Raw genomic sequence first — 56,531 nt, 5'->3', positions numbered from 1 at the left:
GGAGGCGTTGACCGGCCGGCTGGTGTCCCGCGTGGTCGCCGATGACGAGCTGCTCGAAACGGCGCGATCGATCTGCCGGGAGATCGTCGAGAACACCTCGGCCGTGTCGGTGGCCGTGGCCCGGCAGCTGCTGTGGGGCATGCTCTCGGCCGACTCGCCGTGGGAGGCGCACCGCCTGGATTCCAAGGGGATCAACGTGCTCGGTGCCGGGGCCGATGCGGCCGAGGGCGTCGGTTCGTTCCTGGCCAAGCGTCCGCCGGAGTTCCCCCTCCGGGTGAGCGAGGACTACCCCGACTTCATGCCGGAGTGGCCCGCTCGCCCGGAGGGGGTCTGACGCCGCCCTGGACCCTGATGTGGAGTTGTCAAGCAGCATGTCGCCGGGGTGACCGGCCATCTGAGGATCGGTGCGCCGGAGCGCGTTCGGGCGTCATCGGGTGCCGGGCGGTGGCTCTCGGGCCACCGCCCGGCTGCGGTGTTCGCGGAAGTCGATGGGGATGACAAGCGAATAGTGCTCATCAGCAGGAGGTTTCGCGGAGAGCGGTCGCGAAGGCGCGGAAAGGCGTTGGCGGAAAGGGGAGTCGAGGGGCGGGTGGTCGCGGTGTTCCGGTGTCGAACGCATGTGTCAATGGTGCACGTCGGCCTTCGAAAAGGCGAGCGAACAGCCGCTACACGATCAGGTGATCAACGTCGAAACAGGCTGCAAGACAACACCATCAAGCGACCACTGTGGATGAATCCAGTGGTCACAGCCCTGCGAGAAGGCTCGTTCCGAGCGACACCATCATCACCGCGATCGCCCCGTCCAACACGCGCCAGGACGAGGGGCGTGCGAAGAAGCCCGTCAGCAGGCGGGCTCCGAAGCCGAGCGCGACGAACCACACGCAGCTGGCCGCCAGCGCGCCCGCTCCGAACTCCCACCGCATGGCTCCGTACCCGGCGGCCACCGACCCGATGAGCAGGATCGTCTCCAGGTAGGTCTGCGGGTTCAACCACGTCATGGCCAGGCAGGTCAGCGCCGCGCGACGCCTCGACCCGGTCTCGCCGGTCCCGGCGTCGAGCGCCGCCGACGGGCGCAGCGCCCGCCTGGCGGCGAGGAGCCCGTAGGCGAGCAGGAAGCAGCCGCCCGCCACCGTGCAGAGGGTCAGCAGCAGCGGCGACCGGGCCACCAGGGTGCCGAACCCGCCCACTCCCAGGGCGATCAGGGCGACGTCCGAGGCGATGCAGATCGCCACCACCAGCAGCACCGCGTGCCTGCGCAGGCCTTGGCGCAGCACGAAGGCGTTCTGGGCGCCGATCGAGACGATCAGGGACATGCAGGTCGCGAAACCCGCCGACATCGGGAGCAGGGAGTTGGCCATGCCACCGACGCTAGGGAGGAGGCGCAGGACAGTACAGCTAATGATTCTTAACTACCATTAGGAGACGTGAACCTCGATCTGCCCCTGGAGCACGTGCGGACGCTGCTGGCCGTGGTCGACGGCGGCACCTTGGACGCCGCGGCGGCCGCGCTGCACGTGACGCCGTCGGCCGTCAGCCAGCGCGTGAAAGCGCTGGAGCAGCGCACCGGACGGGTCCTGCTGATCCGCAGCAAACCGGTGCAGCTCACCGAGTCCGGACAGGTCGTGGTCCGGTTCGCGCGGCAGCTGGCGCGGATGGAGCAGGACGTCGGAGCCGAGCTCGGCATGTCCGGCAGCGGCGCCCCGAACACCCTGCCCATCGCGGTCAACGCGGACTCGCTGAGCACCTGGTTCGTCCCCGCGCTGGCCGGTGTTCCCGACGAGCTCGGGATCTGCTTCGAACTGCACCGGGCCGACGAGGGGCACACCACGACCCTCCTCCGCGAGGGGCGCGTGATGGCGGCGGTGACCTCGACGCCCGATCCCGTGCAGGGCTGTTCGGTGCGCAGGCTCGGGCACATGCGGTACCTCGCCTGCGCGGCACCGCGCCATCAGGAGCGGCGCACGCTCAAGCAGGTGCTCGACGAGGTCCCGGTGCTGATCTTCGACCAGCACGACGACCTGCAGGACGCCTTCGCCCGCAAGGTCACCCGGGGCCGAGAGGCGGGCGGTGCCCGGCACTTCGTGCCCTCCTCGGAGGGCTTCGTCGAGGCCATCGTGGTCGGCCTCGGCTGGGGGATGGTGCCGCGCGTGCAGGCCGAACCGCTGCTGCGATCCGGCGCGCTGGTCGACATCGCACCGGGCCGGGGTGTGGACGTCCCGCTGTTCTGGCAGCAGTGGAAGCTCGACTCACCCGCGCTGGCCGCGGTCGCGCACGCCGTGCAGGACGCCGCAGCGCGCGATCTGGACCCACGTTCCTAACAGCTCCTAGGCCGGGTCGGTGAACTTCGGGGGGCGCTTCTCCAGGTTCGCCGAGATCGCTTCGAGCTGGTTCGGGGTGCCGATGAGGGAGTGGATCGCGACCTGCTCGGCCTCGAAGCCCTCGTCGAGCGACACCCGACCGGCCAGGTCCAGCAGGCGCTTGGACTCGCGGATAGCTTCCGGGCTCTTGCCCGCGATCTCGCGCGCGAGCGCGAGCGCGGCCGCGTGCGGATCGGTCTCCACGCGGGTGGCCAGGCGCAGGGCCGCGGCCTCCTCGCCCTCGACGACGCGGCCCGTGAACGTCAGCTCCTTGGCCACGTCGCGCCCCACGAGTTCCGGGAGCACCTGGGTTCCGGTCATGTCGGGGTTGATGCCCCACTTGATCTCCAGCACCGACAGCCGGGCGTCGGGGGCGACCAGCCTGATGTCGGCGCCGAGCGCGATCTGCAGGCCGCCGCCGAAGGCCACGCCGTGCACCGCGGCGATCACCGGCTGCGGCATCAGCGTCCAGATGTGCACCGCCTGCTGCGCGAGGGCCTTGGCCGGTCCGCCGGTCTCCAGGCGCGGCGGAGCCGTGCCGTCCGCCATCTCGCCGAACACGCTGAAGTCCAGGCCGGCGCAGAACCCGCGCCCCTCGCCCGAGAGCACGACCGCGCGCACCCCGGAGTCCCCGCTCAGCCGCTCACCGGTGGCGACCAGCTCCTCGAACATCGCCAGGTCCAGGGCGTTGAGCTTGTCGGGGCGGTTCAGCCGCACGTCGGCCACGCCATCGGTGATGGTGCAGCTGATCCGCTCTGCTGTCGACACGGGGTTTCCTCCAGGAAGGTCGTGAAAACCGCGCGCAGCAGCGGGAAACCGTGCGCGGCGGCGCCTTAGCGAACGTTAAGGGCCGTGCCCGGTGCAGTCAAGATCGGGCCCCGGTCGCACGGTTGTGCTCGTCGCCTCACTGTGCCTAGCGTCACCGAGGAGTTCGCCGACCCCGGATGAGGTGGGATCTATGGCCAGGCCGATTCGAATCGCAGGGTTCTCGGGTTATCTGGGGGACCGGCGCAGCGCGCTCGACGAGGCGATGGCCGGCGATCCGGTCGACGTGCTCATCGGTGACTACCTCGCCGAGTTCACCCTGGCGATGCTCTCCGCGCGGCACCGCAGCGACCCCTCGCGGGGTTACGTCGAGTACTTCTTGACGCAGCTCGAACCGCACCTGTCGGCGATCGCCGAGCGCGGGGTGCGCGTGGTGGTCAACGCGGGCGGGTTCAACCCCGCCGGGTTGGCCGAGGCCACCCGCGCGCTCGTCGCGGAGGCCGGAGCGGACCTGCGCGTCGCCCACGTCGAGGGCGACAACGTGCTGCCGCGGCTGGCGGAGTTGCAGGCCGGTGGTCACGACCTGACGAGCATGGACACCGGTGAGCCCCTCGAATCGTGGCGGGGGAGCCCGGTCGCGGCCAACGCCTACCTCGGCGGTTGGGGCATCACCGCGGCGCTGCGGGCCGGGGCCGACATCGTGGTGTGCGGGCGGGTCACCGACGCCTCGCTGACCGCCGGGCCCGCCGCGTGGTGGCACGAGTGGTCCGGCACGGACTTCGACCGGCTGGCCGCGTCCGTGGTCGCCGGGCACATCATCGAGTGCGGACCGCACGCCACCGGCGGCAACTTCTCCGGGTTCACCGCGATCCCCGGTGTGGTGGCACCGGGTTTCCCGATCGCCGAGATCGCCGACGACGGCACCACCGTCATCACCAAGCACGCCGCCGACGGAGGCGCGGTCACCACCGACACCGTGACGGCCCAGCTGGTCTACGAGATCCAGGGCCCGCGCTACCTCAACCCCGACGTCACCGCGCACCTCGACGACCTGCGGCTGCGGCAGATCGGGCCGGACCGGGTGGAGCTGTCGGGAGCGACCGGGTCGCCGCCTCCGCCCACCACGAAGGTCGCCCTGTTCGCGCCGATCGGGCACCAGATCGTCACCGCGCTCTACGTCACCGGGCTCGACGTCGATGCCAAGGTCGCGCTGATCCGCGAGCAGGCCGAGGCCCTGCTGGCCGGCGCCGAGGCCGAACTGGACGTCTCCGCGCTCGGCACGGTCGCCGAGGACCCGCAGCGGCAGTGGGACGCCACCGCCCAGGTGCGGATCATGGCCACCGCGTCCGAGCGAGAACCGCTGCAGCGCTTGGTTTCCGGGATCGGCGAGCTGTACCTGTCCAGCGTTCCGGGGTTCTTCACCGATACCGCGGCCCGGCAGGCGGCGACGCCCAGCACCCGCGTCGAGTACTGGCCGGCGCTGCTCGACATGGCCGCCGTCGAGCACGTCGCGGTGCTCGACGACGGGACCCGGATCGACGTGGAACCGCCCGCGACGACGGAAGAGCCGTTCCAGCCCGCGCATCCCGAACCGCCCGCGCGCGAATCGGGCGACACGCGGCGGGTTCCGCTGGGACGTCTCGCGCACGCCCGGTCCGGCGACAAGGGCGGCAACAGCAACGTCGGGCTGTGGGTGTCGGACCCGGCGGCCTGGCCGTGGTTGCGGAGCCTGCTCACCACCGAGGAGCTGCGCAGGCTGATGCCCGAGGCCAAGGACCTGGAGATCGTCCGCCACGAGTTCCCGAACCTGCGCGCCGTGCACTTCGTGCTGCGGGGACTGCTCGGGACCGGCGGGTCCAGCAACCTGCGCGTGGACCCGATCGGCAAGGCCGTCGGGGAGTTCCTGCGCGCGCGGCACGTCGACGTCCCGGTGGAGTTGCTGTGATCCGGGCGGGAAACGCGATGGCGTCCGGCTGAGAGCGTGCGCTAATATGCGTACACCGCACGCAATAGGGGATTGCGCTGCGACGGGGTCGGGGCGGTTCGGCGGCATCGGCTGGGGGTGATGCCGCCGAACCGGATCTCGCGGAGTACCGGTGAACACGCGCAACGGCGGGAGCGCAACCCGTTCGGCGTAACCTCTACGCGCGACGAAGACGCCTACGTCGAGCACGAGGTGGACCGCGATGAGCGATCGAGACGTCCAGTCCAGCGGGGTGCAGCTGCTCTGGGGCGCCACCAGCCGGGCACCGCGCGGGCCGAAACCCACCCTCAGCCTCCAGCGCATCGTGGACGAGGCGGTGCGGCTCGCCGACGCCGAGGGCCTGGAAGCGCTGTCGATGCAACGCCTCGCCGCCGAGCTCGGCGCCGGCACCATGTCGCTCTACCGCTACGTGCCGAGCAAGGACGACCTGATCTGCCTCATGCTCGACACCGCGATCGGGGCGCCGCCGGAGATCGGCAGGCGCACCGGGTGGCGCAGCGCGATGGAGACGTGGGCGCGCGCCAACGTGAGCGTCTTCGAACAGCATCCGTGGGCGCTGACGCTGGTGACCAGGCCGCGCGTGATGGGCCCGAACGAGGTCGCTTACCTGGAGGCCGGGCTGGCGGCGCTGCGCGGAACCGGGCTCGACCCCGCCGAGATGCTCAACACCGTGCTGCTGGTCAACGGATTCGTGCGCGGCAGCGCACCGTTCGTGCCGGAGCGCTCCGGGGAGGCGAAGATGGTCAGCGCCGAGATGCTGGTCGACTTCGGTCAGCAGGAGCGCTTCCCGACCGTCGTCGAGGTGCTGAGCGCGATGGCCGAACGCCGTCCCCGCAAATCCGACGTCCCGTTCGAGTACGGGCTGCGCCGGGTGCTCGACGGCATCGCCGCCCGCATCGACTCGATCGAGCGCCGTTCGTGAGGTTCAGCGCGGGGCGGGGAGCACGGCGCCGGGGGAGTGGGGCGCCGGGTGGTCGCGGTGGGCGTCCAGGATGGAGATGGCGGTGGCGGTCTCGCCCTTCCTCAGGGCATCGATGAGCATCCGGTGCTCGCTCACCAGCCTTCGCCGGGCGGTCCGGTCGTAGAGGTGGACCGAGCGGTAGGGCTCGGTCATCTTCCATATTCGCTCGATCTCGTCGACGATCAGGTCCAGCCCCGAACTGCGGAAGATCACGAAGTGGAAGTCGTGGTTGAGCTCGGTCATCCGCAGCACGTCGGTGGCCTCCGCCGCGGCCTCGATGCCCCGGTTGAGCTCGTCGAGCTCGATCAGCCGGGCGTCGCTGAGCCGCGAGATCCGGCGCAGCACCGTGGATTCCAGCGCAGCGCGCATCAGGTAGGACTGCTGCAGCTCGTCGGCCGACAACCGGGTCACCGTGTAGCCCACGTTCGGCCGGTGGCGCACGACGCCCTCGGCCTCCAGCGACTTGAGCGCCTCCCGGATCGGCACCCGGCTCACGCCCAGCCGCTCGGCCAGCGCCTCCTGCCGCAACGGCTGTCCTGGAAGCAGTTCCTGACTGCGCATCATTCGCCGGATCTGGTCGACGGCCCGCCCCACCGAAGTTCCCGCCATTGCACACGCTCCGCGCTCGACTGGATCGGTGGCCGGATCGTAACGCACCGTGTTCACGGGCCTACGCGGCGCTGCCCGTTCCGTCGTCCATGCGTGGGCGATGCGCGGCGGCTATCGTGCGTCTCGTTATGTCCACCCCCTCGGAGCCGGGCGGCGAGGCCGCCGCGCCCTGGCAGCCGCTGTTCGAACAGGCGGCCGCAGCCATGGCGATCCTCGACTTGCAGGGCAAGTACCTGCACGTCAACGCCGCCTTCTGCCGAATGCTGGGGTATCGGAGCGATGAGCTGATCGGGCACGACTACCGCAGCGTCACGCACCCGGACGACATCGACCCCGACGGGCCGCAGGAGGCGGACGAGCCGCTGGAGAAGCGCTACATCCGCTCGGACGGCACCGTGATCTGGGCGCTGGTGTCGCGAACCTTCATCCGCGACGAGCACGGCGAGCCCGTCAGCTTCCTGTCCCAGAGCCAGGACATCACCCGTCGCCGCGAGGCCGAACTGCTGTGGCAGCGCAGCTTCGCCAACGCTCCGATCGGCATGGCCCTGCTGAGCCTCAAGGGGCGCTGGACCGAGGTCAACGACACGCTCTGCGAGATGCTCGGCTACTCCCGCGAAGAGCTGATCGGCATGCACTTCAGCGACATCACCTTCGAGGAGGAGGACGACCGGGGACCGGCGCTGCTGGATGACCTGGTCCACGGTGTCGTGGAGAGCGTCAGCATCGAGAAGCGGTACCGGCACAAGCACGGCCACCCGATCTGGATGCTGATCCGCGCCACCGCGGTGCCCGATGCCAGCGGTGAGCCCGCGTTCGTGGTCAGCCAGTACGACGACGTGGGCGAACGCCGCGTCGCCGATGCCCACCTGGCGCAGCTGGCGCTGCACGATCCGCTCACCGGACTGGCCAACCGCACGCTGCTGGCCGACCTGATGGACCTGGGCCTCAAGCGGCTCGCCCGAGGCGACGAGATGATGGTGGTCGTGGTCGCCGACCTCGACGAGCTCAAGCCGTTCAACGACCGCTACGGCCACCTGGTCGGCGACAAGATCATCGTCGCGGCCGCCGAAGCGCTGCAGAACGCCGTGCGGAGCGGCGACGCGGTGGCTCGCGTCGGTGGCGACGAGTTCGTGGTGATGACGATCGTCGAGGACGCGGCCGAGGCCGCCTCGTTGCGAGACCGCATCGAGCAGCGCCTCAACACCTGGGTGACCATCGGCGACCGGACCCTGCCGCTGCGCACCAGCGTCGGCCACGCCATCACCACCGACCCGCGGGTCGGCCGCGAACAACTCCTGCACGCCGCCGACCAGGACATGTACGAGCGCAAGCGCAACAGGGGCGCGGCCCGCGACTAGGAAGGCGAGTGCCCTCAGGGCTGCAGCAGCTCGTCGAGGGCGGGTTCGATGGCCCGGTGGAAGGTCGGGTACGCGAAGATCATCTCGGCGAGGAGCGCGATCGGGACCTCGGCGTGCACCGCGACGGCCAGCGCGCCGAGGATCTCGCCGCCCGACGGTCCCGCGACCGTCGCGCCCACCAGCACTCCGCGATCGCCGTCGGCGACGAGCTTGATCAGGCCCTCGTTGCCCACCTTGTGGATGAAACCCCTGGTGGAGACCGGGAGCTGGGACACCGCCGTGCGGACCCGGTCGTGCTCGGCCAGCGCCTGGGTCTCGGTGAGGCCGACCGTCGCGACCTCCGGGTCGGTGAAGGTCACCGACGGCATCGCCCGGTAGTCGGCCGGGGCGCCGGGCAACCCGAGGACGTCGGCCGCGGCGATCCGCGACTGGTAGACCGAGGTGTGGGTGAAGGCGCCGTGGCCGGTCACGTCGCCGATCGCCCAAACGCCCTCGGCTGCCCGCATCCGCGAGTCGACCTCGATGGTGCGCGCCGCGTCGTCGAGCCCGACCGCCGCCACGCCCAGCGCGCGCAGGTCGGTGCGCCTGCCGGTGGCGACCAGCAGACGCTCGGCCTCGAACTCCTCGCCGTCGGTGGTCACGCGGAAGCCCGCGGTCTCGTCGTGGCTGACCTGCCGCACGGTGCTGCCGACCCGCACGTGCACGCCCTCGGCCAGCAGCCGGTCGGTGACGACCTCGGCGGCCTCGGGCTCGGCGAGCGGCAGCAGCTGCGGCCGGGCCTCCAGCACCGTCACCTCGCAGCCGAAGCGGGCGAAGACCTGCGCGAACTCCAGGCCCACGGGTCCGCCGCCCAGCACGATCAGCGAGTCCGGGAGCTGCTCGATCGACACGACCTCGCGGTTGGTCCAGTACGGCGTGCCGGCCAGGCCCTCGATCGGCGGGATCGCCGGTTCGGTGCCCGGGTTGAGCACGATGCCGCGCCGGGCGCGCAGCACCTGATCGCCGACGGTGACCTCCCCGGGGGCGGTGATGCGGCCGACGCCGCGCACCAGCCTGCCGCCGGTGGCTTCGAACCGGCGGACCGCGATCTCGTCGTTCCACCCGGTCGTGGCCTCGTCGCGGATCCGGGTGGCCACCGGGGACCAGTCGGGCCGGACCGTCGCCGAGCCCGCCAGCTGCGGCACCCGGCGCGCTTCGCCGAGGGCGTCGGCGGCCCGGACCATGATCTTGGTCGGGATGCACGCGTAGTACGGGCACTCGCCGCCGACCAGCCGCGATTCGACTCCGACCACCGACAACCCGGCCCGGCCGAGCCGGGCGGCCACGTCCTCGCCGCCCGGACCCATCCCGACCACCACGACATCGACCTCATCGGCCACCTGGCCCACCCCCGTCTGCGGTGTCCCGTTCTCGTTCCCACCGCACCACCCGAGGCGCTGGTGCGCTAGCCGAGCGCGGCGCGCAGCACCGCGAAGAGCTCGCGCATCGCCTCCGCCGCCACCGGGATCTGCTCGGAGTCCGGGGCGAAACCGTGGAACAGGCCGGGGCAGTGCTGGGTGGAGGTCGGCACGCCTGCCTCCTTGAGCCGCTCGGCGTATCGGCGGCCCTCGGTGCGCAGCGGATCCATGCCGACGGTGAGCACGTGCGCGGGCGGCAGGCCGGTGAGGTCGTCGGCGCGCAGCGGGGAGGCGTGCGGGTGGTCGCGGACTTCCAGGTCCGGGGCGTACTCGTCCCAGAACCACATCATGTGCTGCTTGGTGAGCATGCAGTCCAGGCTGCTGTCCACGTAGGACTCGGTGGTGAAGTCGTGGTCGGTGATCGGGTAGATCAGCAGCTGGAAGGCCAGGTCCGGGGTTCCGCGCTCCTGGCACTGCAGAGCGGTGACCGCGGCGAGGTTGCCGCCGGCGCTGTCACCGGCCACGACGAGCCTGGTGGCGTCGCCGCCCAGCTCGGCCGCGTGCTCGGCCGCCCACACCGTGGCGGAGTAGGCGTCCTCGACGGCGGCGGGGTAGCGGTGCTCGGGGGCGAGCCGGTAGTCGACCGAGATCACGATCGCCTCGGCGGCGTTGGCCATCGTGCGCGCCAAGCCGTCGTGGGAGTCCAGGTCGCCGAGCACCCAGCCGCCGCCGTGGAAGTAGACGATCATCGGCAGCGCGGTCGCGGTGCTCGGCCAGTGGATCCGCACCGGCACCTCCACGCCGTAGGAACCCGGGATCAGCCGGTCCTCGGTGCGCTCGACCTCCGGGCGCGGCCGTCGCGAGCTGCGCGCGGCGGAGAGCCTGCGGGCGGTCGCGGCATCGGTGACCTCACCGCCGAGATCGGGGAACTGCTCCCGGGCTCGTGCGACGAACGGTTCGGCTTCCGGGTGCAGCGGCATGTGTGTTCCTCCACGGGCGGGCTCGACCGGACGGGTGGTCCGGCCTGAGATGTAATCCGACCCGGACCCCGCTGGGCATCGGCCAGTTGAGCGATCGTTTTCCCGCATCATGAGAGCGGGTGATGGTGTGGCAGATCACAGTTTTCCCGGTCAACTGTCCGTAGCGTCCGTTCATCCGCCGGTTGCACCATCGATACAGGTGCTCCTGCCTGCGCGGGAATCCGGAACTGGATCGTTCCGTGCGGGGGCTCGCGCACGGTGACCGACAAGATCGACTCCGTGATCGCGACCACTCCACTACCTGTATCGTTCGCCACGGGACGAACGTTGCCTGCAATTGAAGGGGAACGGATCAATTGGGCGCGACGAACGGACACCGGACGAACGGGACCCGCAAGCTGAACCGGGTCGTGATTCGCTTCGCCGGTGACTCCGGTGACGGAATGCAGCTGACCGGCGATCGGTTCACCTCGGAGGCCGCGGCCTTCGGGAACGACCTGGCCACGCTGCCGAACTTCCCGGCCGAGATCCGGGCCCCCGCCGGCACGCTGCCGGGGGTGTCGAGCTTCCAGCTGCACTTCGCCGACTACGACATCCTCACGCCCGGTGATCGGCCGGACGTGCTGGTGGCGATGAACCCGGCGGCGTTGAAGGCCAACCTCGGCGACCTCCCGCATGGTGGGATCCTGATCGTCAACACCGATGAGTTCACCAAGCGCAACCTGACCAAGGTCGGCTACGACGCGGACCCCCTGGAGGGCGAGGTCCTCGACGACCTATACGCCGTGCACCGGGTGCAGATGGGCACCCTGACCCAGGGCGCGCTGGCCGAGACCGGGCTGGGCAAGAAGGACGCCGAGCGCTGCAAGAACATGTTCGCGCTCGGGTTGCTCTCGTGGATGTACCACCGGCCGACCGAGGGCACCGAGAACTTCCTGCGGGAGAAGTTCGCGAAGAAACCCGAGATCGCCGAGGCCAACGTGCTCGCCTTCCGGGCCGGCTGGAACTACGGCGAGACGACCGAGTCGTTCGCCGTCACCTACGAGGTCGCCCCGGCCAAGCTGCCCGAGGGCACCTACCGGCAGATCACCGGCAACACCGCGCTCGCGTACGGGATCGTCGCGGCCGGTCAGCGCAGCAGGCTTCCGGTGTTCCTGGGCACCTACCCGATCACCCCGGCCTCGGACGTGCTCCACGAGCTGGCCAAGCACAAGAACTTCGGCGTCACCACCTTCCAGGCCGAGGACGAGATCGCCGGTGTCGGTGCGGCGCTGGGCGCCTCCTTCGGCGGCTCGCTGGGCGTGACGACCACGTCCGGTCCCGGTCTGGCGCTGAAGTCGGAGACCATCGGCCTGGGCGTGGCGCTGGAGCTGCCGCTGCTGGTGTGCGACATCCAGCGGGGTGGCCCGTCGACGGGTCTGCCGACCAAGACCGAGCAGGCCGACCTGCTGCAGGCGCTCTACGGCCGCAACGGCGAGTCGCCGGTGCCGGTGCTGGCGCCCTGCTCTCCCGCGGACTGCTTCGAGATCGCGCTGGACGCGGCCCGGATCGCGTTGCAGTACCGGACCCCGGTGCTGCTGCTGTCGGACGGGGCGATCGCCAACGGCTCCGAGCCGTGGCTGATCCCGGACGTGGCGAACCTGCCGGACCTGAGCGTGGAGTTCGCGACCGAACCCAACGCCACCGACGGCTCCGGCGAGTTCTGGCCCTACGTGCGCGACGAGGAGACCCTCGCCCGCGAGTGGGCCGTGCCGGGAACGCCCGGGCTGGAGCACCGGGTCGGCGGTCTGGAGAAGGCCGACGGCAAGGGCAACATCTCCTACGACCCGGACAACCACGACCACATGACCCGGTTGCGGCAGCGCAAGATCGACGGCATCAGCGTCCCGGACATCACCGTCGACGACCCCTCGGGCGAGGCGAAGGTGCTGGTGCTGGGCTGGGGCTCGTCGTTCGGCCCGATCGGCGCGGCCTGCCGCCGGGTGCGCGCGCAGGGGCTCCAGGTCGCCAGCGCCCACCTGCGCCACCTCAACCCGATGCCCGCCAACCTCGGTGAGGTGCTGCGCGGCTACGACAAGGTCATCGTGCCCGAGATGAACCTCGGCCAGCTGGCGATGCTGCTGCGCGCCCGCTACCTCGTCGACGTGCAGTCCTACACCAAGGTCGCCGGCCTGCCCTTCCAGGCCGAAGAACTCCAGAACGTGCTCAACGACGTCGTGCAGGGGGTGTCCGCGTGACCGCCACCGAGCTGGGAATGCCGTCTCTCGGCGGGCTGGCCGGGGTGCCGGCCGCTGATGCGCCGCAGAAGGCCAAGGACTTCAAGTCCGATCAGGAGGTGCGCTGGTGCCCGGGGTGCGGCGACTACGTCGTGCTCAACGCGGTCCAGAGCTTCCTGCCCTCGTTGGGGCTCAAGCGGGAGAACATCGTGTTCGTCTCGGGCATCGGGTGTTCCTCCCGGTTCCCGTACTACATGAACACCTACGGGATGCACTCCATCCACGGACGCGCCCCGGCCATCGCGACCGGTCTGGCGACCTCGCGGCCGGACCTGTCGGTGTGGGTGGTCACCGGTGACGGCGACGCGCTGTCGATCGGCGGCAACCACCTCATCCACGCGCTGCGCCGCAACGTGAACCTGAAGATCCTGCTGTTCAACAACCGGATCTACGGGCTGACCAAGGGCCAGTACTCGCCGACCAGCGAGGTCGGCAAGGTCACCAAGTCCACCCCGGCCGGTTCGCTGGACCACCCGTTCAACCCGGTCTCGCTGGCGTTGGGCGCCGAGGCGTCGTTCGTGGCGCGGGTGATCGACTCCGATCGCGCCAACGTCACCGCCACGCTCAAGGCCGCCGCCGAGCACCGGGGCAGCGCGCTGGTCGAGATCTACCAGAACTGCCCGATCTTCAACGACGGCGCCTTCGACGTCCTCAAGGACAACGACGAGAAGGAACGCCGCATCGTCACCCTGCAGCACGGCGAGCCGATCACCTTCGGGCCCGAGGACGAGCAGTACGGCGTCGTGCAGGGGCCCGAGGGGCTGCGCGTGGCCAAGCTGTCCGAAGTGGACTCGGGGCAGGTCGTGGTGCACGACGCCGAGCGGGAGGACCCGTCGCTGGCCTTCGCGCTCTCGCGGCTGGGCGGTCAGGACCTCAACCCGGCCATCACCGGCATCTTCCGCAACACGACCCGGCCCACCTACGACGACCTCGCCCGCGAGCAGGTCGCCCAGGCCGAGCAGGCCAAGCCCGCAGACCTGCAGAAGCTTCTCACCGGAAACGACACCTGGACGATCTGATCGCCGTCCGGAGCCCCACCGCCGGGTGCGGTGGGGCTCTCGTCGTTCCCGGGATCAGCGCTCGTCGAGGAAGAACCAGGACGCGACGGCGGCTGCGAGCAGGATGACGGCCCCGGCTCCCGCTGCGAGGGAGAGTCCGTCGACGAACGCGGCGCGGGCGGCGTCGAGTAGCGCTCCGGCGGACTCCGGCGTCAGCCGCGGCGCGGCGTCCACCGCGCCGCCGAGGGATTCGCGGGCGGAACCGGGAGTGCCGGGCGGTGCCGGGAAGGCCCGGTAGGCACCGGTGACGATCGAGCCCAGCACGGCGATGCCCAGCGCGGCTCCGAGCTCGTGGGCCATCTCCGACACCGCTGAGGCCGCGCCCGCCTGATCCGGGTGCACGGTGGAGAGGATGACATCGGCGGTCACGGTGAAGGCCATGCCCGCGCCGAAGCCGACGATCAGCAGCAGCGAGCCCAGGAACGGGTACCCGGTGTCTCGGCTCACCGCGGTCAGCACGGCCAGCGACAGCCCGACCGCCGCGAGTCCACCGGCGACCGCCACCCGCACCGACATCGCCCGGGCGGCGCGGCCCGCGAGCAGTCCGCCCACCACGGCGCCGAGGACGGCGGGGAGCTCGGCCAGCCCGGCCTCCAGCGGTCCGCGCCCCTGCACCAGCTGGAAGAACTGGGACAGGAAGTAGGTGAGACCGGCGAGGCCGAGGATGGCCATGAGGTCCGCGAGCACCGCACCGCTGAACGCGCGATCGGCGAACAGCCGCATGTTCAGCAGCGGCCGCTCCAGCACCAGCTGTCGGCGGACGAACCCGGCCAGTCCCGCGGCGCCGATCACCGCCGCGGCGAGCGCGCCCCAGGAGGGACCGTGCGCGGTGATCTCCTTGATCGCGTAGACGACTCCGAGCATCCCGGACATGGACAGGCCGACGCTGATCAGGTCCCACGGGCCTGGGTTCGGGTCGCGGGATTCGGGCAGCGTGACGATGCCGACCAGGACGAGGACCGCCATCACCGGCACGTTGATCAGGAACACCGAACCCCACCAGAAGTGCTCCAGCAGGACTCCGCCGAGCACCGGGCCGACGGCCATGCCACCTGAGCCCGCCGCGCCCCAGATGCCGATCGCGAGGCTGCGTTCGCGCGGATCCTCGAAGAGGTTGCGGATCAGCGCGAGGGTCGCCGGCATGAGGGTCGCCCCGGCGATGCCGAGCAGAGCCCGGGCCACGATCATCAGCTCGGCGGTCGGGGCGAAGGCGTTGAGCACCGAGACCAGGCCGAAAGCGGTCGCGCCCACCAGCAGCAGGCGCTTGCGCCCGATGCGGTCGCCGAGGCTGCCCATCGACACCAGCAGGCCCGCCAGCACGAACGAGTAGACGTCGCCGATCCAGAGCAGCTGCGTGCCCGAGGGGCGCAACTCCGCGCTGATGTAGGGCGTGGCCAGGCCGAGGACCGTCGCGTCGACGGTCACCAGCAGCACGGCCAGCGCCAAGGCGCTCAGCGCGATCCAGCGGCCTGGTCGCGCCACCGGGTGCGGGGGATGGAGCGTCGGGGTCATGATCCCTGCTTCCGGGCTCCGCCGAGCAGCAGCTCGGAGACCATGAAGGTGAAGTCCTTGCGCGCCAGGCGACCGTCGGTGATCGCCCAAGCAGCCGACCCGAGCAGGCCGTAGAGGGCTTCGGTGAGCCACGCGGGGCTCAGGTCGATCCGGAGATCGCCGCGCTGCTGGCCGAGCCGGAAGAACTCGGTCAGCCGGGCGTCGATGCGATCCCATCCCTCGTGGTGGTGCTCGGGTTCGAAGAGCTGGCTCTCGCAGTACAGGAAGTTGATCAGATCCGCCGAAGGCGCGAGTTCCTGGATGCCTCGCCGGAGCGCCTCCTCGGTAGAGCCGTCCTCCAGCCGAGCGGCGTCCAGCGCCTCCTCGCAGCGGGCGATCCCGAGCTCCTGGAGCGCGAGCACGAGCGCATCACGTCCCGCGAAGTGCCGGTTCAGCGTCGCCCGACTGATCCCGGCGGCCCGCGCCACCTCGTCCATCGGTGCGGTGCTCCTGCGTGCCAGCAACGACGCAGCGGCGTTCAAGATCTGATTCCGGTCGACAGCCATGAGTCAACGCTACCTCATATGAGACAGGGCTGTCTCATATGAGGCATGTTGGGAACTGTCTGCGGTCTGTCCGGCCGGGGTAGCGGGGACCCGTCCCTCAGAGCACCGCTTCGATCAGGTGAGGGCCGGGTTCGGCGTGGGCATGACGCAGGGCGGCGAGGAGTTCCTCGCCGGTCGTGGCGCGCTGGGCGGGCACGCCGAAGCCGCGGGCCACCGCCTGCCATTCGAGGGCGGGGTCGCCCAGGCTCGTCATCGACGCCGCCGCGGCGCCCGGATCGTCGATGCCGGCGCGCTGGAGCTCCTGGTCGAGGATGCGGTAGCGGGAGTTGGAGCAGATCACCGTGATGACGTTCAGCGACTCGCGGGCCTGGGTCCACAGCGCCTGGGCGGTGTAGGCGGCGCTGCCGTCGGCCTGCAGGTTGATCACCGCGCGGTCCGGGCAGGCGATCGCCGCACCCGTGGCCACCGGCATGCCCATGCCGATCGCCCCGCCGGTCTGCGACAGCTCGCAGTGCGCGGGCGCGGCGTCGGCGATCGCCGGGTAGGCCGCCGAGGACGACACGCCCTCGTTGACGATGATCGCGTGCTCCGGCTGGGTGAGCACGATCGCCGCCGCGATCGCGTTCGCGTCCAGCGGCCCTGACGGGTTCGCGACCTCCGGGCGCTTCGCGTGCGGCGGTTCCTCGGCCGCGCTGCCGGTGGCCTCGGCCAGCGCCGCCAGGGCGCGCAGCGCGTCAGCGTCGGTGTCGGCCAGCTCGTGCACCTTGATCCCGTCGGGCAGCGGGTGGCTGGGCTGACCGCGGTAGCCGAAGAACGAGACCGGGGTGCGGGCGCCGACGAGGATCAGGTCCGAGAAGCCCTCGAACGCCTCGGTGACCGCCTCCGGGAAGTACGGCAGCGTCCGCACCGGGGGGATGCCCGGACCGCGCTCCATCCGCGCGCTGCCGCGCTCGGCGAGGACCTCGGCACCCACCGTCGCCGCGATCCGGGCCGCCGTGCGGATGCCCTCGGCGCTCTCCACCGCCTGACCGCCCAGCAGCAGCACCGGACGTCGCCCGGCCGAGAGGACCTTCGCGATCTCGGCGATCCGCTGCTCGTCGACCTGCGGGCGCTCCGGCGCGGCGGGCACCGCGACCGGCATGGCGCCCTGGCTCCACATGTGGTCGGCGGCGGCGATCAGCGTCGCGGGCAGCCGCGTCCGCAGCGCCGCGAGGTAGGCCTCGGCGAACTCGCCCGCGGCGGCCGCCGTCGACGACGTCCGGCCCACCCAGCCCGACACCGGCTTGGCCAGCGACTCGATGTCGCTGTGCAGCGGTGCGTCAGCGGCCTGGTGCCAGGAGGCGTGCTCACCGATCAGGTTGATGATCGGGGTGCGGGCGCGGCGGGCGTTGTGCAGGTTCGCGATCCCGTTGGCGAACCCGGGCCCGAGGTGCAGCAGGGTGAGCGCGGGCGTCCCGGTCATCCGGCCGTAGCCGTCGGCCGCGCCGGTCACCACGCCCTCGGACAGGCCAAGCACCGCCCGCATCCCGGGAACCTGGTCGAAGGCCTCGACCAGCGGGATCTCGGTGGTTCCGGGGTTGGCGAAGCAGATGTCGACACCGGCGGCAGCGGCGGTGGCCAGCAGTCCTTCGGAACCCTTCACGAGCACTCCTGTCGGCACGGCGGAAGTCCGGACGGAATCATGCTCACCGCCCGGACCTCCACCGGCAAGAGATCACTCGGGGTGCGCGAGAAGGTGCTGCAGCAGCAGGCGGGTCAGCGAGTCCGGCGCCTCCTCGGGGATCCAGTGCGAGACCTCCTGCAGCATCTCGAACCGGTAGGGCCCGGTGACGTGCCGTTCGGTGGCCAGCGCGGCGGTGGATCCGACCGCGACGTCCTCGGTGCTCCACACGTACAGCGTGGGCACGGTGATCGGGCCGATCTCGCCGTTGAACCGCGACGCCCGGTACCAGTTGAGCGCCCCGGTCAGGGCGCCCGGCTCGGTGAGCCGCTGGACGTAGTCGTCGACGTGGTGCTCCGGGACGCCCGGGTAGTAGATCCGCCGCAGCTTGGCGGCGTTGTCGGCCAGCAGCGTCTTCTCGGCGGTGGAGGAGCGCAGCGCCTGCATGTAGGCCGAGCGCTGCTGCTGGTCCTCGTCCTCGCGCACCGCCCGGGTGAAGGCGTCCAGGTGCGGGATCGACACCGCCGTAAGGGTGCGAACGCGGTCGGGGTGCTCGGCGGCCACCGACCACGCCACCGCCGCGCCCCAGTCGTGGCCGACCAGGTCGAAGCGCTGCCACCCGAAGTGGTCGGCGATGGCCAGCACGTCGCCGACGAGCTCGTCCATCCGGTAGTCGGCGACCTGCTGCGGCCGGACGCCGGAGGAGTAGCCCCGCTGGTCCGGGGCCACGGCGAAGCACTCGGCGCCGCCGAGCACGCCCAGCTGCTCGCTCCACTCGACCGCCGCTTCCGGGAATCCGTGCAGCAGCAGCACCGGGCGCCCGTCCTCGGGGCCCGCGGTCAACGCGTCGAACTCGCCCGCAGGCGTGGGGATCTGGATGTAGTCGGCCACGTGCCACACCCTAACGCTCGCGGGGGTGGGCGGTTTCCGCTGAAACCACCCACCCCCACGAGACCGCGGGCGGTGAGATCACTCGGCGAGGCGGTAGCCCCAGGTGCCGGTGCGGGTCCGTCCCGGCTGGAGGACGATCAGACCGTCGCCGGTGACGAAAGCGTTGGGCGCCAACGTCATCGGTTCCACGGTGAGGCCCTGCCGGCCCGGGCGATCGGTGCTCGGATCGTCGTCGGTGTAGACCTGCAGGTAGTGGTGGGACTCGTCGACCCACAGCTCCACGTCGACGTCCGGGCGCCGGAACCGGACCACCGCTTCGCCGCCTTCGTGGTGCAGTCCGGTGAAGGCGGTGTCCATCGTGGTCCGCCCGATCGGCCTGGCCGAGCGGAAGTCGTACTCGGTGCCCTCCACCGGTGCCGTGCCGGTCGGGATGAGGCGGTCGTTGACGACGTAGTAGGTGTCGGCTGGGATCTCCAGCTCGATGTCGTCGATCCGGGTTCCCGGAGCCGCCGCCAGGTAGGTGTGGTTGGCGGTGCCGAACGGGGCCGGGCCGCGCCCGACGTTGGTGGCCGACAGGGTGCTGGAGAAACCGCGGTCGTCCACTCGGAACTCGATGCGGAACGCCAGCCGGAACGGGTAGCCGTAGTCCGGTGGCAGCACGTGCTCCAGCACCACCGAGTCCGCGCGGTGCGACACCGGGGACCACTCCACGAAGCTCATCAGCCCGTGCAGCGCGGCGTCGCGCTCCGGCTCGTTGATCGCGACCTGCAGCTCCTCGCCCTCGAAGGTGTAGGCGCCGTGGTCGATCCGGTTGGCCCACGGCAGGATCGTCTTGCCCTGGTAGCCCTCGCCGACGTCCTCGGGATCGTGGGTCAGCAGCATCTCCCGGCCGTCGACCGTCCACGACAGAACCGTGGCCGCCACTCCGCCGACCAGGACGCGATGCCGTCCCGCGCCGATCTCGTGGAGGCGGCCGTTCGCGGTCGGGGGAGCGGCGGGCGCGGCCTGGGCGGCCCCGGGCAGGACCGCCGCCGCACCGGCCGCACCGGCGGCCCCCAGCAACGCACCGCGTCTGTTGATCTTCATCGGTCTCCTCATCTGCTCCCCGCCTCGATCGCGGCGATGTTGTGCTCGCGCACCGCGGCCACGTCCGGCTTCATGACCTGGCGGTCGTAGGTGAGGAAGCCGTTGACCTCGTTCTCCACGTCGGTGGTCTGGGTGTAGATCGCCGCCGACAGGCCGTTGGCCCCGATGACGCGCGCCAGCTCGTCGCTGACCTCGCCGTAGCGCCGGGTCAGCTGCTCCCTGCTGTCGGTCATCTCGTAGGCGCTGGGCTCGCCGGGCCACAGGTGCCCTTCCTCGGCCAGCCCCAGCCCGCCGTACTCGCCGTCGACGACGGCCCGGCCGTCCTCGACGGTCGGCGCGCCCGGCCCCACGTAGGTGTGGTCGTCGTAGATGTCCCCCGCGCCGCTGTCGGGCAGCGAGTAGCAGCAGTTCACGCCGCTGGAGGGGTTGATCAGCCGGGTCGGGTCGGTGCGCCGGGTCAGGTCGGTGATCTCGGCGGTGTCGAACTCGCCCCAGCCCTCGTTGAACGGCACCCACGCCACGATGGAGGGCGAGCTGCGCAGCTGGTCGATGATGTCGACCCACTCGGCGCGGTAGTTCGCCTTCATCTCCTCCGACGGCGGCGGGCTGTCCTCCGGCGGGATGTCCAGGTCGATCGGCAGCGACGGCATGTCCTGCCAGACCATCAGCCCGAGCCGGTCGGCCCAGTAGTACCAGCGCGCCGGCTCGACCTTGACGTGCTTGCGGACCGTGTTGAAGCCCAGTTCCTTGGTCTTGTCCAGGTCGAACCGCAGCGCCTCGTCGGTCGGCGCGGTGTAGATGCCGTCCGGCCAGTAGCCCTGGTCCAGCGGACCGTGGTGGAAGACGATCTTCCCGTTGAGGGCCAGCCGCGGCCGCCCCTGCTCGTCGTTGACCAGACCGGTGGTGCGCAGACCCGTGTAGCTGCCGACCTCGTCGAGGACCGCGCCGTCGGCGCCGAGCAGCCGCACGGTCAGGTCGTAGAGGTGGGGGTCGTCCGGGGTCCACAGGTGCGGTTGCGGGACGTCCACGCGCACCGGCTGATCGGCCGGTCCGGTGGTGCGGGTGACCTCGGTTCCCCCGGCGTCGCGCACCGCGACCTCGACCTGAGCCCCGTCGGCGGCGGAGGTCTCGGCGGCGAGGTCGAAGCCGGTCAGGTCCGGGGTGATGTCCAGACCGGTGACGTGCTCCGGGGCGACGGGTTCGAGCCACACCGTCTGCCAGATGCCCGAGGCGCCGGTGTAGAGGATCCCGCCGGGGTCGTTGCGCTGCTTGCCCAGCGGGTGGGGGGCGGTCTCGTTGCCGTCCGAGACGGCGACGGTGAGCCGCTGCGGCTCACCGGGGCGCACGGCGTCGGTGATGTCGGCCTCGAAGGCGGTGTAGCCGCCCTCGTGCACGGCCACCTGCCTGCCGTTGACCGAGACCTCGGCGCGCTGGTCGACGGCTCCGAAGTGCAGGATCAGCCGCTGCCCGGACCAGTCGGCGGGCACCTCGAAGGAGCGCTCGTAGACCATCCGGTCGTCGTGGCGCTGCACGCCCGACAGGGCCGACTCGGGCGGGTAGGGGACGAGTATCTGCTCGCGGGCGTGGTCGCCGCCGGTGTAGTCCCACAGGCCGTTGAGGTTGAGCCAGCGCTCGCGGGTCAGCTGCGGGCGGGGGTACTCGGGCAGGGCGTTGTCCGGGCCGACCTGGTCGGTCCAGGGCGTGGTCAGCGGTGGGTCCTGGGGTCGCCAGGCCGGTGCGGCGGTGGCCATCGATGCGGGTGCTCCGGAGAGGGTCAGCAGGAGTGCGGTGGCAATCGTCGTGACAGGTCGGAACACGGAGTCCTCCTTGACGCCGGAAATTCCGAAAGAAAATCACCAGTAATCAACAACAATGACCACAACCGAACGAGCCGTCAACGAGGACGAGCCGAAACCCGCACATCGGAGCAACCGGTCCACCCGTTGGGCTGGTGCCCGGAACGGTTCGACGGAGCACCGCGCGCAAGATCACCATCGCCTCGGGGGCGCGCAGGGGGCTCGGGATGACGATTTCCCGGCCCGGAGAAGCCGCGTCGGCGAGCCGGGGGTTCCGGCATCGTGGCTGGTGGGAGGCGGTGCGCGAGTGCTGGATCGGTTCTGCGCGGACGAGGTGGATGCACCGATTGACTGATACTGGGGAAAAAGTTATGGCGCTCGGGCGGTGAACGCCGTAACATCCGTGCTCCGCTCTTCGATGCAAGTAGCGCGAGGAGCAAAAAGTCAACCGCCGCATCGGCTATTCAACAGATTCGTCGAATCTTTGTCGATCGGAACTCTTGAAATAGCGCGAACATTGTGCTATATCGGGCGCGCGTCAGTGTACATCTTCCAAGATTTTGTTGCACTCACGTGATCGTTATCGGGTTCAAAATCATCTTGAATCTGCGCTGGTGATCGCGCATTTTTTCACCCAGGGTGACAATGGGAATCACGCAATCATCGCATTGCGGTGATTACCGTCACACGTTTGTACGCTTGCTTCGTGATCTCCTTCGCCTAGGTTGGTTAAGCGACGCACGGAAATGCGTTGCGCCGGTGGGCAAGGGTGCCGACCGAGTGTGATCGGCGTTGGTGTTGCGGCCTTGAGCGTTTTCTCGGCTGCCCGCGCCGGTCGGAGGTGTTGCCTTTTTTCGCAGTGGCGACCCGCACGGCCGCGAGACACATGCTCGGGGCACGGATTTGCGCATGCCTGAAGTTCGTGGGTGGCGCATGACCAACGTGAGTGGTGGGAGTGAAAATGGCCAAGAGCGTGGACGACTTGACTTCTAACGAGGCAGGAGCGCCTGACACGGCCGAGCTGGTGGCGCGTGAGGAGCAGGTGTTCGGCGAAAACCCGTTGGAGGTTCGCGAGTCCGACCACTACACCCACGAGTACGTCGGTGGATTCGTGGAGAAGTGGGACGATCTGATCGACTGGAAGAAGCGCTACGAGAGCGAGGGCAGCTTCTTCATCGACCAGCTCAAGGCTCGCGGCGTCAAGTCCGTCCTGGACGCGGCCACGGGAACCGGGTTCCACTCGGTGCGGCTGCTGGAGGAGGGCTTCGAGACGGTCTCGGCCGACGGCAGCCCGCAGATGCTGGCCAAGGCGTTCCAGAACGGGCTCGAGTACGGCGGGCACATTCTGCGCGTGGTCAACGCCGACTGGCGCTGGCTGAATCGTGACGTCCACGGCGAATACGACGCGATCATTTGTCTCGGGAACTCGTTCACGCACCTGTTCTCCGAGCGCGACCGCCGCAAGACGCTCGCCGAGTTCTACGCGATGCTGAAGCACGACGGCGTCCTGATTATCGACCAGCGGAATTACGACTCCATTCTGGACGACGGATTCAGCTCGAAGCACACGTACTATTACGCGGGCGAGGACGTTTCCGCTGAGCCGGATTACGTCGATGAAGGTCTGGCGCGGTTCAAGTACACGTTCCCGGACAAGTCTGAATTCTTCCTGAACATGTACCCGCTGCGGAAGAACTACACGCGGCGGCTGCTGCGCGAGGTCGGATTCCAGCGGATCGACACCTACGGCGACTTCCAGGAGACCTACCAGGAGGGCGAGCCGGACTTCTACATCCACGTCGCGGAGAAGAAGTACCGCCCCGACGAGGAGCTCTCCGACGTCTACTCGACCGCGGTGCACACCGCCCGCGACTACTACAACTCCGAGGACGCCGACAACTTCTACTACCACGTGTGGGGCGGCAACGACATCCACGTCGGCCTCTACAGCTCCGACACCGAGGACATCGACACCGCCTCGCGGCGCACCGTCGAGCGGATGTGCTCCAAGGTGGAGATCACCCCGGAGACCCGCATCCTCGACATCGGTGCCGGTTACGGCGGCGCGGCCCGCCACCTGGCGCGGACCTACGGGTGCAAGGTGTCCTGCCTGAACCTCTCCGAGGTCGAGAACGCCCGGAACGTGGAGTTCAACCGCGCCGAGGGCCTCGACGAGCTCATCGAGGTCAAGGACGGCTCCTTCGAGGACATCCCGTTCCAGGACAACGCCTTCGACATCGTGTGGTCGCAGGACGCGATCCTGCACAGCGGTGACCGGCCGCGCGTGCTGGAGGAGGTCGCCCGCGTCCTCAAGCCGACCGGGTCGTTCCTGTTCACCGACCCGATGGCGGCCGACACGGCCAAGCGCTCCGAGCTCGGCCCGATCCTCGATCGGCTGAGCCTGGACACGATGGGTTCGCCCGGCTTCTACCGCCGCGAGCTGGCCCGTCTGGGTCTGCAGAACTTCGAGTTCGACGACCTGACCGAGTACCTGGCGATCCACTACGGCCGGGTGCTGCAGGAACTGGAAGCCCGAGAGGGTGATCTTGCCGACAAGATCAGTGACGCCTACCGCACCAAGATGAAGACCGGCCTGAAGAACTGGGTGTCCGGGGGCAAGGCGGGGAACCTCGCGTGGGGCATCATTCACGCCCGAGTCTAGGTCCCCCCTGGTAACCAACCTGACTACCGTACGCAAGGATCAAAGCTGCAAAGCTTGTGAGGTGAGGAGCAGTCGTGAGTGAGATCAACCGCCGGTTGTTCACCAGTGAGTCGGTGACCGAGGGCCACCCCGACAAGATGTGCGACGCGATCAGCGACTCGATCCTGGACGCCTACCTGGCCCAGGACCCGAAGTCCCGCGTCGCGGTGGAAACCATGGTCACCACCGGCCAGGTGCACGTCGCCGGTGAGGTCACCACGAAGGCCAACATCGACGTCCCGAGCCTGGTTCGGGAGAAGATCCTGGAGATCGGCTACGACTCCTCGATCAAGGGATTCGACGGCGAGACCTGCGGTGTCAACGTCGCGATCGGCAAGCAGTCCCCGGACATCGCGCAGGGCGTCGACGAGGCGCACGAGAAGCGCGTCGAGGGCAGCGAGGACGAGATCGCCAAGCAGGGCGCCGGCGACCAGGGCCTCATGTTCGGCTACGCCTGCAACGACACCGACGAGCTGGCGCCGCTGCCGATCACCTTGGCGCACCGCATGTCGCGTCGGCTGACCAACGTGCGCAAGGACGGCACGCTGCCGTACCTGCGCGCCGACGGCAAGACCCAGGTCACCGTCGAGTACGCGGGCGACCAGGCCGTGCGCCTGGACACCGTGGTGCTGTCGACCCAGCACGCCGAGGAGATCGACCTCGACGGCCAGCTGGTCGGCGACATCCAGAAGCACGTCATCGCTCCGGAGCTGGAGCGCGCCGGTCTGGACGCGAGCGACGCCCGCGTCCTGATCAACCCGACCGGCCGCTTCGTCCTCGGTGGCCCGATGGGCGACGCCGGTCTGACCGGCCGGAAGATCATCGTCGACACCTACGGCGGCATGGCCCGCCACGGTGGTGGCGCCTTCTCGGGCAAGGACCCGTCGAAGGTGGACCGCTCCGCGGCCTACGCCATGCGCTGGGTGGCCAAGAACGCGGTCGCCGCCGGTCTGGCCGGCCGCATCGAGGTCCAGGTCGCCTACGCGATCGGCAAGGCCGCCCCGGTCGGCCTGTTCGTCGAGACCTTCGGCACCGAGAACGTCGACCCGGTCAAGATCCAGGCCGCCATCAACGAGGTCTTCGACCTGCGCCCCGGCGCGATCGTGCGTGACCTCGACCTCCTTCGGCCCATCTACGCCCCGACCGCGGCTTACGGTCACTTCGGGCGCAGCGACGTCGACCTGCCGTGGGAGAACACCGACCGCGCCGCGGCCCTCAAGGCCGCTGCCGGTCTGTAAGCCACCAAAACCGACGAAGCTGTCGCAGGCTGCGGGGCGCCGCCCAGAAATGGCCGTGTCCCGCAGCCTGCCCTGGTGAAGGAGTTATTCAAAGTGCGGATTGCGGTGACCGGTTCGATCGCCACCGACCACCTGATGTCCTACCCCGGTAGGATCACCGAGCAGCTCGTGGCCGACCGGCTGGAGCAGGTCTCGCTGTCGTTCCTGGTCGACGAGCTGGAGGTGCGCCGCGGCGGGATCGCCGGCAACATCACCTTCGGCCTCGGCAAGCTGGGCGTGACCTCGACGCTGGTGGGCGCGGTCGGCCAGGACTTCAACGACTATCGCTCGTGGCTGGAGCGGCACGGCGTGGACACCGAGTCCGTGCACGTCTCCGAGACCAAGCACACCGCTCGGTTCCTGTGCACCACCGACGCCGACCACAACCAGATCGCGTCGTTCTACCCCGGTGCGATGAGCGAGGCCCGGGAGATCGAGCTCAAGCCCGTCGCCGAGCGCCTCGGCGGTCTCGACATCGTCGTCATCTCGGCGAACGACCCCGAAGCGATGGTGCGGCACACCCAGGAGTGCCGGGACCGCGGCTACAACTTCCTCGCCGACCCGGGCCAGCAGCTGGCCCGCATGGAAGGCGACGACATCCGTAAACTCGTGGACGGCGCGCAGTACCTGTTCACCAACGAGTACGAGCACGGCCTGCTGCTGCAGAGCACCGGCTGGACCGAGGACGAGGTCCTCGGCCGCGTCGGCAAGTGGGTCACCTCGCTCGGCCCGAAGGGCGTCCAGGTCAAGGCCAAGGGCGAGGAGACGCTGCTGGTCGAGCCCCCGAAGGAGAAGCAGAAGGGTGACCCGACCGGCGTCGGCGACGCGCTTCGCGCCGGCTTCCTCGCCGGGCTCAAGGGCGGTCTGAGCCTGGAGCGGTCGCTGCAGCTGGGCTGCACCCTGGCGACCGTCTCGCTGGAGACCGACGGTCCGCAGGAGTACGACGTGGAAAAGGACTCGTTCCTGGCCCGCATCGCCGAGGCCTACGGCGACGAAGCGGCGGCCGAAATCGGGCCGAAGCTGCGCTGACGAACGGGGAGTAGCGGCATGTCAGACCGGCACAACGATCCCAGCGGTTTCCTCGCCGCCATCGACGAGCGCGTCCTCGTCGCCGATGGCGGCATGGGCACCGCGTTGCAGGCCTACGACCTCAGCTTGGACGACTTCTCCAACCTGGAGGGCTGCAACGAGATCCTCAACGTGACCCGGCCCGACGTGGTGTCCTCGATCTACCGGGGCTACCTGGACGCGGGCTCGGACGCGATCGAGACCAACACCTTCGGCGCCAACTGGGCCAACCTGGCCGAGTACGACATCCCGGAGCGCATCCGGGAGCTGGCCGAGGTCGGTTCGCGGCTGGCCCGCGAGGCCGCCGACGAGTACTCCACGCCGGACCGCAAGCGGTTCGTGCTGGGCTCGATGGGACCGGGCACCAAGCTGCCCACCCTGGGCCACGCGCCCTACGCGAAGCTGCGCGACGCCTACTACGAGCAGGCCCTGGGCATGCTCGACGGGGGCATCGACGTCTTCCTGGTCGAGACCTCGCAGGACCTGCTGCAGACCAAGGCGTCGATCGTGGCGGCCAAGCGCGCCATGGCGCAGACCGGCCAGCAGCTGCCGATCATCGCCCAGGTCACGGTGGAGACCACCGGCACGATGCTGGTCGGTTCCGAGATCGGCGCGGCGCTGACCGCGCTGGAACCGCTCGGCATCGACCTGATCGGGATGAACTGCGCGACGGGTCCCGCGGAGATGAGCGAGCACCTGCGGGTGCTGGCGCAGAACTCGCGGATCCCGCTGTCGGTGATGCCCAACGCCGGTCTGCCGGAGCTGGGCCCCAACGGCGCGGTGTACCCGCTGCAGCCCGACGAGCTCGCCGAGGCGCTGGCCGGCTTCGTGCGCGACTACGGCGCCCGGCTGGTCGGCGGCTGCTGCGGCACGACCACCGAGCACGTCCGCGCGGTGGCCGAGGCCGTGGGCGGTACCCCGCCCACCCCGCGCACGCCGGAGATCATCCCGTCGGTGTCCTCCGTGTACCAGAGCGTCCCGTTCGAGCAGGACGCCTCGATCCTCAACGTCGGTGAGCGCACCAACGCCAACGGGTCGAAGGCGTTCCGCGAGGCGATGCTCGAGGAGCGCTACGAGGACTGCGTCGAGATCGCCAAGGCCCAGACCCGCGAGGGCGCGCACATGCTGGACCTGTGCGTGGACTACGTGGGCCGCGACGGCACGCACGACATGCGGGAGCTGGCCTCGCGGCTGGCGACCGCCTCGACGCTGCCGATCATGGTCGACTCCACCGAGCCCGACGTGATCGAGGCCGGTCTGGAGCACCTGGGCGGGCGCTGCGCGGTCAACTCGGTCAACTACGAGGACGGCACCGAACCGGGCGGCCGGTTCCAGCGGGTCATGGAGATGGTCCGCGAGCACGGTGCGACCGTCGTCGTGACCTGCATCGACGAGGAAGGCCAGGCGCGCACCAAGGACTGGAAGCTGCGCGTCGCCGAGCGGATGATCGAGGACCTGACCACCAACTGGGGTCTGGAGAAGTCCGCGATCATCATCGACTGCCTGGTCTTCCCGATCACCACCGGTCAGGAGGAGGTCCGCAAGGACGCCATCGAGACGATCGAGGCCATCAAGGAGCTCAAGCGCCGGCACCCCGAGGTGCAGACGACGCTGGGTCTGTCCAACGTGTCCTTCGGTCTGAACCCGGCCGCGCGCCAGGTGCTCAACTCGGTGTTCCTCAACGAGTGCCGCGAGGCCGGGCTGGACTCGGCGATCGTGAACTCCTCGAAGATCCTGCCGATGAACAAGATCGACGAGGAGCCGCGCAAGGTCGCCCTGGACCTGGTCTACGACCGGCGCGACGGCGAGTACGACCCGCTGCAGAAGCTCATGGAGCTCTTCGAGGGCCAGACCGCGAAGTCCTCCAGCGCCTCGCGCGCCGAGGAGCTGGCCAAGCTCCCGCTGTTCGAGCGCCTGCAGAAGCGGATCATCGACGGTGAGCGCAACGGCCTCGAGGACGACCTCGAAGCCGGCATGCAGGAGAAGGCCCCGCTGGAGATCATCAACGAGGACCTGCTCGGCGGCATGAAGGTCGTCGGCGACCTCTTCGGCTCCGGCCAGATGCAGCTGCCGTTCGTGCTGCAGTCGGCCGAGGTCATGAAGGCGGCGGTGGCCTACCTCGAACCGCACATGGAGAAGGACGACTCCGGCGGCAAGGGCAAGCTGCTGCTGGCCACGGTCAAGGGCGACGTCCACGACATCGGCAAGAACCTCGTCGACATCATCGTCTCCAACAACGGCTACGACGTGGTCAACATCGGCATCAAGCAGCCGATCAACGCCATCATCGAGGCCGCCGAGGAGCACAAGGTCGACGTGATCGGCATGTCCGGCCTGCTGGTGAAGTCCACCGTGATCATGAAGGACAACCTGCAGGAGATGAACTCCCGCAGCATCTCCGAGAAGTACCCGGTGATGCTCGGCGGCGCGGCGCTGACCCGCTCCTTCGTGGAGCAGGACCTCGACGAGGTCTACGAGGGCGATGTCCGCTACGCCAAGGACGCCTTCGAGGGCCTGCACCTGATGGACCGCCTGATGGCCATCAAGCGCGGCGACTCCCCGGAGGAGGACGCCGCCGAGGAGGCCAAGAAGGCCGAGCGCAAGGAGCGCCGCGCGCGTTCCCAGCGCATCGCCGAGAAGCGCAAGGCCGAGGCCGGTGACGAGCCGGGCTACGACGACACCACGCGGTCCGACGTGGCCGCCGACGTCGAGGTCCCGACCCCGCCGTTCTGGGGCTCGAAGGTGGTCAAGGGAGTCGCGGTCAACGACTACCTGCAGCTGCTCGACGAGCGGGCCACGTTCTTCGGCCAGTGGGGCCTGCGCGGCGCCAAGAAGGGCGAGGGAGCGACCTACGAGGAGCTCGTGGAGTCCGAGGGCCGGCCGCGGCTGCGCCACTGGATCGACGAGCTGTCCACGCAGGGCATCCTGCAGCACGCGGCGGTGGTCTACGGCTACTTCCCGTGCGTCACCGAGGGCAACCACCTCGTCGTGCTGGACAAGGAGGAGCCCGACGCCCAGGAGCGGCACCGGTTCTTCTTCCCCCGGCAGAAGCGCGACCGCCGGCTGTGCCTGGCCGACTTCTTCCGCACGCGGGAGCAGGCCGAGCAGACCGGTCAGGTCGACGTGCTGCCGATCCAGCTGGTGACGATGGGCCAGCCCATCGCCGACTTCGCCAACGAGCTGTTCGCCAAGAACGCCTACCGGGACTACCTGGAGGTGCACGGCATGGGCGTGCAGCTCACCGAGGCGCTGGCCGAGTACTGGCACCGCCGCGTGCGGCGCGAGCTGGCCTGGGCCAACGGCGGCAACGTGGCGCAGGAGGACCCCTCCGACGTGCGCGAGTTCTTCAAGCTCGGCTACCGGGGCGCCCGGTACTCGTTCGGGTACGGCGCGTGCCCGGACATCGAGGACCGCGCCAAGCTGGTCGACCTGCTGGAGGCGGAACGCATCGGCGTCGTGCTCTCCGAGGAGTTCCAGCTCCACCCGGAGCAGTCGACGGACGCGATCATCGCCCACCACCCGGAAGCCAAGTACTTCAACACCTGATTCCGCTGTTCCATCAGCTGCCGATCAGAAAGAAACAGAAGGGAAGTCATGAGCGTCAAGCTGCAGAAGGTCAACGGCCTCGAGTTCGCCGTGAAGGACCTGGCGCTGGCCGAAGCCGGTCGTCACCAGATCCGCCTGGCCGAGCACGAGATGCCGGGTCTGATGGCTACGCGGAAGGAATACGCCGGCTCCCAGCCGCTCAAGGGCGCCCGGATCGCGGGTTCGTTGCACATGACGGTGCAGACGGCTGTGCTGATCGAGACTCTGGTCGCTCTGGGTGCGGATGTGCGTTGGGTGTCCTGCAACATCTTCTCCACTCAGGACGAGGCCGCCGCCGCGGTCGTCGTCGGCCCGAACGGCACCCCGGAGAAGCCTGCTGGTGTTCCGGTGTTCGCGTGGAAGGGCGAGACGCTGGAGGACTACTGGTGGTGCACCGATCAGCTGTGGGACTTCGGTGACGGCAAGGTCGCCAACATGATCCTCGACGATGGTGGCGACGCGACGCTGCTGGTGCACAAGGGTGTGGAGTTCGAGGCCGCGGGTGCGGTGCCGCAGCCGAGTGCGGATGATCCGGAGGAGTTCAAGGTCGTCCTGTCGACGTTGCGCAAGTCGTTGGAGAACGACAAGCAGCGGTTCACCAAGCTCGCGGCTGAGATCAAGGGTGTGACCGAGGAGACGACCACGGGTGTTCACAAGCTCTACGAGCTGGTGAAGTCCGAGGAGCTGCTGTTCCCGGCGATCAACGTCAACGACTCGGTGACGAAGTCGAAGTTCGACAACAAGTACGGCTGCCGTCACTCGCTGGTGGATGGCATCAACCGGGCCACCGATGTGCTCATCGGCGGTAAGGTCGCGGTGATCTGCGGTTTCGGTGACGTCGGCAAGGGCTCGGCGGAGTCGTTGCGGGGTCAGGGTGCTCGGGTGATCGTGACCGAGATCGACCCGATCTGCGCGCTGCAGGCCGCGATGGAGGGCTACGAGGTCAAGACGCTTGAGGATGTCGTGGAGTACGCGGACATCTTCATCACGACGACGGGTAATTACGACATCATCAAGGCCGAGCACATGGCCAAGATGAAGCACCAGGCGATCGTGGGCAACATCGGTCATTTCGACAACGAGATCGACATGGCGGGTCTGGAGAAGACCCCGGGTGTGACCAAGCAGGAGATCAAGCCGCAGGTGCACGAGTACACCTTCGCCGACGGGCACAGCATCATCGTGCTGTCGGAGGGTCGTCTGCTGAACCTGGGCAACGCCACGGGTCACCCGTCGTTTGTGATGTCGAACAGCTTCACCAACCAGACGATCGCGCAGATCGAGCTGTTCACCAAGCCGGGCGAGTACGGCAAGGACGTCTACGTGCTGCCCAAGCACCTGGACGAGAAGGTCGCTCGTCTGCACCTGGACGCGCTGGGTGTGAAGCTGACCAAGCTCACCAAGGAGCAGGCGGCCTACATCGGCGTCGACGTCGAGGGCCCCTACAAGCCCGAGCACTACCGCTACTGAGCAACCAGCCGTGAGTCTCCCGGCCCCCCACCACTCCCGGGAGGCTCACGGCTGGCCGTGTATCGCGCGGGCAACGGCGCCTGCGCCGCAGGGAAATTCGGCGCTGCATCCGGCGAAAGGTCGGGTGCAGCGCCGTTTTCAGTCGAACAGCAGATCCGCCGGATCGCGGCGCGGTGTCTCCGGCACGGGGGAGCCGTAGCCGAAGCGCAGCACGGCCTGCGGGTGCAGCGAACCGCCCAGCATCCGGCGCAGCTCGTCGCGCGTGTCCTGCACCTCGACGACCTGCGACAGCAGCGAGGCCGACAGGCCGTGCGCGCAGGCCGTGAGCAGCACCCGCTGCATCGCCTGACCGGCCCGGACGTCGTCGGCGCGGCTGTCGTGGTGCGAGCACAGCACCGCCAGCAGCGGATCGCGCTCGAAGTCCTTGCCCGCCACTCGTTCCGGAGCCGAACCGCCCGAGAAGTCCCGCACCACCCACAGGTCCTGGGGCTCCGGGCGAGGACCGGCGGAGGCCGTCGGAACCCCTTCGCTCACCTGTCGCGAACGCCCGGTCCAGCGCTCCAGCTCCGCGCGGAAGCGCTCGTCGTCGAGCTGGACCCGGTGCGCCCGCTGCGCCAGCTCGGCGAAGGCGTCGAGCTCGGTGCGGGCCAGCACGTGCAGCCATCCCTGCTCCCGCTGCGCGGCGTTGATCAGCGCGTGCCGGTCGGTGGTCGACACGGGGATCTCCTGGAACGGGCGGCGGTTGGTGCGGCGACGCGGGATCGCGTCGTGGAGCTCGCGCTCGGCCGGGGCCTGCTCGGCCCGGCCCCCGTCGCGTACCTCCGCGAGCACCGTCGGCGCGCTCATCGACGAGGGCGGGTCGACCACCGGCCGCAGGCCCTCGTGCTCCAGCGCCAGCCGCAGGTTCAGCAACGCCGCCCCGCACGACAGGCGCAGCTCGCGGTCGTCGGGATCGGTGGCGGGCAACCGCCGCTGCGGATCGGCGTGCACCTCGATGACGTGTTCGCCGAGCCGGAACAGCCACGGCTGCCGGTTGTGCAGCGACGGGGCGAGCCCGGCGCAGCGGATCACGTGCTCGGTGCGCTCGGGCGGCAAGCCCAACGCCGTCGGAAAAGTCATGGCCAGCCCCTCGACGTGTCCGGCCGCACAACGCCATCCGAGTCTGGCAGAGCCCCGGCTAGCCCGCCGGGTGTGCGGTGCGCGCGGTCGAGCCGCGCACCACGAGCTCGCTGGGGAAGCGCTCTTCGCGGGCAGGCAGATCGCGGTCGTCGATGCGCTCCAGCAGCAGCCGGACCGCGGCGCGCGCCATCTCGGCGATGGGCTGGCGCACGGTGGTGACGTCGTAGGAGTCCCACGCCGCCATCGCGATGTCGTCGTAGCCGACCACCCACACGTCCTCCGGGACGCGGCGGGCCAGCGAGACCGCACCGTCGACGGCGCCCAGCGCGGTGAGGTCGTTGGCGCAGAACACCGCCGTGGGCGGGTCGGGCAGCTCCAGCAGGTCGCGCATCGCGGTGCGCGCGAGGTCGTGGGCGAACCCGCTCGGGACGCTGAGCTCGGCGGCCAGCGGGTGGCCGAGCTCGGCGAGGCGCTCGCGGAACCCCTGCTCGCGGTGCCGGGCGGTGCTGGGCAGCTCCGGCCCGGCCAGGAACCCGATGCGGGTGTGGCCGGTGGCCACCAGGTAGTCGGCGACCGCGCGGCCGCCGCCGAGGTTGTCGGTGGTGACCTGATCGCAGTCGAGCTCGTCGAGGCCGCGGTGCAGCAGCACGATCGGGTCGGAGCGGTCCACCGCGTCGGTGAGCTGGGGCGTCGGCTCGGTGACGGTGGTGAAGATCAGGCCGTCGGCGGTGCCCTCGTCCAGCGACTCCAGCGCGCCGGACCCGTCCGCGCCGTTCCACAGCACCATGCGCTGCCCCGCGGCGTCGAGGGCTTCGGCGACGGCTTCCAGCAGCTGCGGGTAGAAGGGGTTGGTGATGTCGGCGACGACCACCCCGACGGTCGCCGTGCGCCGGGTGCGCATGGTGCGCGCGGCGGCGTGCGGCCGGTAACCGGCCTCGCGCATCGCGGCCAGCACGCGCTCCCGGGTCTGCGGGGCGACCTTGCCGTTGTCCTGCAGGACTCGGGACACGGTCATCTGGGACACGCCGGCCAACCGTGCCACGTCCCGGCTGGTGACCACCGGGCACCTCCTTCGCGTCTGCACCGAGGAAGGCCATCCTACGGGGTTTACGTAAACACCCGCGCCGCCTAGGGTGCGTGTGTACGTAAACATCCTGGGAGGGACACATGACGTTCGCGCTGAAGCGGGCCGCGGAGAGCTCGGCGGCCACCACGACCTCGCTGCCCGACGTGCAGGAGAAGGTCGCCGCGATCATCGCCGACATCCGCGAGCGCGGGGACGAGGCGGTCCGCGAGTGCTCGGCCCGCTTCGACAAGTGGGAGCCGGAGGCGTTCCGGCTGTCGCGAGCTCAGATCGACGAGATCATGGCCCGGGTGCCCGACCAGGTCATCGCCGACATCGAGTTCGTCCAGCAGCAGGTCCGCGGCTTCGCCGAGAAGCAGCTGGAGTCGATGCGCGAGATCGAGGTCGAGACGCTGCCGGGCGTGCACCTGGGGCAGAAGCACATCCCGGTCGCCGCGGCGGGCGCCTACGTGCCGGGCGGGCGCTACCCGCTGCTGGCCTCGGCGCACATGACGATCCTGACCGCCAAGGCCGCCGGGGTGCCGCGCGTCATCGCCTGCACGCCCCCGATCCGCGGCGAGGTCCCCGACGCCACCGTCGCGGCCATGCACCTGGCAGGTGCCGATGAGATCTACCTGCTCGGCGGTGTGCAGGCGGTGGTGAGCATGGCGCTGGGCACCGAGACGATCGAGCCGGTCGACATGCTCGCCGGACCCGGCAACGCCTTCGTCGCCGAGGCCAAGCGGCAGCTCTACGGCGAGATCGGCATCGACCTGTTCGCCGGGCCGACCGAGGTCCTCATCGTCGCCGACGAGACCGCCGACCCGTTCGTGGTGGCCGTCGACCTGCTCAGCCAGGCCGAGCACGGTCCCGACTCGCCCGCGGTGCTCATCACGACCTCGGAAGCGCTGGGCCGCAGCGTGATCGAGCACGTCGACGCCCTGCTGCCGGACATGCCCACGCGCGACAACGCCGAGCCGGCCTGGCGCGACCACGGCGAGGTGCACGTGGTGCCCGACCTCGACGAGGCCTACCGGCTCGCCGACGCCTACGCGAGCGAGCACGTGCAGATCCTCACCCGGCAGCCCCGCGAGGCCCTGGAGAAGATGCGCAACTACGGCGCGCTGTTCCTGGGCGAGGGGACCTGCGTGTCCTACGGCGACAAGGTGATCGGCACCAACCACGTGCTGCCCACCCGGGGCGCTGCCCGCTACACCGGCGGCCTGTGGGTCGGCAAGTACCTCAAGACCGTGACCTACCAGGAGGTCACGGACACGGCCGCCAGCGCCCGGCTCGGCGAGGTCTGCGGCCGCGCCGCCCGCGTCGAGCTCTTCGAGGGCCACGCCCGCTCCGGCGACGTCCGCGCCGCCAAGTACGGCACAGCAGACCTCCCCTGGGCGCCCAACGCGGCCGCACGCTCCTGACCGCAGCGGGTGTCCACGATTTCAATGGAAATCGGGTTCCTGATTTCCATTGAAATCGTGGGCCGTCAGCGGGTGAAGACGCCGATTCCGTTGGCGACGGGGCGTTGTTCGCCGTCCGAGGGGGCGTTGCGGACCGTGGCCAGCGGGGTGCCGGGGGTTCTGACGGCCATCGTGGTCGAGCCCCCTCCGTCGAGGTTGACCGCGTCGGTGGCCCCGAGATCGGCCAGCAGGCCCGCGGTTTCGGCGAGGTTGAGCCCGGTGCTGACGGGGGAGCGGCCGTCGACGACGACCAGGTGCACGAGGCGGCCGTCGTCCCCGATGCCCGCGGCGGTGCGCGGGGCGAGCTCGGCGGTGTCCAGGCCGGGTATCGGCGTGCCGTCGCGCATGATCGGCGTGGCCCCGACCGCGAACGACAGCGGCATCCCGTCGGCGGGCAGCAGGGCGGTGCTGACCCTGACGGGGTCGCCGGGGTCGAGGGCTTCCAGCGCCGCGTCGCCCGCCTCCCGGCCGACCAGGACGACCGTGTCGTCCGGGATCGGGCCCGCGCCCGGCAGATCGGTCTCGGAGCGCACGACGCCGTCGGTGATCACCACCTCCTCGGTGGCGGTGCTGCACGGCGCGGAGCGGTCGGTGTCGGTGCCGCAGACCGAGCGGGCGCGGGAGACCTCGCCCCAGTCGTCGGTGTAGGCGCCGACGCCGTCGACCGGCAGCGCGTACTGGTTGAGCCCCTCGACGTCCACCGCCCCGCCCGGCCAGATCGCCGAACCGGTCACCGAGAGCCGGGAAAGCCTTGCCCTGCCGTCGATCCCCACCGCGAAGACGTCCTCATCGGACGTTCCCTCCGGCAGGGCAGGGCCGAACCGCTGCCCGTCGGGAACCGCGCCCTTGAGCGCCTCGCCACCGGCGATCTCCGGGCCCACCGACGAGCTCGTCGGCACCACGCCCGGGTGCTCCTCGCTGATGTTGAAGAAGTCGCCGTTCACCCCCGCCACCGCGCCCGCCGCGTTGGTCTGGTCGGCGATCTCGCCCTTCGCCGCCACCGAACCCGGGTGCAGCAGGCCGAGTTTCGCGTTGGGATCGCTCAGATCGACCGTCACCACGTGGCCGAGCACGGGGCCGTGGGCGGTGGACAGCTGTAACGGCCGGTAGCTCACCCCCGGTCCGATCACGACCTCGCCGTCCTGCGCGGCCGCCGGTATCGGCGAGGCGAGCGCCCCGCAGGTCAGCACGACCGCGAGCAGGCGGGCACCACGACCGGCCACCATCCGAGAACCTCCCCGCACTCCGGTGATCGCGCTCACTCAAGCAGCCGGTCGTGAACGCGTGGTGTGCTTGGAAAGAACTCGACGTGCAGCGAGCCCGAAGGGCACGAGCGGTTACCGCCGTTGGCGCAATGTGAATGGGCTGGCTCGGGCCTTGATATGGCGTCCGGGTTTGGGCAAGCTGGAGCGCGCAAACGCGGGCGGTCGGGGGCCCGGCGCGAATGTGAGCCGGGTATGCGTCCGAGAGGAATCATGCGGACGCCCTGTGGAGGCCGGACTACATGCTGACCCCTGATGACGTGCGGAATGTCGTCTTCGGCCGGGCTTGGCGCAAGGAGCGCGGGTACGACGAGGCCGAGGTCGATCACTTCCTGGGTCGGGTCGAGGCCACGCTGCGCGGTAAACGACTGGTGACCGCGCGCGACGTGCTGACGATGCACTTCAGCCCGCGCAAGCGCGGCGGGCGCGCCTACAAGAAGAACCAGGTCGACGAGTTCCTGGACAAGGTCGCGCTGACCCTGATGAAGCTGGAGGTGCGCGCCGAGGAGCGCGGCAAGTCGCGCTCGGCGGACGACGGTGTCCGGGGCGAGCGAGCCGCGCGCAAGCCCGACGAGATCCGCCCGAAGCCCGAGGAGACCGGGAGCACGCCGCTGCCCCAGCGCCACGTGAGGGAACCCAGCGGTCCGGCCCGGATCGAACCGGCGCACAACGCCGCGGCGCAGATCGAACCCGCCCCGATCGTCGAGCGGGCGCCGGAGGAGCCGGGACGCCCGGAGCGCTTCCGCGGCCTGCAGCCGGCGACCTCGCAGAGCTCGGCGCTGGACAAGGCCGAGGTCGACGCGTTCATGGACCGGGTCCAGGCCACCCTGCGCGGCATGGACGACCTCACGCCCAACGACGTGCTCAACGCCCGGTTCAACCTGCCCGCACCCGGCATGCCCGGCTACGACGAGGCCGGGGTGCTGGCGTTCCTGGTGATGGTGTCCTCCAGCATCCGCAACATCACCCGCACCAACATGCGCGCGGTGACCACCGGCACGAACCTCCCGCCGGTGACCGCCACGGGCACCCAGATGCGGCCGGTCACCGCCACCGGGACCAACATGCGTCCCGTCGGCACCGGCACCAACCCGCCGCCCGCGGCCGGGACCGGGACGAACCTGCCCCCGGTGGCCGCGCAGACCGGGGCGTTCCCCACCCACGCCGGGGACGGCACCCGCCCGCCCCGGCAGCGGATGATCCCCGGACGGCGTCGGCCCCCGCGCCGCTGAAGCGGGCGCGGAAACGGGCGCGGAAACGGCCTGTGCGGACTGCGGTGGTGCGGTAGCGTTCCGCGCCGTGGAGCGCTCGGAGAAGCTGCGGCGGTACTGGGACCGGTCGGCGCCCTCCTACGACGGCGTCATGGCCCGCTTCGACCGCTACCTGGCCGGCGACAGCAGGCGGTGGATCTGCTCGCGAGCCGGTGGTGACGTGCTGGAGGTCGCGATCGGCACCGGCCTCAACCTGCAGCTCTACCCGGCGGGCACGCACCTGACCGGCGTCGAGTGGAGTCCCGGGATGCTGGACCTCGCGCGGCGCCGCAACGACGAGCTCGGCACCGGCGCCGAACTGCGCGAGGGCGACGCCCGCGCGCTGCAGTTCCCCGACGGCGCGTTCGACACCGTGGTCTGCACGTTCTCGCTGTGCGCGATCCCCGACCACGAGCAGGCGATCACCGAGATGCACCGGGTGCTGCGGCCCGGCGGGTTGCTGCTGCTGGCCGACCACGTGGTCAGCACGGCGTGGCCGGTCCGGCTGCTGCAGCGGGCGGCCGAGCTGGTCACGGTGCCGATGGGTGGCGAGCACTTCCGCCGCCGCCCGTCCCGGCACCTGGCCGCCGCGGGCTTCGAGGTGGTCGAATCCGAGCGCTTCAAGCTCGGCCTCATCGAACGCCTCGCGGCCCGCAGGCGCGGCTGACTCAGCTGGACGCGATCGCCTTGATCACCGCCTCGTGGAAGGCGGGCAGGTCGCCCGGGTTGCGGCTGGTCACCAGGTTGTCGTCGACGACGACCTCCTGGTCGGTGACCTCCCCGCCCGCGTTGCGGATGTCGGTGCGGATGCTGGGGAACGACGTGAGCTGCCGTCCCCGCACCACACCGGCCTCCACCAGCGTCCACGGCCCGTGGCAGATCGCGCCCACGGGTTTGCCCGAGGCGACGAAGTCCCGCACGAACGACACCGCCGTCCCGTCGCGGCGCAGCTGGTCGGGATTGATGGTGCCGCCGGGCAGGACCAGCGCGTCGTAGTCGCGCACCGACACCTGCGAGACCTCCCGGTCCACCGGGAACCGGTCGGCCTTGTCGATGTCGCCGTTCATCGCCTGGATCTCGCCGGAGCGCAGCGACACGAGATCGACCTGGGCGCCCGCCTGTGCGAGCGCCTGGCGGGGCCCGGTCAGCTCGACCTGCTCCACGCCGTCGGTGGCCAGGACGACGACCTTCTTGCCGGTGAGTTCGTCAACCATCGTCGAAACCTCCTTCACGGGTACCCGACGGCTCAGGTACCCGTGGCGGAGGCGCGTCAAACCAGTCCACTGGGGACGGTGTCAGCCGCCGATCTCGGCCTTCCACGCCGACTTCCGCTCGTCGTCGACGAAGCAGGCGTCGAATGAGTTGCGCGCCAGCGTGGCCACCTGCTCCTCGGTGATGCCCAGCTCGCGGCGCAGCGCCGCGAAGTTGTCGTCGACGTAGCCGCCGAAGTACGCGGGATCGTCGCTGTTGACGCACACCAGCAGGCCCTCGTCGAGCATCGCGGGCAGCACGTGGTCGGAGAGCTTGTCGACCGTCCGCAGCGCCACGTTCGACAGCGGGCACACGGTCAGCGGGATCTGCTCGTCGCGCAGCCGCGCCACCAGCTCCGGGTCCTCCATCGCGCGGATGCCGTGGTCGATGCGCTCGACGCCGAGCACGTCCAGGGCGTCGCGCACGTAGTCCGGCCCGCCCTCCTCGCCGGCGTGGGCGACCCGGTGCAGGCCCTCGGCCGCCGCCCGCCGGTAGACCTCGGCGAACGGCGCCGGCGGGTGGCCGACCTCCGCCGAGTCCAGCCCGACGCCGATGAAGCGCTCCCGGTAGGGCATCGCCATCCGCAGCGTCTCGGCCGCCGCCTCCGGCCCCAGGTCCCGCAGGAAGCACAGGATGAGGTCGGTGGAGATCGGCGAGTCGCGCAGCGCGCCGCCGATGCCCTCGAACACCGCGCCCAGCGGCACGTCGTTGTTCAGGTGCACCTGCGGGTCGAAGAAGATCTCCGCCCGCCGCACCCCGGCCTTCTCGGCGCGCGCGAGGTAGGCGCTGGTCAGGTCGTAGAAGTCCTGGTCGGTGCGCAGCACCGGCAGGTTCGCGTAGTAGAGGTCCAGGAACGACTGCAGATCGTTGAAGTCGTACTTCGCCCGAAGCTCGTCGAGATCGCTGGTGGGCAGCGCGACGCCGTTGCGCGCGGCCAGCTCGACCAGCATCTCCGGTTCGAGCGTTCCCTCGATGTGAATGTGCAGTTCCGCAGTCGGCAACATGTGTGATTCCTCCCCGGTCCCAACCTACCGGTGCGGCGGGCCGGGTTCGCCGGTGACCTCCACGCAGGTCAGGCCGTCGGAGGCGGCCGGGCTGCCGGTCAGCTCGCGCGCCCGCTCCTGCCCGAGGTCCGCGCAGGGCACGTACCGGCCGTCGACCAGCAGCGGGCGGCGGATCGCGCCCAGCGCGCCGTAGGCCAGCACGTCGGAGACCGGGCCGGTCTCCAGCTCGACGCGCTCGGGTCCGCGCAACCGCACCAGGCGGTAGCGCTCGCCCCGGCCCTCGCAGACGTCGAGGACCCGGCGCTGCTCGGCGGTGGCCAGCCACACCGCGTGGTGCTCGACGACCCCCGGTGCGCCGACCAGCACCGCCGGGCGCTGCCCGTCGCGGGCGCGCACCCCGGAGGCCCACACCGCCGACAGGCCGGTGCAGCGCGCGCGGAGCACCACGACCGGGCCGTCCAGCCCCAGCTCCTCGCGCAGCCACGTGATCTTGCTCGGGCAGGCGTTGGAGCCGTAGGCCAGCACCGGCCACCGCGCCGCCAGCGGCTCGTCGAGCACGTCGTCCAGACAACCGGGCCCGACCCGCCAGCCGGAGGGCTGCGAGGCGTCGGGGGAGAGCCGCCAGCCCTGCCCGTCGACCTGCAGGAACGAGTGGTCGGGACGGGCACCCGGATACGGATCGGCCGGGAAGTCGGCATCGCGGAAAGTGGCCGTTCCCAACGCGTTCACCGGACCAACATGCCCGGCTCGCGGCGGTTCGCGCAAGGCGCACGAGCGTTTAGGGTGCCCGCCAGCGAGATCGTCGAGGAGGACGAACATGGTCGAGACCGTTCGCGGGCAGGTGCCGGTTGACCAGCTGGGCACCGTGCTGATGCACGAGCACGTCTTCGTGCTCAACGAGGAGATCCGCCGCAACTACCCGGAGTTCTGGGACGAGGAGGCGCGGGTCGCCGACGCGATCCGCAGGCTGCGGGAGCTCGCCGGGCGCGGCGTGGACACGATCGTGGACCCGACCGTGATCGGGCTCGGCCGCGACGTCGAGCGCGTCGCGCGCATCAACGCCGAGGTCGACCTCAACATCATCGCCGCCACCGGCCTCTACACCTACGACTCGGTGCCGTTCTTCTTCCGGATGCACGGGCCCGGAACGCTGCTCGGCGGCGACGACCTGATGGTGCGGATGTTCGTGAAGGACATCACCGAGGGCATCGCCGGAACCGGCATCAAGGCCGCGTTCCTCAAGTGCGCCATCGAGGAGGAGCTCACCCCGGACGTGGAGCGCGTGCTCAACGCCGTCGCCGAGGCCCACAACCGCACCGGCGTCCCGATCACCGTGCACACCAGCCCCGGGCACCGCACCGGTCTGATCGCCCAGGAGGTGCTGCGGCGCAACGGGGTCGACCTCGGCCGGGTCGTCGTCGGCCACAGCGGCGACACCACCGACACCGACTACCTGCGCGAGCTCATCGACAACGGCTCCTTCATCGGCATGGACCGCTTCGGCCTCGACGTCCTGCTGCCCACCGACGACCGGGTGGCCACCATCGCCGAGCTCGCGGGCCAGGGCCTGGCCGACCGGATGGTGCTGGCCCACGACGCCTCCTGCCACATCGACTGGTTCCCGGAGGGCCTGGTCGAGGAGGCGATGCCGAACTGGAACTTCACCCACATCCACGACGTGGTGCTGCCCGCGCTGCGCGAGGCCGGTGTCACGGAGGACCAGCTGACGACGATGCTGGTCGACAACCCGCGCCGGTACTTCAGCTGATCACCGCGGCCGCGCCGGAGTAGATCCGGTGCGGCCGTTTACAAAGCGGGTGCGCTCACCTACTTTCGGACCGAGATCGTCCGGAAGGGTGTCAGATGAGCAGTCGCAGTGACCTGCCCGCGCACCGCAGGGCCGCGATCGCCGGGCTCGGCATGACCGAGATGGGCAAGGTCTACGGCCGCACCGCGCAGCAGTTCGCCGCCGAGGCGGTCCGGCGCGCCGTGGACGACGCCGGGCTGGGTCTCGGCGACGTCGACGGCCTGCTGGTGTCGGCGGGCCTGGGCGGGGGAGTGGACCTGAGCCTGCAGGACGACCTGGGGCTGGAGGACCTGCGGCTGCTCAGCCAGATGCAGTCCTTCGGCTCCACGGCAGGGGCGATGGTCCAGCACGCGGCGATGGCCGTCGAGGCGGGCATGGCCGACACCGTGGCCTGCGTGTTCGCCGACGCGCCGCTGCGCGAGGGCACCTCCTCGGGTGCGGCTTACGGGAGCGAGCGCTACTCGCCGAGCGGCTGGGGCGGGCTGATCGCCACCAGCGGTTTCAGCGGCCCGAACTCGTTCTACGCGTTGGCCGCCCGCCGCCACATGCAGGCCTACGGCACGACGAGCAAGCAGCTCGGCGAGATCGCCGTCGCGCAGCGCGCCTGGGCGGCGCTGAACCCGCTCGCCCGGTTCCGGGACCCGATCGACATCGCCGATCACCAGGAATCGCGCATGGTCGCCGAGCCGTTCCACCTGTTGGACTGCTGCATGGTCTCCAACGGCGGGGTGGCGGTGATCGTCACCCGCGGCGACCGCGCGGCGTCGCTGGCCCAACCCCCGGTGTCGGTGCTGGGCTGGGCGCAGGCCCATCCGGGTGGTTCGCTGCGCCGCGACGACGACCTGGGGCTGGTCAGCGGTGCGGCCCAGGCCGGACCGGCGGCGCTGCGGATGGCCGGGGTGAACCTGGCCGACATCGACATCGCCGAGCTCTACGACTGCTACACGTTCACCGTTCTGCTGACGCTGGAGGACTACGGCTTCTGCGCCAAGGGCGAGGGCGGCGAGCTCGTCAGCACCCCGGGCGTGCTCGGCCCCGGCGGATCGCTGCCGGTCAACACCGGCGGTGGCCAGCTGTCCTCGTACTACATGTGGGGCTTCACGCCGCTGTCGGAGGCGATCATCCAGGCGCGCGGCCAAGCCGGCCGACGCCAGGTCCCGAACCACGAGCTGCTGCTGGTCTCGGGCAACGGAGGCATCTTCTCCCACCACAGCACGCTCGTGCTGTCCGCCTGAAGGAGGCCCCGATGGCTCTCGTCCCGGTCACCAGAGACCGCGCCAGCGCGGCGTTCTTCGACGGAACCCGCCGCGGTGAACTGCTCCTGCCGCGCCGCCGCGACACCGGCGAGCACCTCAGCCCGCACACCCCGATCTCCCCGGACGACGACGTCGAGCAGGTCCCCGCGGCCGGGACGGGCCGGGTGGTGTCCTGGACGGTGGTGCACCACAAGCTCCCCGACGGCGGCGCGTTCCGCCTCGTCGTCGGCGTCGTCGAACTCGACGAAGGACCGTGGTGGTGGACCCGCCTCGCCGAGGTCGACCCGGACTCCGACCTCACCGGCCTTCGCGTCCGTGTCGCCTTCGAACCCTCCGGCCCGGACCCCGACCACGAGGTCGTCCCGTACTTCGTGCCGGAGGAGTAGCCCTCGTCCGGCGGCCGCGTTCATCCACAGTGGACCAATTTCGTCACCGGACGGCGCTCGCGCGTGGCGCTGCGCGAGTGACTACCGTGCTCCTGGAACGGAGCTCTCGGGAGGCGTGTGGTGATCGGTATCGGGGACGTCGAGGCCGCTGCGGAGGCCGTGGCGGGGTACGTGGTGCGGACTCCGACGGTGAGCAGTCCGGGGTTGTCGGAGCTGCTCGGGGTGCCGGTGACGGCGAAGCTGGAGCTGCTGCAGCGGACCGGGTCGTTCAAGGCGCGCGGGGCGGTGGCCAAGCTGCTGTCGCTGACCGAGGCGGAGCGGGCGGCCGGGGTGGTGGCCGTCAGCGGCGGCAACCACGGCATCGCGCTGGCCGTGATGGCCGGGGCGCTGGACGTCAAGGCGACCGTGGTGATGCCGGAATCGGCGCCGCGGCGGGCCGTGGAGGTGGCCGAGTCCGCCGGGGCGACCGTGCGGCTGTGCCCGGACATGGCGGGTGCCTTCGCGCTCACCGAACAGCTGCGGGCCGAGGGCTCCACGCTGGTCCACCCCTTCGACGACCCGGTGGTCATCGCCGCGCAGGGCACCGTCGGGCTCGAATTCGCCGAGGACGCGGGGGAGTTCACCGACGTGCTGGTGAGCATCGGTGGCGGCGGCCTGATCTCGGGCGTGGCCACCGCGCTGCGCGCGAAGCGGCCGGGCGTGCGGATCTGGGGCGTGGAGACCGAAGGCGCCGAAGCGATGTCGCGGGCGCTGGCGGCGGGCGGCCCGGTGCCGGTCGAGCTGTCGTCGATCGTGTCGACGCTGAGCGCGCCCGCCGTGTCCCAGCTGACCTACGACACCGCGCGCGAGCTCGTCGACGACGTGCTGGTGGTGTCCGACGCCGAAGCCGTGCGCGGCGTCCTGGACCTGGCCGGGCACGCGAAGCTGTGGGCCGAGCCGGCGGCGGGCTGCCTGCTCCCGGCCGCCCGGCGGATCATCGCCGAGCACGACGACGTCGAGCTCGGCCTGGTCGTGTGCGGCGGCAACGCCACCCCGCACGACGTCATGGCCTGGGCCCAGCGCTTCGGGGGCTGAGGAACCCGGCCGGGAAGACCCAACCCCCGAAGGCGGTCACTCGGAGCGGTTGATCACGCGCGCCGAGGTCTGGTCGCGCGCCAGCAGCAGGATCTGGTCGACGTTGACGTGCGGCGGCCGCGTCGCCACCCACGACACGGTCTCGGCGACGTCCTCCGCGGTCAGCGGGTTCGTCCCCTCGTAGACCGCGTCGGCCTTGTCCTGGTCGCCGCGGAACCGGACGAGGCTGAAGTCGGTCTGCACCAGGCCCGGGTCGATCTCGCACACCCGGATCGGCTGGCCGAACATCTCCAGCCGCAGCACCCGGGACAGCGCCGCGACCGCGTGCTTGGCGGCGTTGTAGCCGCCGCCGGTGGCGTAGGGCTCGCGGCCCGCGACAGAGCCGATGTTGATGACCTGGCCGTCACCGGACTCCAGCAGCTTCGGCAGCAGCGCGCGGGTCACCCGCAGGGTGCCCATCACGTTGGTCTCGTACATCCACTGCCAGTCCTCGTCCTTGGCCTCCAGGATGGTCTCCGCGCCGACGGCCCCGCCGGCGTTGTTGACCAGCAGGTGGCAGCGGTCGATCGCGTCGGTGAACGCGTCCACCGAGGTCTGGTCGGTGACGTCGAGCTCCAGCGCCCGGCCGCCGCAGGCCTCGGCCACCTCCTCCAACCGGTCCAGGCGGCGCGCACCGAGCACGACCTCGAAACCGGCTCCGGCCAGCGCCTTGGCGCTCGCGGCACCGATCCCGCTGCTCGCCCCGGTGACCACCGCTACTGGCTTGCTCATCGAAGAAACCTCCTCGTACCTCGCGCGTCGGCCTTAACCTAACGCGCCGGGGCGGCGCGGGTCGTGATCACCGCTCGGGGGCGTCCTTGGGCTTGGCGCGGAGGTGCGCCCGTTCGCCCTGCTTGCCGAACAGGCTCAGGAATTCCACGGTCTGGTCGTCGGCCGGGCCGAACCAGTGCGGGACGCGGGTGTCGAACTCGGCGGCCTCGCCGGGTGAGAGCACCAGGTCGTGCTCGCCGAGGATCATCCGCAACCGTCCGTTGAGGACGTAGAGCCACTCGTAGCCCTCGTGGGTCTGCGGATCGGGTTCGCCGCGCCGCACCGTCGCCGGGATGATCAGCTTGTAGGCCTGGATGCCGCCCGCGCGCCGGGTCAGCGGCAGCATCGTCATGCCACCGCGCGAGATCGGGCGCAGGTGAACCCGGGGATCGCCGGTCGGCGGGGCGTCGACGAGCTCGTCGAGCGTGACGCCGTGCGCCTTGGCCAGCGGCAGCAGCAGTTCCAGGGTGGGTTTGCGGGAACCGGATTCGAGCCGCGAGAGCGTGCTCACCGAGATGCCGGTGGCCTCCGACAGATCGGACAGCGTGGTCTCCCGCTGCTTGCGCAGCGCCCGCAACCGCGGTCCGACGGCTTCCAGCGCGTTCCCGAATTCCCCGTCCACCCGTCCAGCTTGCCACTGCGGCAAGCTGGATTGCCACCGGTCTCACCCGGAGCGATCAGTCCTGGTTGCGGTAGATCTCGTCGTAGCGGGAGGCCCGCTGCGCCCGCGCCTCGGCGTGGGCGGCCTCGCGGGTGGCCCGCCCGGTGCCGATGGGGTAGCCGTGCTTGTGCAGCCGGTACTCGCAGGTGTGCTCCATGTACGACAGCGAGTACCACAGGGCCAGGATGACCCCGCCGAGCACGGCCATCGCCCGGATCCACAGCGGGCCCGGGAGCAGCAGGAACAGCAGTCCGGGGGAGATCTGGACGAGGCTGCGGGAGACGTGCCGCAGCACCCAGGTCCGGCAGGTGACGTCGTGCAGCACCCACTCGCGGTACCGGGAGGGCAGGCGTCCGCCGAAGGCGTACCAGATCCACCGCAGCGGGTCCGGGCGTTTCGGGCGCGGGTCAGGCTGTTGGCTCACACCCCAACACTTAGCACACTAACTGTTAGCGTGTTCCAGTACGTGGGTAAGATGACGCCGTGCAGACTCCCGACCTGGGCGAGGACCCGCTCGCTCTCGACCGCCAGGTGTGCTTCGCGCTGTCGGTCGCCTCCCGCAACGTCATCTCGCTCTACCGGCCGCTGCTCGCGCCGATGAACCTCACGCACCCGCAGTACCTGGTGATGCTGGCGCTGTGGGAGAGCTCCCCGCGCTCGGTCACCGATCTCTGCGAGGCGCTGCACGCCGACGCCGCTACCCTGTCTCCGCTGCTCAAGCGGCTGGAGTCGGTGGGCTACGTGGTGCGCACCCGCAGCCGCAGCGACGAGCGCCGGTTGGAGGTCGCGCTCACCGACGAGGGCGCCCGGCTGCGCGCGGAGGCGGAGAAGATCCCGTACCAGATCGTCGAGGCGCTGGGCGTGGAGCTCTCCGCGCTGGAGGAGCTGCACGGCTCGCTGACCACCATCATCGCGGCCAGCCGACGCGCCCTCGACGCGCGCGGCAGCGGTCAGGCGTAGGGGAAGACCGCGGGCCGGCGTTCGAGGAACGCGGTGACGCCCTCGGCCGTCTCCCCGGTCTCGGTGGCGACGTCCTGCCAGTGCGCGGCCCGCTCGGTCAGCGACTCGCCGCGCGCGGCTAGGTCGACCAGCTCCTTGGCCGCGCGCACGCTCAGCTGCGACCGGCCCGCGATGGTCGCGGCCAGCTCGGCGACCCGCGCCGCCGGATCGGCCGCGACCTCGTCGACCAGCCGAATCCCCAGCGCGCGCCCGGAGTCGAAGAAGTCCGCCGAGAACAGCAGCAGCTTGGCCGCCGCGGGGCCGACCAGCTCGGTCAGCCGCTCGATGCTCGACGACGGGTAGACCACGCCGAGCTTGGCCGGGGTGATGCCGAACATCGCCGGTTCGGCGGCGATCCGCAGGTCGCAGGCCGCCGCCAGCTGGCAGCCGCCGCCGATGCACAGGCCGTTGATCAGCGCGATCGTCGGCAGCGGGCAGTCCAGCAGGGCCCGCTCGGCGGGCTCGGTCGCACTGCCCCCGGGGCCCTCGATCTCGTGCAGCTCGGAGATGTCGGCTCCGGCGCAGAAGGCGTCCCCGGCCCCGGTGAGCACCACGACGCGCACCGCCGGGTCGGCGGTGATCTCGGCGAGCAGTTCCGGCAGCCTCCGCCACATGGCCGCGTTCATCGCGTTGCGCTTGCCCGGGTTGTCGATCGTGATCCGGGCCACGTTCTGATCGACTTCCAGCCCCAGCCGACCCTCGCTCATGCCGCCTCCACGCCCCGTCGCACCTGCTGCCCGGCGGATCGTAACCGCAGATCGGGAGCGGTGACCCGCAGTGGTGTCCGGGCTAACGATCACCGCGCGCCTCACCTGATCGGGTTTCGGGTCTAGCCTTGCCCGGTCGTGCGAGAAACGCGAACACCCTTGAGGATTTGAGTGGTGTTCATGCGGAAGGGTGGCAACCAGGATGGATGAGGAGACCCGCAGCCGGCTCGCGGAGATCCGCTCGCTGGCGGAGGAGCTGTACCCGGAGACGATCGAGGCCGAGATCGGCCGAGCCCGGGTGGAGGCCTACCAGGCGGGGATCAAGTTCGCCGCTGACTTCATCGAGCACGGCCCCAAGGAGCGCAGCAAACCCAACACCGACATCCCGATGCCGCGCCGCTAGGGACCGTTCGAGGCTTGCGTTGCTCAGCGGTGCGGATGGCGGGAACCTGAGCGCCTTCGCGGACTCCGCGCGCCGCTCCTTGAGCATTCGATACGCGGCGTCCCGGCGTGCTCGCCACGAAGGCGCTCAGAACCCGCGCCGGTGCCAGTTGCCGGGGTGCGGCTCCACCGCATGCGTGGCCTCGGGTGGACACCGTTGGTCGCCTGCTCGTGACCGGAGGTAGAGTGCTCGCGCTGCGGTGCGGGGTGAAGGCGGGGTGCGGCAGATGGTCACCGGCAAGGTCATCAGGTTCGACGAGGTGCGCGGCTACGGGTTCGTGGCCCCGGACGTGGGCGGCGAGGACGTCTTCATCCACGTCAACGACCTGACCTTCGACAAGCGCCTGATCGCGCCCGGCGTGGTCGTCGAGTTCGACCTGGAGGACAGCGACCGCGGCCCGAAGGCCTCGCACGTGAGCATCGTCCGGGAAGCGCCAGCCGCCGCGGCCGAGCGCGGGCCCGACGAGCCGCCGCCGGGAGAGGAGCTCTTCGACGTGCTGTCGGCCAAGGAGTTCCACGAGACGATCACCGAGGCGCTGCTGGCCGCCGCGCCGACGATGACCGCCGAGCAGATCCTCCAGGTCCGCCAGAAGCTCACCCAGGTCGCCGTGAGGCACGGCTGGGTCGACGCGTAGTAGCTGCGCCGCAGGCGGTTTCGGTCAGACCGGTGGTAGCGGCTGGCGGTGGTCGAGCAGTTCGGCGAACGGGTCGCCGCGTTCGGCGACGCGTTCGCCGACGGTGCGCAGCGTCCAGCGGTCCGGCGTCAGATCCGGGTCGTCGAGCTCGTCCCACTCCAGCGGGACCGACACCGGCGCGCCCGGTCGCGGGCGGGCGCTGTAGGGCGCGACGAGGGTCTTGCTGAGGACGTTCTGGGTGTAGTCGAGCCGGGCCAGCCCGTGCCGCTCCGACTTGCTCCACGCCCAGCTGACCAGTTCCGGCACGGTGTTGCCGACGGCGCGCGAGACCTTCTCCACCCACTCGCGGGTCTCGGAGTAGCTGTAGCGGGGTTCGACCGGCACCCAGATCTGGATCCCGCGCTGTCCGGTGACCTTCGGCTTGGCCAGCACCCCCAGGTGCTCCATCGCCGCGCGGTGCAACCGGGCCAGCGTGAGCACGTCGTCGAAGCTCGTGCGCTCGCCGGGGTCGATGTCGAACAGCGCCCAGCTCGGGTGCTCCACGTCGTCGATCGGCGAGGTCCACGGGTGCAGCTCCAGCGCGGCGTAGTTGGCCAGCCAGGCCAGGGCGGCGGGGCTGTCGGGCACGATGTAGCGCTGCACGTCGCCGGGATCGGCGCCGGGGTAGGCCCAGGTCCGCAGCCAGTCCGGCGCGTGGCTCGGCACCTCCTTGTGCCAGAAGCCCGGTGAGTCCACGCCGCGCGGGAAGCGGTGGCTGTTGAGCGCCCGGTCGGCCAGGTACGGCAGCATCACCGGCGCGATCCGCGCGTGGTAGGCGATCAGCTCGCGCTTGGTGATCGGCTCCTCCCCGTCCCGGCCGGGGAAGAGCACCTTGTCGAGGTTGGTCAGCGCGATCCGCTCGCCCTGCAGCGTCCAGGTCCCCTTCGACCCCAGCGCCGCGAGCTCGGCGAGCTCGTCGTCGGTCGGCGGCTGCCACGACGGGCGGAGGCGGATCTCGGCCTGATCGGCCGGGAGGTCGCTCCGCCACATCGCTTCCGGGGCGGCCGCGACCTGCTCGTTGGTGCGGCCGCTCTTCACCGAGACCAGGTGCTCCTCGGGGTCCCAGCCCGGTTCGGCGTGCTCGTCGCGCTTGTGCAGCAGCAGCCACTGCGTCTCGCCGCGCCGCACTAGCACGAAGTGCCCGCGCAGCTTCTCGCCGTGCAGCTCGAAGTGCAGCGTGCCCGCCTCCAGCGCTGCGGCCGGGTCGTCCTCGCCCGGCGTCCAGGTGCCGCGATCCCACACGATCACGTCGCCGCCGCCGTACTCGCCGGCCGGGATGGTGCCCTCGAAGTCGGCGTACTCCAGCGGGTGGTCCTCAACCCGCACTGCCATCCGCCGCACCGCCGGGTCCAGCGTCGGGCCCTTGGGCACCGCCCAGCTCAGCAGCGCGCCGTCGTGCTCCAGGCGCAGGTCGTAGTGCTTGCGGCGGGCGCGGTGGCGCTGCACGACGAACCGGTCACCGGTGCCGGTGGTCTCGCCGCCGCGCGGTTCGGCGGTGCGCTCGAAGTCGCGCATGCGCCGGTAGGTCGCCAACCGACCCTCATCCATCGGTTCAGCGTGCCACGCCCGGGCGCAGGTCACATCGTTGTGCTCAGCGGAAGGTCTCGGTCCGACTGATCATCGTGCCGTCCGAGTGGCCTAGAATTGGTTGAAAACGAAAGGAGTCGGAACATGCCGCAGCCGCAAGGAGCCGAGCTGGAGGCCGTCCGGGCTCGTCGCAACGAGCTCCGCGACCGCTACCTGAAGCCGAGCGCGCAGCGTCCGGCCCCGACCGTCGGGGGCTTCCACCACGTCGCGCTGATCTGCAAGGACGTCGAGGAGACCATCCGCTTCTACCAGGAGTTGCTGGGCTTCCCGCTGGTGGAGCTGGTGGAGAACCGGGACTACGCCGGTTCCAGCCACTTCTTCTTCGACGTCGGCAACCGCAACCTGCTGGGGTTCTTCGACTTCCCAGGCCACGACCACCCGCCGTTCGAGGAGACCATCGGGGCGGTGCAGCACATCGCCCTGGCCACCGACGCCGAGAACTTCGCCGCCGCGCGCGAGCGCCTCGACGAGGCCGGAGTGGAGTACATCGGTCCCGATCGCGGGATCGACGACAGCCTCTACATCCGCGACCCCAACGGCATCGGCCTGGAGTTCTACCGCGAGGAGCTCGCCGTCTTCAACGGCACCCCGCTCCTGGACGACTGAGGCCGCGCACTGCGGTCCGGGGCCGGATTTCAACGGGAGCCGGGCCCCGGTCCGCGCGAGATCCCGTCCCCGGGGAAGGGATTTGCCCTGCGTAGACTGCGCGCGTGGAGTTGTTGCGCGGGGCTTTGGGCGTGGGCGAGGACCAGGCGATGGAGGTCGCCACCGCGCACGCGATGCTGCGGCGGATCAGCGCCGGTGAGACCGGGCCGGTGCTGCGGGTCTACCGGCCGGAGGCGCGGGTGGTGGCCTTCGGCCGGCGCGACAGCCTGCTCCCCGGGTTCCCCGACGCCGTCGCCGCCGCACGCGACGCCGGGTTCACCCCCGTGCTGCGCGCACCCGGCGGGCGCGCCGTCGCCTACACCGAGAACTCGCTGGTCGTCGACCACGCCGGCCCCGATCCGGGCCGCCTGGCCGGCCTGGAGGAGCGGTTCGTCGGCTACGCCGAGCTGTGGTCCGAGGTGCTGGCCGCGCACGGGGTGGCCGCCCAGGTCGGGGCCGTCCCGGGGGAGTACTGCCCCGGCGCGCACAGCGTCAACGCGCGCGGCCGCGTGAAGCTCGTCGGCACCGCGCAGCGGATGGTGCGCGGTGCGTGGCTGTTCAGCGCGGTGGCGATCCTCGACGACGCCGACGTGCTGCGCCCGCTGCTCACCGAGATCTACCGGGCCCTGGAGCTGCCCTTCGACGACGACTCGGTCGGTTCGATCGCCGACGAGTCGCCGGGCATCTCCCCGGCCGATTTCGAGGACACCGTGCTGGCCGCCTACGACGGCCGATTCGGCCTGACCCCGGCGACGCTGCCCGAGGAGCTGGTCACCCGCGCCAAGGCGCTGGTCGCCGATCACCGCGTCACCGCGTGACCGGCGGCGCCGTGGAGGGAGACCAGGTCGGTCGGGCCTGAGTCCACGGTGGAGCCGGAAGTGCACATCTCCACTGCTGGTGGGATTACCCCTCGGGGGTATTACGATGAGGGTGTGTCGCGCTTGCAGAGGTACCCCCAGGGGGTATAGTTTCGGGTTGTCGGCGCGCGATGCCGACGACAACCCGAGAGCGAGAGGGATGGCCCCGATGAGCGAGACGACCTACCACGTGACCGGAATGACCTGCCAGCACTGCGTGGCGTCGGTGACCGAGGAGGTCGGTGCCGTCGACGGCGTGACCGACGTGCGGGTCGACCTGCCCACCGGTGCCGTCACCGTCGTCGGCAGCGCCGAGGAGGCCGCCGTGCGCGCGGCCGTCGAAGAGGCCGGCTACGAGCTGGCCTCCTGATCGGATCGAGCGCGGGAGAGGACCTGGCATGACCACCGTCGAGCACTCCGCGGGCCGCACCGTCGAGCTGGCGATCACCGGCATGACCTGCGCGTCGTGCGCCAACCGCATCGAGCGCAAGCTCAACAAGGTCGAGGGCGTCACCGCCAGCGTCAACTACGCGACGGAGAAGGCGCAGGTCGCCGCCCCCGACGACCTCGACCCGCAGCGGCTGGTCGAGGTCGTCGAGGCCGCCGGGTACGGGGCCGCGCTGCCCGCCGCCGAACCCGCCGACGCCGAGGGGGCCGAACCCGCCGACGCGCTGCGGCAGCGGCTCCTCGGTTCGCTGGCGCTGTCGGTGCCGGTCGTGCTGCTGGCGATGGTGCCGGTGCTGCAGTTCACCTACTGGCAGTGGATCTCGCTGGTGCTGGCCGCGCCGGTGGTCGTGTGGGGCGGCTGGCCGCTGCACCGCGCGGCGTGGGTGAACCTCCGCCACGGCGCGGCGACGATGGACACCCTGGTGTCGATGGGCACGCTGGCGGCCTTCGCCTGGTCGCTGTACGCGCTGCTGCTCGGCCACGCCGGCATGCCCGGCATGACCCACCCGTTCACCTTCACCATCGAGCGCGGCGACGCCACGAACTCCATCTACCTGGAGGTCGCGGCCGCCGTCACCACGTTCGTGCTGGCCGGGCGCTACTTCGAGGCCCGCGCCAAGCGACGCGCCGGGGCCGCGCTGCGCGCCCTGCTGGAGCTGGGCGCCAAGGACGTGGCGGTGCTGCGCGACGGTGCCGAGGTCCGCATCCCCACAGCTCAGCTGGCGGTCGGGGACCGGTTCGTGGTGCGTCCCGGCGAGAAGATCGCCACCGACGGCGTCGTGGAGGAAGGCGGCTCGGCCGTCGACGCCTCGATGCTCACCGGCGAGTCCGTGCCGGTGGAGGTCGGCCCGGGTGATGCCGTGGTCGGCGCGACCGTCAACGCCGGGGGCCGGCTGGTCGTGCGCGCCACGCAGGTCGGATCCGGCACCCAGCTCGCGCAGATGGCGCGGATGGTGGAGGAGGCCCAGACGGGCAAGGCGCAGATCCAGCGGCTCGCCGACCGGGTCTCGGCCGTGTTCGTGCCCATCGTCATCGGCCTGGCGCTGCTGACCCTGCTCGGCTGGCTGATCGCCGGTCAGCCCACCACGGCCGCCTTCACCGCTGCGGTGGCCGTGCTCATCATCGCCTGCCCGTGCGCGATGGGCCTGGCCACGCCGACCGCGCTGCTGGTCGGCACCGGGCGCGGCGCCCAGCTGGGCGTGCTCATCAAGGGCCCGCAGGTGCTGGAGTCCACCCGCGGCATCGACACCGTCGTGCTGGACAAGACCGGCACCGTCACCAGCGGGCGGATGCAGCTGGTCGACGTCCGCACCGCCGAGGGCGTCGAACGCGCCGAGGCGCTGCGGATCGCCGGGGCCGTGGAGCACGCCTCCGAACACCCGATCGCCCGCGCCATCGCCACCGCCGCCGAGCAGGAGACCGGCGAGCTGCCCGCGGTCGCCGACTTCGCCAACCTCGAGGGGCTCGGCGTGCAGGGCGTCGTCGACGGCCGGGCCGTGCTGGCCGGTCGCGCCGCGCTGCTGGACCAGTGGGGCCTGCACCTCGACGGGGAGCCGGCCGAGGCGAAGGCGGCGGCCGAGGCCGCCGGGAAGACGGCGGTCGTGCTGGCCTGGGACGGTGCCGTGCGCGCGGTGCTGGTCGTGGCCGACACCGTGAAACCGACCTCGCAGCAGGCGATCTCGCAGCTCCGCGATCTCGGCCTGACCCCGGTGCTGCTCACCGGCGACAACGCGGCCGTGGCCGACGCGGTGGCCGCGCAGGTCGGCATCGACGAGGTCATCGCCGAGGTGATGCCCGCCGACAAGGTCGAGGTCGTCAAGCGGTTGCAGGGCGAGGGCAAGTCGGTGGCGATGGTCGGCGACGGCGTCAACGACGCCGCGGCCCTGGCCCAGGCCGACCTCGGCCTGTCGATGGGCACCGGCACCGACATCGCCATCGAGGCCGGCGACCTCACCCTGGTCCGCGGCGACCTGCTCGCCGCGGTCGACGCGATCCGGCTGGCCCGGCGCACGCTGACCACGATCCGCGGCAACATGTTCTGGGCGCTGGCCTACAACGTCGCCGCCCTGCCGCTGGCCGCGGCCGGGCTGCTCAACCCGATGATCGCCGGTGCGGCGATGGCGTTCAGCTCGCTGTTCGTCGTCGGCAACAGCCTCCGCCTCCGCCGCTTCCGCAGCACCGCGCAGTAGTGGCGAGCGCCCGTCCGGTTCCGGGCGGGCGCTCGCACTGGCCCGGGTTGACCGGCTGCGGTCCAATGGAGGCATGGCTGAGTTGAGCACTGCGACCCTGCAACCGGGGCAGACCGAGTCCAACGACCAGGGCGAGCGGGTCGGCCGGTCCACCGGCGGGCACCTCGTGCAGATGCGCCGCCGGGTCTCCGACCGAGGTTTCGCGGTCACCGTCGACGCCGAACCGCGCGCCGAGATCCCCACCGAAGTCCTCACCCACGAGTGGTCGGCGGCCAACAGCGCCTTCGACCGCCTCATGCGCGAGTACTGACGCGGACACCGCTTCAGCGGCCCCTCGCCGGGGTTTCGCGCCGACCGGCCCCGGGTAGTGCGGAAGGACCCACTCCCGAGGAGGGCCGAATCATGACGACCGCACGCGACATCATGCACTCCGGTGCTGAATGCATCGGTGAGAACGACACGCTGCTCACCGCCGCGCGGATGATGCGGGACCTCGACGTCGGGTCGCTGCCGATCTGCGGGGACGACGACCGGCTGCACGGCATCATCACCGACCGCGACATCGTGCTGCGCTGCTGCGCCGAGGGCCGCGATCCCGCGCAGGTCAGAGCGAGCGAGATGGCTCAGGGCACGCCACACTGGATCGACGCGCGATCTGACGTCGGCGAGGTGCTCGCCTCGATGGAGGAGCACAGGATCCGGCGGATGCCGGTGATCTCGGATCACCGCCTCGTGGGCATGATCAGCGAGGCGGACCTGGCCCAGCACCTCGACGGCAACCAGCTCGCGCACTTCGTGGAGACCATCTGCGCCGGGAAGTGAGATGAGCACACGGGTGTTCGTGGTCGACGACCACGACGTGATCAGGCGCGGCATCGCCGCGCTCGTCGGCGCCGAGGCCGACCTGGAGCTGGTCGGCGAGGCGGGCAGCGTGGCCGAGGCACTGGCCTGGGTCCCGAAGATCCGCCCCGACGTGACGGTGCTCGACGTGCGGTTGCCCGACGGCAACGGCGTCGAGCTGTGCCGGGAACTGCGCTCGCAGCTGCCTGAGCTGCGCTGCTTGATGCTGACCTCGTTCGACGACCACGAAGCGCTGATGGACGCGATCATGGCCGGGGCCAGCGGTTTCGTGCTCAAGGGCGTGGTCAGCGACGAGCTCGTGAGCGCGCTGCGCAAGGTCGGCGCGGGCGAATCGCTGCTGAGCCCGCAGCGCACCGAGGCGATGCTGTCCTGGCTGCGCAAGGAGCAGGAGAAGGCCGATCCGCTGCGGGAGCTCACCGCCCGCGAGCGCCAGGTGCTCGAGCTCATCGGTGAGGGCATGACCAACCGCGAGATCGCCGACCGGATGGTGCTGGCCGAGAAGACCATCAAGAACTACGTCTCGCAGATGTTGGCGAAGCTCGCGATGCGGCACCGCAGCGAGGCGGCGGTGCTGGCCACCGAGCTCCGGCTCGACCGCGATTCCCGCAACAAGCGCTGAGCGCGAAGGGACCCTGATGCCACCACAGCCGGAGCGGTCCGACGCCGAGCAGGCATTGGACCGGTTGCTGCCCGCGCTGCGGGAACTGCGCGACGGCAACTTCCGCCGCCGCCTGGTCGTCACCGGCGGCGGCGCCGCCGCCGAGGCCGCCGCGATCTACAACGAGGTCGCCGAGCGCAACCAGCGGCTGGCCGGTGAGCTGCAGCGGGTGGGGGAGTCGGTGGCGCGCGGGCAGCTGCCGGTCGCCCCGGTCTCCCTGGACGGCCCGGTCGAGGGCGGTTGGGCGCTGTCGGCCGACTCGGTGAACTTCATGGCCGACAACCTCACCAGCCAGGTCCGCGACATCGCCCAGGTCGCCACCGCCGTGGCCGCCGGGGACCTGACGCAGAAGATCGACGTGGACGCCCAGGGCGAGATCCTGCAGCTGAAGAACACGATCAACACGATGGTGGATCAGCTCTCGGCGTTCGCCGCCGAGGTGACGCGGGTGGCGCGGGAGGTCGGCACCGAGGGCAAGCTCGGCGGCCAGGCGCGGGTGTACGGCGTGGCGGGGATCTGGAAGGACCTCACCGACAACGTCAACATCATGGCCGACAACCTCACCAACCAGGTCCGCAGCATCGCGCAGGTGACCACCTCGGTCGCCAAGGGCGACCTGTCGAAGAAGATCGACGTCAACGCGCGCGGCGAGATCCTGGAGCTCAAGACCACGATCAACACGATGGTGGATCAGCTCTCGGCGTTCGCCGCCGAGGTGACGCGG

Annotated in this window: 52 protein-coding genes (1 of these 52 running past the window's edge); 30 read left to right on the top strand and 22 right to left on the bottom strand. The window is 70.6% G+C overall.

The genetic code is table 11. The annotated features are described in order from the left end of the window. On the top strand, positions 1-334 hold the 3' end of the coding sequence (locus QFW96_RS26795; protein WP_281458511.1) for a crotonase/enoyl-CoA hydratase family protein. 554 nt of this gene lie to the left of the window's left edge; only the last 334 of its 888 coding nucleotides appear in the window; its start codon lies off the left edge, out of view; the stop codon is at positions 332-334. 409 nt (positions 335-743) lie between these two features. Here QFW96_RS26795 and QFW96_RS26790 read toward each other — a convergent pair whose 3' ends face one another. After that, positions 744-1,358, bottom strand: a complete 615-nt coding sequence (locus tag QFW96_RS26790) for a LysE/ArgO family amino acid transporter (RefSeq protein ID WP_281458510.1) — start codon at positions 1,356-1,358, stop codon at positions 744-746. Between the two features lie 66 nt (positions 1,359-1,424). Between QFW96_RS26790 and QFW96_RS26785 the strand changes: the two genes are divergently transcribed. Continuing rightward, positions 1,425-2,318: a LysR family transcriptional regulator ArgP gene (locus QFW96_RS26785; protein ID WP_281458509.1), complete on the top strand. Its 894-nt coding sequence runs from the start codon at positions 1,425-1,427 to the stop codon at positions 2,316-2,318. Between the two features lie 6 nt (positions 2,319-2,324). On the opposite strand, the gene QFW96_RS26780 is transcribed toward QFW96_RS26785, so the two are convergent. After that, positions 2,325-3,125 carry a crotonase/enoyl-CoA hydratase family protein gene (locus tag QFW96_RS26780; RefSeq protein WP_281458508.1) on the bottom strand — a complete coding sequence of 267 codons (801 nt, stop codon included), beginning with the start codon at positions 3,123-3,125 and terminating at the stop codon, positions 2,325-2,327. A 190-nt stretch (positions 3,126-3,315) separates the two neighbouring features. On the opposite strand from QFW96_RS26780, the gene QFW96_RS26775 reads away from it, so the two are divergent. Both QFW96_RS26775 and QFW96_RS26770 read left to right on the top strand, forming a co-directional pair. Continuing rightward, the gene (locus QFW96_RS26775; protein ID WP_281458507.1) at positions 3,316-5,067 is read left to right on the top strand and encodes an acyclic terpene utilization AtuA family protein; all 1,752 of its coding nucleotides are present in this window, start codon (positions 3,316-3,318) and stop codon (positions 5,065-5,067) included. Positions 5,068-5,308: 241 nt separating this feature from the next. Beyond that, on the top strand, positions 5,309-6,028 hold the full coding sequence (locus QFW96_RS26770; RefSeq protein ID WP_281458506.1) for a TetR/AcrR family transcriptional regulator: 720 nt from the start codon (positions 5,309-5,311) through the stop codon (positions 6,026-6,028). 3 nt (positions 6,029-6,031) lie between these two features. Here QFW96_RS26770 and QFW96_RS26765 read toward each other — a convergent pair whose 3' ends face one another. Continuing rightward, positions 6,032-6,676 carry a GntR family transcriptional regulator gene (locus QFW96_RS26765; protein WP_281458505.1) on the bottom strand — a complete coding sequence of 215 codons (645 nt, stop codon included), beginning with the start codon at positions 6,674-6,676 and terminating at the stop codon, positions 6,032-6,034. A 128-nt stretch (positions 6,677-6,804) separates the two neighbouring features. Here QFW96_RS26765 and QFW96_RS26760 point away from each other — a divergent pair, with 128 nt between their 5' ends. Next, positions 6,805-8,034 carry a sensor domain-containing diguanylate cyclase gene (locus tag QFW96_RS26760; protein WP_281458504.1) on the top strand — a complete coding sequence of 410 codons (1,230 nt, stop codon included), beginning with the start codon at positions 6,805-6,807 and terminating at the stop codon, positions 8,032-8,034. 14 nt (positions 8,035-8,048) lie between these two features. Here the strand turns inward: QFW96_RS26760 and QFW96_RS26755 are convergent, their stop codons facing one another. Both QFW96_RS26755 and QFW96_RS26750 read right to left on the bottom strand, forming a co-directional pair. Then, positions 8,049-9,413: a dihydrolipoyl dehydrogenase family protein gene (locus tag QFW96_RS26755; protein ID WP_281458503.1), complete on the bottom strand. Its 1,365-nt coding sequence runs from the start codon at positions 9,411-9,413 to the stop codon at positions 8,049-8,051. 65 nt (positions 9,414-9,478) lie between these two features. Further along, positions 9,479-10,411 (bottom strand): alpha/beta hydrolase, encoded by a 933-nt coding sequence (locus QFW96_RS26750; protein WP_281458502.1) that lies wholly within the window; start codon positions 10,409-10,411, stop codon positions 9,479-9,481. 356 nt (positions 10,412-10,767) lie between these two features. Between QFW96_RS26750 and QFW96_RS26745 the strand changes: the two genes are divergently transcribed. Both QFW96_RS26745 and QFW96_RS26740 read left to right on the top strand, forming a co-directional pair. Beyond that, on the top strand, positions 10,768-12,648 hold the full coding sequence (locus QFW96_RS26745) for a 2-oxoacid:acceptor oxidoreductase subunit alpha (RefSeq protein ID WP_281458501.1): 1,881 nt from the start codon (positions 10,768-10,770) through the stop codon (positions 12,646-12,648). Then, positions 12,645-13,706: a 2-oxoacid:ferredoxin oxidoreductase subunit beta gene (locus QFW96_RS26740; RefSeq protein WP_281458500.1), complete on the top strand. Its 1,062-nt coding sequence runs from the start codon at positions 12,645-12,647 to the stop codon at positions 13,704-13,706. The genes QFW96_RS26745 and QFW96_RS26740 overlap by 4 nt, the downstream gene beginning before the upstream one ends. A gap of 54 nt (positions 13,707-13,760) precedes the next feature. On the opposite strand, the gene QFW96_RS26735 is transcribed toward QFW96_RS26740, so the two are convergent. The 6 genes from QFW96_RS26735 to QFW96_RS26710 form a co-directional block, all read right to left on the bottom strand. Further along, positions 13,761-15,257 (bottom strand): MFS transporter, encoded by a 1,497-nt coding sequence (locus QFW96_RS26735; RefSeq protein WP_281458499.1) that lies wholly within the window; start codon positions 15,255-15,257, stop codon positions 13,761-13,763. Then, entirely contained in the window at positions 15,254-15,802 is a 549-nt protein-coding gene (locus tag QFW96_RS26730) for a TetR/AcrR family transcriptional regulator (RefSeq protein ID WP_281458498.1), read from the bottom strand. Before QFW96_RS26730 ends, QFW96_RS26735 begins: the two co-directional genes overlap by 4 nt. 97 nt (positions 15,803-15,899) lie before the next feature. Next, a complete protein-coding gene (locus tag QFW96_RS26725; RefSeq protein WP_281458497.1) occupies positions 15,900-17,444 on the bottom strand; it encodes an acetolactate synthase large subunit in 1,545 nt (514 codons plus the stop codon). Positions 17,445-17,516: 72 nt separating this feature from the next. Further along, positions 17,517-18,353, bottom strand: a complete 837-nt coding sequence (locus QFW96_RS26720) for an alpha/beta fold hydrolase (protein WP_281458496.1) — start codon at positions 18,351-18,353, stop codon at positions 17,517-17,519. 78 nt (positions 18,354-18,431) lie between these two features. Beyond that, complete coding sequence (locus QFW96_RS26715; RefSeq protein ID WP_281458495.1) at positions 18,432-19,439, bottom strand: aldose 1-epimerase family protein; 1,008 nt, start codon at positions 19,437-19,439, stop codon at positions 18,432-18,434. Between the two features lie 8 nt (positions 19,440-19,447). Next, on the bottom strand, positions 19,448-21,190 hold the full coding sequence (locus QFW96_RS26710; RefSeq protein WP_281458539.1) for a glycoside hydrolase family 2 protein: 1,743 nt from the start codon (positions 21,188-21,190) through the stop codon (positions 19,448-19,450). Positions 21,191-22,196: 1,006 nt separating this feature from the next. Here QFW96_RS26710 and QFW96_RS26705 point away from each other — a divergent pair. From QFW96_RS26705 to ahcY, 5 genes are all read left to right on the top strand, one after another. Continuing rightward, positions 22,197-23,897, top strand: coding sequence for a glycine/sarcosine N-methyltransferase (locus tag QFW96_RS26705; RefSeq protein WP_281458494.1), 1,701 nt, complete (start codon positions 22,197-22,199; stop codon positions 23,895-23,897). Positions 23,898-23,971: 74 nt separating this feature from the next. Then, positions 23,972-25,174 (top strand): methionine adenosyltransferase, encoded by a 1,203-nt coding sequence (gene metK / locus QFW96_RS26700; protein ID WP_281458493.1) that lies wholly within the window; start codon positions 23,972-23,974, stop codon positions 25,172-25,174. A 93-nt stretch (positions 25,175-25,267) separates the two neighbouring features. After that, entirely contained in the window at positions 25,268-26,242 is a 975-nt protein-coding gene (locus QFW96_RS26695; RefSeq protein ID WP_281458492.1) for a carbohydrate kinase family protein, read from the top strand. 18 nt (positions 26,243-26,260) lie between these two features. Next, positions 26,261-29,827, top strand: coding sequence for a methionine synthase (metH, locus tag QFW96_RS26690; RefSeq protein WP_281458491.1), 3,567 nt, complete (start codon positions 26,261-26,263; stop codon positions 29,825-29,827). Between the two features lie 48 nt (positions 29,828-29,875). Beyond that, a complete protein-coding gene (gene ahcY / locus QFW96_RS26685; protein ID WP_281458490.1) occupies positions 29,876-31,336 on the top strand; it encodes an adenosylhomocysteinase in 1,461 nt (486 codons plus the stop codon). 138 nt (positions 31,337-31,474) lie between these two features. On the opposite strand, the gene QFW96_RS26680 is transcribed toward ahcY, so the two are convergent. Together QFW96_RS26680 and QFW96_RS26675 are read right to left on the bottom strand one after the other, a co-directional pair. Then, positions 31,475-32,455, bottom strand: coding sequence for an Acg family FMN-binding oxidoreductase (locus tag QFW96_RS26680; protein ID WP_281458489.1), 981 nt, complete (start codon positions 32,453-32,455; stop codon positions 31,475-31,477). Between the two features lie 58 nt (positions 32,456-32,513). Next, complete coding sequence (locus QFW96_RS26675) at positions 32,514-33,515, bottom strand: LacI family DNA-binding transcriptional regulator (RefSeq protein WP_281458488.1); 1,002 nt, start codon at positions 33,513-33,515, stop codon at positions 32,514-32,516. A gap of 107 nt (positions 33,516-33,622) precedes the next feature. Between QFW96_RS26675 and hisD the strand changes: the two genes are divergently transcribed. After that, the gene (hisD, locus tag QFW96_RS26670) at positions 33,623-34,942 is read left to right on the top strand and encodes a histidinol dehydrogenase (protein ID WP_281458487.1); all 1,320 of its coding nucleotides are present in this window, start codon (positions 33,623-33,625) and stop codon (positions 34,940-34,942) included. Positions 34,943-35,007: 65 nt separating this feature from the next. Here hisD and QFW96_RS26665 read toward each other — a convergent pair whose 3' ends face one another. After that, a complete protein-coding gene (locus QFW96_RS26665; RefSeq protein ID WP_281458486.1) occupies positions 35,008-36,207 on the bottom strand; it encodes a phosphodiester glycosidase family protein in 1,200 nt (399 codons plus the stop codon). A gap of 278 nt (positions 36,208-36,485) precedes the next feature. Between QFW96_RS26665 and QFW96_RS26660 the strand changes: the two genes are divergently transcribed. Both QFW96_RS26660 and QFW96_RS26655 read left to right on the top strand, forming a co-directional pair. After that, complete coding sequence (locus tag QFW96_RS26660; RefSeq protein ID WP_281458485.1) at positions 36,486-37,475, top strand: DivIVA domain-containing protein; 990 nt, start codon at positions 36,486-36,488, stop codon at positions 37,473-37,475. A gap of 67 nt (positions 37,476-37,542) precedes the next feature. Beyond that, on the top strand, positions 37,543-38,160 hold the full coding sequence (locus tag QFW96_RS26655; protein WP_281458484.1) for a class I SAM-dependent methyltransferase: 618 nt from the start codon (positions 37,543-37,545) through the stop codon (positions 38,158-38,160). A 1-nt stretch (position 38,161) separates the two neighbouring features. Here QFW96_RS26655 and QFW96_RS26650 read toward each other — a convergent pair whose 3' ends face one another. The 3 genes from QFW96_RS26650 to QFW96_RS26640 form a co-directional block, all read right to left on the bottom strand. Beyond that, on the bottom strand, positions 38,162-38,707 hold the full coding sequence (locus QFW96_RS26650) for a type 1 glutamine amidotransferase domain-containing protein (RefSeq protein WP_281458483.1): 546 nt from the start codon (positions 38,705-38,707) through the stop codon (positions 38,162-38,164). A gap of 81 nt (positions 38,708-38,788) precedes the next feature. Further along, complete coding sequence (locus QFW96_RS26645; protein WP_281458482.1) at positions 38,789-39,748, bottom strand: adenosine deaminase; 960 nt, start codon at positions 39,746-39,748, stop codon at positions 38,789-38,791. 24 nt (positions 39,749-39,772) lie between these two features. Then, entirely contained in the window at positions 39,773-40,477 is a 705-nt protein-coding gene (locus tag QFW96_RS26640; protein WP_281458481.1) for a gamma-glutamylcyclotransferase, read from the bottom strand. 88 nt (positions 40,478-40,565) lie between these two features. Here QFW96_RS26640 and QFW96_RS26635 point away from each other — a divergent pair, with 88 nt between their 5' ends. From QFW96_RS26635 to QFW96_RS26620, 4 genes are all read left to right on the top strand, one after another. Continuing rightward, on the top strand, positions 40,566-41,516 hold the full coding sequence (locus tag QFW96_RS26635; protein WP_281458480.1) for a phosphotriesterase family protein: 951 nt from the start codon (positions 40,566-40,568) through the stop codon (positions 41,514-41,516). Between the two features lie 95 nt (positions 41,517-41,611). After that, on the top strand, positions 41,612-42,790 hold the full coding sequence (locus QFW96_RS26630; protein ID WP_281458479.1) for a thiolase family protein: 1,179 nt from the start codon (positions 41,612-41,614) through the stop codon (positions 42,788-42,790). An 11-nt stretch (positions 42,791-42,801) separates the two neighbouring features. Continuing rightward, positions 42,802-43,197, top strand: a complete 396-nt coding sequence (locus QFW96_RS26625) for a Zn-ribbon domain-containing OB-fold protein (protein ID WP_281458478.1) — start codon at positions 42,802-42,804, stop codon at positions 43,195-43,197. A 120-nt stretch (positions 43,198-43,317) separates the two neighbouring features. Continuing rightward, positions 43,318-44,271, top strand: a complete 954-nt coding sequence (locus QFW96_RS26620) for a pyridoxal-phosphate dependent enzyme (protein ID WP_281458477.1) — start codon at positions 43,318-43,320, stop codon at positions 44,269-44,271. 36 nt (positions 44,272-44,307) lie between these two features. Here QFW96_RS26620 and QFW96_RS26615 read toward each other — a convergent pair whose 3' ends face one another. The 3 genes from QFW96_RS26615 to QFW96_RS26605 form a co-directional block, all read right to left on the bottom strand. Continuing rightward, positions 44,308-45,042, bottom strand: coding sequence for an SDR family NAD(P)-dependent oxidoreductase (locus tag QFW96_RS26615; RefSeq protein WP_281458476.1), 735 nt, complete (start codon positions 45,040-45,042; stop codon positions 44,308-44,310). Positions 45,043-45,109: 67 nt separating this feature from the next. After that, positions 45,110-45,703 carry a helix-turn-helix domain-containing protein gene (locus QFW96_RS26610; protein WP_281458475.1) on the bottom strand — a complete coding sequence of 198 codons (594 nt, stop codon included), beginning with the start codon at positions 45,701-45,703 and terminating at the stop codon, positions 45,110-45,112. A 55-nt stretch (positions 45,704-45,758) separates the two neighbouring features. Then, positions 45,759-46,166, bottom strand: a complete 408-nt coding sequence (locus tag QFW96_RS26605; protein WP_281458474.1) for a DUF5313 family protein — start codon at positions 46,164-46,166, stop codon at positions 45,759-45,761. 59 nt (positions 46,167-46,225) lie between these two features. On the opposite strand from QFW96_RS26605, the gene QFW96_RS26600 reads away from it, so the two are divergent. Next, a complete protein-coding gene (locus QFW96_RS26600) occupies positions 46,226-46,702 on the top strand; it encodes a MarR family winged helix-turn-helix transcriptional regulator (protein WP_281458473.1) in 477 nt (158 codons plus the stop codon). On the opposite strand, the gene QFW96_RS26595 is transcribed toward QFW96_RS26600, so the two are convergent. Beyond that, a complete protein-coding gene (locus QFW96_RS26595) occupies positions 46,693-47,448 on the bottom strand; it encodes an enoyl-CoA hydratase/isomerase family protein (protein ID WP_281458472.1) in 756 nt (251 codons plus the stop codon). The two genes, QFW96_RS26600 and QFW96_RS26595, sit on opposite strands and share 10 nt — an antisense overlap. Before the next feature lie 202 nt (positions 47,449-47,650). Here QFW96_RS26595 and QFW96_RS26590 point away from each other — a divergent pair, with 202 nt between their 5' ends. Together QFW96_RS26590 and QFW96_RS26585 are read left to right on the top strand one after the other, a co-directional pair. After that, complete coding sequence (locus QFW96_RS26590; RefSeq protein ID WP_281458471.1) at positions 47,651-47,851, top strand: hypothetical protein; 201 nt, start codon at positions 47,651-47,653, stop codon at positions 47,849-47,851. A 238-nt stretch (positions 47,852-48,089) separates the two neighbouring features. Continuing rightward, the gene (locus tag QFW96_RS26585; protein ID WP_343231409.1) at positions 48,090-48,524 is read left to right on the top strand and encodes a cold shock domain-containing protein; all 435 of its coding nucleotides are present in this window, start codon (positions 48,090-48,092) and stop codon (positions 48,522-48,524) included. A 24-nt stretch (positions 48,525-48,548) separates the two neighbouring features. Here the strand turns inward: QFW96_RS26585 and QFW96_RS26580 are convergent, their stop codons facing one another. Continuing rightward, positions 48,549-50,111 carry a non-homologous end-joining DNA ligase LigD gene (locus tag QFW96_RS26580; RefSeq protein WP_281458470.1) on the bottom strand — a complete coding sequence of 521 codons (1,563 nt, stop codon included), beginning with the start codon at positions 50,109-50,111 and terminating at the stop codon, positions 48,549-48,551. Between the two features lie 123 nt (positions 50,112-50,234). Here QFW96_RS26580 and QFW96_RS26575 point away from each other — a divergent pair, with 123 nt between their 5' ends. The 8 genes from QFW96_RS26575 to QFW96_RS26540 all read left to right on the top strand — a co-directional run. Continuing rightward, positions 50,235-50,756 carry a VOC family protein gene (locus QFW96_RS26575; RefSeq protein ID WP_281458469.1) on the top strand — a complete coding sequence of 174 codons (522 nt, stop codon included), beginning with the start codon at positions 50,235-50,237 and terminating at the stop codon, positions 50,754-50,756. Between the two features lie 104 nt (positions 50,757-50,860). Beyond that, on the top strand, positions 50,861-51,613 hold the full coding sequence (locus QFW96_RS26570; RefSeq protein WP_281458468.1) for a lipoate--protein ligase family protein: 753 nt from the start codon (positions 50,861-50,863) through the stop codon (positions 51,611-51,613). Between the two features lie 208 nt (positions 51,614-51,821). After that, the gene (locus QFW96_RS26565; RefSeq protein WP_281458467.1) at positions 51,822-52,022 is read left to right on the top strand and encodes a heavy-metal-associated domain-containing protein; all 201 of its coding nucleotides are present in this window, start codon (positions 51,822-51,824) and stop codon (positions 52,020-52,022) included. 28 nt (positions 52,023-52,050) lie between these two features. Further along, complete coding sequence (locus QFW96_RS26560) at positions 52,051-54,288, top strand: heavy metal translocating P-type ATPase (protein ID WP_281458466.1); 2,238 nt, start codon at positions 52,051-52,053, stop codon at positions 54,286-54,288. 73 nt (positions 54,289-54,361) lie between these two features. Further along, positions 54,362-54,598 carry a hypothetical protein gene (locus tag QFW96_RS26555; protein ID WP_281458465.1) on the top strand — a complete coding sequence of 79 codons (237 nt, stop codon included), beginning with the start codon at positions 54,362-54,364 and terminating at the stop codon, positions 54,596-54,598. Between the two features lie 92 nt (positions 54,599-54,690). Beyond that, positions 54,691-55,110: a CBS domain-containing protein gene (locus tag QFW96_RS26550; protein ID WP_281458464.1), complete on the top strand. Its 420-nt coding sequence runs from the start codon at positions 54,691-54,693 to the stop codon at positions 55,108-55,110. A 1-nt stretch (position 55,111) separates the two neighbouring features. Continuing rightward, positions 55,112-55,768, top strand: coding sequence for a response regulator (locus QFW96_RS26545; RefSeq protein ID WP_281458463.1), 657 nt, complete (start codon positions 55,112-55,114; stop codon positions 55,766-55,768). Positions 55,769-55,784: 16 nt separating this feature from the next. Then, the coding region (locus QFW96_RS26540; protein ID WP_281458462.1) for a HAMP domain-containing protein at positions 55,785-56,531 on the top strand (747 nt) is incomplete at its 3' end.

The sequence above is a fragment of the Saccharopolyspora ipomoeae genome (assembly GCF_029952525.1).
Classification (GTDB): Bacteria; Actinomycetota; Actinomycetes; order Mycobacteriales; family Pseudonocardiaceae; genus Saccharopolyspora; species Saccharopolyspora ipomoeae.
Note: the sequence above shows the minus strand (reverse complement) of the source record. Positions and strands in the feature narration are given on the sequence as shown.

Bases quoted from the DNA above. Each gene is read 5' to 3' on its own strand.
- QFW96_RS26545 (WP_281458463.1), top strand. From the start codon at position 55,112: ATGAGCACACGGGTGTTCGTGGTCGACGACCACGACGTGATCAGGCGC.
- QFW96_RS26590 (WP_281458471.1), top strand. From the start codon at position 47,651: ATGGATGAGGAGACCCGCAGCCGGCTCGCGGAGATCCGCTCGCTGGCG.
- QFW96_RS26660 (WP_281458485.1), top strand. From the start codon at position 36,486: ATGCTGACCCCTGATGACGTGCGGAATGTCGTCTTCGGCCGGGCTTGG.
- QFW96_RS26550 (WP_281458464.1), top strand. From the start codon at position 54,691: ATGACGACCGCACGCGACATCATGCACTCCGGTGCTGAATGCATCGGT.
- QFW96_RS26635 (WP_281458480.1), top strand. From the start codon at position 40,566: ATGGTCGAGACCGTTCGCGGGCAGGTGCCGGTTGACCAGCTGGGCACC.
- QFW96_RS26555 (WP_281458465.1), top strand. From the start codon at position 54,362: ATGGCTGAGTTGAGCACTGCGACCCTGCAACCGGGGCAGACCGAGTCC.
- QFW96_RS26575 (WP_281458469.1), top strand. From the start codon at position 50,235: ATGCCGCAGCCGCAAGGAGCCGAGCTGGAGGCCGTCCGGGCTCGTCGC.
- QFW96_RS26705 (WP_281458494.1), top strand. From the start codon at position 22,197: ATGGCCAAGAGCGTGGACGACTTGACTTCTAACGAGGCAGGAGCGCCT.
- QFW96_RS26715 (WP_281458495.1), bottom strand. From the start codon at position 19,439: ATGAAGATCAACAGACGCGGTGCGTTGCTGGGGGCCGCCGGTGCGGCC.
- QFW96_RS26730 (WP_281458498.1), bottom strand. From the start codon at position 15,802: ATGGCTGTCGACCGGAATCAGATCTTGAACGCCGCTGCGTCGTTGCTG.
- QFW96_RS26775 (WP_281458507.1), top strand. From the start codon at position 3,316: ATGGCCAGGCCGATTCGAATCGCAGGGTTCTCGGGTTATCTGGGGGAC.
- QFW96_RS26645 (WP_281458482.1), bottom strand. From the start codon at position 39,748: ATGTTGCCGACTGCGGAACTGCACATTCACATCGAGGGAACGCTCGAA.
- QFW96_RS26710 (WP_281458539.1), bottom strand. From the start codon at position 21,190: ATGGCCACCGCCGCACCGGCCTGGCGACCCCAGGACCCACCGCTGACC.
- QFW96_RS26650 (WP_281458483.1), bottom strand. From the start codon at position 38,707: ATGGTTGACGAACTCACCGGCAAGAAGGTCGTCGTCCTGGCCACCGAC.
- QFW96_RS26765 (WP_281458505.1), bottom strand. From the start codon at position 6,676: ATGGCGGGAACTTCGGTGGGGCGGGCCGTCGACCAGATCCGGCGAATG.
- QFW96_RS26615 (WP_281458476.1), bottom strand. From the start codon at position 45,042: ATGAGCAAGCCAGTAGCGGTGGTCACCGGGGCGAGCAGCGGGATCGGT.
- QFW96_RS26735 (WP_281458499.1), bottom strand. From the start codon at position 15,257: ATGACCCCGACGCTCCATCCCCCGCACCCGGTGGCGCGACCAGGCCGC.
- QFW96_RS26760 (WP_281458504.1), top strand. From the start codon at position 6,805: ATGTCCACCCCCTCGGAGCCGGGCGGCGAGGCCGCCGCGCCCTGGCAG.
- ahcY (WP_281458490.1), top strand. From the start codon at position 29,876: ATGAGCGTCAAGCTGCAGAAGGTCAACGGCCTCGAGTTCGCCGTGAAG.
- QFW96_RS26790 (WP_281458510.1), bottom strand. From the start codon at position 1,358: ATGGCCAACTCCCTGCTCCCGATGTCGGCGGGTTTCGCGACCTGCATG.
- metH (WP_281458491.1), top strand. From the start codon at position 26,261: ATGTCAGACCGGCACAACGATCCCAGCGGTTTCCTCGCCGCCATCGAC.
- QFW96_RS26565 (WP_281458467.1), top strand. From the start codon at position 51,822: ATGAGCGAGACGACCTACCACGTGACCGGAATGACCTGCCAGCACTGC.
- QFW96_RS26770 (WP_281458506.1), top strand. From the start codon at position 5,309: ATGAGCGATCGAGACGTCCAGTCCAGCGGGGTGCAGCTGCTCTGGGGC.
- hisD (WP_281458487.1), top strand. From the start codon at position 33,623: ATGACGTTCGCGCTGAAGCGGGCCGCGGAGAGCTCGGCGGCCACCACG.
- QFW96_RS26680 (WP_281458489.1), bottom strand. From the start codon at position 32,455: ATGACTTTTCCGACGGCGTTGGGCTTGCCGCCCGAGCGCACCGAGCAC.
- QFW96_RS26560 (WP_281458466.1), top strand. From the start codon at position 52,051: ATGACCACCGTCGAGCACTCCGCGGGCCGCACCGTCGAGCTGGCGATC.
- QFW96_RS26665 (WP_281458486.1), bottom strand. From the start codon at position 36,207: ATGGTGGCCGGTCGTGGTGCCCGCCTGCTCGCGGTCGTGCTGACCTGC.
- QFW96_RS26580 (WP_281458470.1), bottom strand. From the start codon at position 50,111: ATGGATGAGGGTCGGTTGGCGACCTACCGGCGCATGCGCGACTTCGAG.
- QFW96_RS26625 (WP_281458478.1), top strand. From the start codon at position 42,802: ATGGCTCTCGTCCCGGTCACCAGAGACCGCGCCAGCGCGGCGTTCTTC.
- QFW96_RS26630 (WP_281458479.1), top strand. From the start codon at position 41,612: ATGAGCAGTCGCAGTGACCTGCCCGCGCACCGCAGGGCCGCGATCGCC.
- QFW96_RS26595 (WP_281458472.1), bottom strand. From the start codon at position 47,448: ATGAGCGAGGGTCGGCTGGGGCTGGAAGTCGATCAGAACGTGGCCCGG.
- QFW96_RS26750 (WP_281458502.1), bottom strand. From the start codon at position 10,411: ATGCCGCTGCACCCGGAAGCCGAACCGTTCGTCGCACGAGCCCGGGAG.